This window comes from Mycobacteroides franklinii (assembly GCF_001853795.1).
GTDB classification, from domain to species: domain Bacteria; phylum Actinomycetota; class Actinomycetes; order Mycobacteriales; family Mycobacteriaceae; genus Mycobacterium; species Mycobacterium franklinii.
The window spans coordinates 912,560-967,022 of the sequence record NZ_MLIK01000019.1 but is presented as its reverse complement, the minus strand read 5'-3'; the positions used below and the strand labels follow the sequence as shown (position 1 = coordinate 967,022).

General features: G+C 63.5%; 63 protein-coding genes and 1 pseudogene (2 of these 64 cut by a window edge). 34 read left to right on the top strand and 30 right to left on the bottom strand.

Translation table 11 applies throughout. From position 1 onward, the window contains the following. Positions 1-1,195 carry the 5' portion of a fatty-acid--CoA ligase FadD8 gene (fadD8, locus tag BKG76_RS12435; protein ID WP_070937906.1) on the bottom strand. It extends 407 nt beyond the left edge of the window, so only the first 1,195 of its 1,602 coding nucleotides appear in the window; its start codon is at positions 1,193-1,195; its stop codon lies beyond the left edge, outside the window. Between the two features lie 150 nt (positions 1,196-1,345). Here fadD8 and BKG76_RS25325 point away from each other — a divergent pair, with 150 nt between their 5' ends. Further along, positions 1,346-1,750, top strand: a complete 405-nt coding sequence (locus tag BKG76_RS25325; protein WP_083338025.1) for a hypothetical protein — start codon at positions 1,346-1,348, stop codon at positions 1,748-1,750. 10 nt (positions 1,751-1,760) lie between these two features. On the opposite strand, the gene BKG76_RS12425 is transcribed toward BKG76_RS25325, so the two are convergent. Next, the gene (locus BKG76_RS12425) at positions 1,761-2,858 is read right to left on the bottom strand and encodes an LLM class flavin-dependent oxidoreductase (RefSeq protein ID WP_070937905.1); all 1,098 of its coding nucleotides are present in this window, start codon (positions 2,856-2,858) and stop codon (positions 1,761-1,763) included. 51 nt (positions 2,859-2,909) lie between these two features. Between BKG76_RS12425 and BKG76_RS12420 the strand changes: the two genes are divergently transcribed. Continuing rightward, positions 2,910-3,575: a VOC family protein gene (locus tag BKG76_RS12420; protein ID WP_070937904.1), complete on the top strand. Its 666-nt coding sequence runs from the start codon at positions 2,910-2,912 to the stop codon at positions 3,573-3,575. 7 nt (positions 3,576-3,582) lie between these two features. Here the strand turns inward: BKG76_RS12420 and BKG76_RS12415 are convergent, their stop codons facing one another. Next, positions 3,583-4,443 (bottom strand): MarR family transcriptional regulator, encoded by an 861-nt coding sequence (locus BKG76_RS12415; RefSeq protein ID WP_083338024.1) that lies wholly within the window; start codon positions 4,441-4,443, stop codon positions 3,583-3,585. Between the two features lie 92 nt (positions 4,444-4,535). On the opposite strand from BKG76_RS12415, the gene BKG76_RS12410 reads away from it, so the two are divergent. Further along, the gene (locus BKG76_RS12410) at positions 4,536-5,327 is read left to right on the top strand and encodes an SDR family oxidoreductase (protein WP_070937902.1); all 792 of its coding nucleotides are present in this window, start codon (positions 4,536-4,538) and stop codon (positions 5,325-5,327) included. Positions 5,328-5,338: 11 nt separating this feature from the next. Next, a complete protein-coding gene (locus BKG76_RS12405; RefSeq protein WP_070937901.1) occupies positions 5,339-6,412 on the top strand; it encodes an NAD(P)H-dependent amine dehydrogenase family protein in 1,074 nt (357 codons plus the stop codon). Here BKG76_RS12405 and BKG76_RS12400 read toward each other — a convergent pair. Beyond that, on the bottom strand, positions 6,409-6,999 hold the full coding sequence (locus tag BKG76_RS12400) for a TetR/AcrR family transcriptional regulator (protein ID WP_070937900.1): 591 nt from the start codon (positions 6,997-6,999) through the stop codon (positions 6,409-6,411). The two genes, BKG76_RS12405 and BKG76_RS12400, sit on opposite strands and share 4 nt — an antisense overlap. A 117-nt stretch (positions 7,000-7,116) precedes the next feature. Here BKG76_RS12400 and BKG76_RS12395 point away from each other — a divergent pair, with 117 nt between their 5' ends. The 9 genes from BKG76_RS12395 to BKG76_RS12355 all read left to right on the top strand — a co-directional run bounded on the left by BKG76_RS12395 (position 7,117) and on the right by BKG76_RS12355 (position 15,246). Next, a complete protein-coding gene (locus BKG76_RS12395; protein ID WP_070937899.1) occupies positions 7,117-8,370 on the top strand; it encodes an NADH:flavin oxidoreductase/NADH oxidase family protein in 1,254 nt (417 codons plus the stop codon). Then, positions 8,367-8,783, top strand: a complete 417-nt coding sequence (locus tag BKG76_RS12390) for a nitroreductase family deazaflavin-dependent oxidoreductase (RefSeq protein ID WP_070937898.1) — start codon at positions 8,367-8,369, stop codon at positions 8,781-8,783. Before BKG76_RS12395 ends, BKG76_RS12390 begins: the two co-directional genes overlap by 4 nt. 86 nt (positions 8,784-8,869) lie before the next feature. Continuing rightward, the gene (gene galT / locus BKG76_RS12385; RefSeq protein ID WP_070939177.1) at positions 8,870-9,913 is read left to right on the top strand and encodes a galactose-1-phosphate uridylyltransferase; all 1,044 of its coding nucleotides are present in this window, start codon (positions 8,870-8,872) and stop codon (positions 9,911-9,913) included. Then, positions 9,910-11,004: a galactokinase gene (gene galK / locus BKG76_RS12380; protein WP_070937897.1), complete on the top strand. Its 1,095-nt coding sequence runs from the start codon at positions 9,910-9,912 to the stop codon at positions 11,002-11,004. Before galT ends, galK begins: the two co-directional genes overlap by 4 nt. After that, positions 11,001-12,656, top strand: coding sequence for a sodium:solute symporter family protein (locus BKG76_RS12375; RefSeq protein ID WP_070937896.1), 1,656 nt, complete (start codon positions 11,001-11,003; stop codon positions 12,654-12,656). The genes galK and BKG76_RS12375 overlap by 4 nt, the downstream gene beginning before the upstream one ends. Before the next feature lie 19 nt (positions 12,657-12,675). After that, positions 12,676-12,900, top strand: coding sequence for a hypothetical protein (locus BKG76_RS12370; protein ID WP_070937895.1), 225 nt, complete (start codon positions 12,676-12,678; stop codon positions 12,898-12,900). Between the two features lie 101 nt (positions 12,901-13,001). After that, positions 13,002-13,931 (top strand): oxygenase MpaB family protein, encoded by a 930-nt coding sequence (locus BKG76_RS12365; RefSeq protein WP_070939176.1) that lies wholly within the window; start codon positions 13,002-13,004, stop codon positions 13,929-13,931. Positions 13,932-13,942: 11 nt separating this feature from the next. Then, complete coding sequence (locus tag BKG76_RS12360; RefSeq protein WP_070937894.1) at positions 13,943-14,545, top strand: TetR/AcrR family transcriptional regulator; 603 nt, start codon at positions 13,943-13,945, stop codon at positions 14,543-14,545. Positions 14,546-14,625: 80 nt separating this feature from the next. Continuing rightward, positions 14,626-15,246, top strand: a complete 621-nt coding sequence (locus tag BKG76_RS12355; protein ID WP_070937893.1) for a TetR/AcrR family transcriptional regulator — start codon at positions 14,626-14,628, stop codon at positions 15,244-15,246. Here the strand turns inward: BKG76_RS12355 and BKG76_RS12350 are convergent. The 3 genes from BKG76_RS12350 to BKG76_RS12340 all read right to left on the bottom strand — a co-directional run bounded on the left by BKG76_RS12350 (position 15,236) and on the right by BKG76_RS12340 (position 18,081). Next, positions 15,236-15,790, bottom strand: coding sequence for an SRPBCC family protein (locus tag BKG76_RS12350; protein WP_070937892.1), 555 nt, complete (start codon positions 15,788-15,790; stop codon positions 15,236-15,238). The two genes, BKG76_RS12355 and BKG76_RS12350, sit on opposite strands and share 11 nt — an antisense overlap. 159 nt (positions 15,791-15,949) lie before the next feature. Further along, positions 15,950-16,852, bottom strand: a complete 903-nt coding sequence (locus BKG76_RS12345; protein WP_109420842.1) for a hydroxymethylglutaryl-CoA lyase — start codon at positions 16,850-16,852, stop codon at positions 15,950-15,952. Positions 16,853-16,881: 29 nt separating this feature from the next. Next, entirely contained in the window at positions 16,882-18,081 is a 1,200-nt protein-coding gene (locus BKG76_RS12340; protein ID WP_070937890.1) for a CaiB/BaiF CoA transferase family protein, read from the bottom strand. 139 nt (positions 18,082-18,220) lie between these two features. On the opposite strand from BKG76_RS12340, the gene BKG76_RS12335 reads away from it, so the two are divergent. The 5 genes from BKG76_RS12335 (at position 18,221) to BKG76_RS12315 (ending at position 21,351) form a co-directional block, all read left to right on the top strand. After that, positions 18,221-18,775: an RNA polymerase sigma factor gene (locus tag BKG76_RS12335; protein ID WP_070937889.1), complete on the top strand. Its 555-nt coding sequence runs from the start codon at positions 18,221-18,223 to the stop codon at positions 18,773-18,775. Next, on the top strand, positions 18,772-19,467 hold the full coding sequence (locus tag BKG76_RS12330) for a Rieske (2Fe-2S) protein (RefSeq protein ID WP_070937888.1): 696 nt from the start codon (positions 18,772-18,774) through the stop codon (positions 19,465-19,467). The genes BKG76_RS12335 and BKG76_RS12330 overlap by 4 nt, the downstream gene beginning before the upstream one ends. Before the next feature lie 353 nt (positions 19,468-19,820). Then, positions 19,821-20,015 carry a plastocyanin/azurin family copper-binding protein gene (locus BKG76_RS25320; protein ID WP_236737595.1) on the top strand — a complete coding sequence of 65 codons (195 nt, stop codon included), beginning with the start codon at positions 19,821-19,823 and terminating at the stop codon, positions 20,013-20,015. Next, positions 20,012-20,941, top strand: coding sequence for a metallophosphoesterase family protein (locus tag BKG76_RS12320; protein WP_070937887.1), 930 nt, complete (start codon positions 20,012-20,014; stop codon positions 20,939-20,941). Before BKG76_RS25320 ends, BKG76_RS12320 begins: the two co-directional genes overlap by 4 nt. Continuing rightward, entirely contained in the window at positions 20,938-21,351 is a 414-nt protein-coding gene (locus BKG76_RS12315; protein ID WP_070937886.1) for a hypothetical protein, read from the top strand. Before BKG76_RS12320 ends, BKG76_RS12315 begins: the two co-directional genes overlap by 4 nt. Here the strand turns inward: BKG76_RS12315 and BKG76_RS12310 are convergent, their stop codons facing one another. Next, the gene (locus BKG76_RS12310; RefSeq protein WP_043080237.1) at positions 21,352-22,125 is read right to left on the bottom strand and encodes an SDR family oxidoreductase; all 774 of its coding nucleotides are present in this window, start codon (positions 22,123-22,125) and stop codon (positions 21,352-21,354) included. A 148-nt stretch (positions 22,126-22,273) separates the two neighbouring features. Between BKG76_RS12310 and BKG76_RS12305 the strand changes: the two genes are divergently transcribed. The 3 genes from BKG76_RS12305 (at position 22,274) to BKG76_RS12295 (ending at position 24,662) form a co-directional block, all read left to right on the top strand. Further along, complete coding sequence (locus tag BKG76_RS12305; RefSeq protein ID WP_070937885.1) at positions 22,274-23,278, top strand: LysR family transcriptional regulator; 1,005 nt, start codon at positions 22,274-22,276, stop codon at positions 23,276-23,278. Continuing rightward, complete coding sequence (locus tag BKG76_RS12300; protein ID WP_070937884.1) at positions 23,268-23,900, top strand: phosphoribosyltransferase; 633 nt, start codon at positions 23,268-23,270, stop codon at positions 23,898-23,900. The genes BKG76_RS12305 and BKG76_RS12300 overlap by 11 nt, the downstream gene beginning before the upstream one ends. Positions 23,901-24,002: 102 nt before the next feature. Then, positions 24,003-24,662, top strand: coding sequence for a DedA family protein (locus tag BKG76_RS12295; RefSeq protein ID WP_070937883.1), 660 nt, complete (start codon positions 24,003-24,005; stop codon positions 24,660-24,662). A 3-nt stretch (positions 24,663-24,665) separates the two neighbouring features. Here the strand turns inward: BKG76_RS12295 and BKG76_RS12290 are convergent, their stop codons facing one another. After that, positions 24,666-25,286: a CGNR zinc finger domain-containing protein gene (locus BKG76_RS12290; protein WP_070937882.1), complete on the bottom strand. Its 621-nt coding sequence runs from the start codon at positions 25,284-25,286 to the stop codon at positions 24,666-24,668. A gap of 146 nt (positions 25,287-25,432) precedes the next feature. On the opposite strand from BKG76_RS12290, the gene BKG76_RS12285 reads away from it, so the two are divergent. Further along, positions 25,433-25,747 (top strand): hypothetical protein, encoded by a 315-nt coding sequence (locus tag BKG76_RS12285; RefSeq protein ID WP_070937881.1) that lies wholly within the window; start codon positions 25,433-25,435, stop codon positions 25,745-25,747. A 220-nt stretch (positions 25,748-25,967) separates the two neighbouring features. Further along, entirely contained in the window at positions 25,968-26,252 is a 285-nt protein-coding gene (locus tag BKG76_RS12280) for a hypothetical protein (RefSeq protein ID WP_070937880.1), read from the top strand. Positions 26,253-26,325: 73 nt separating this feature from the next. Here BKG76_RS12280 and BKG76_RS12275 read toward each other — a convergent pair whose 3' ends face one another. Beyond that, the gene (locus tag BKG76_RS12275) at positions 26,326-27,114 is read right to left on the bottom strand and encodes an SDR family NAD(P)-dependent oxidoreductase (protein WP_070937879.1); all 789 of its coding nucleotides are present in this window, start codon (positions 27,112-27,114) and stop codon (positions 26,326-26,328) included. A 263-nt stretch (positions 27,115-27,377) separates the two neighbouring features. Between BKG76_RS12275 and BKG76_RS12270 the strand changes: the two genes are divergently transcribed. Beyond that, positions 27,378-27,764: a hypothetical protein gene (locus tag BKG76_RS12270; RefSeq protein ID WP_083338023.1), complete on the top strand. Its 387-nt coding sequence runs from the start codon at positions 27,378-27,380 to the stop codon at positions 27,762-27,764. A 134-nt stretch (positions 27,765-27,898) separates the two neighbouring features. Further along, positions 27,899-28,210, top strand: coding sequence for a GNAT family N-acetyltransferase (locus BKG76_RS12265; protein WP_236737569.1), 312 nt, complete (start codon positions 27,899-27,901; stop codon positions 28,208-28,210). Positions 28,211-28,251: 41 nt separating this feature from the next. On the opposite strand, the gene BKG76_RS12260 is transcribed toward BKG76_RS12265, so the two are convergent. Then, on the bottom strand, positions 28,252-28,965 hold the full coding sequence (locus BKG76_RS12260; RefSeq protein WP_070937877.1) for a DUF1326 domain-containing protein: 714 nt from the start codon (positions 28,963-28,965) through the stop codon (positions 28,252-28,254). Between the two features lie 143 nt (positions 28,966-29,108). Here BKG76_RS12260 and BKG76_RS12255 point away from each other — a divergent pair, with 143 nt between their 5' ends. After that, positions 29,109-30,002: an amidohydrolase family protein gene (locus BKG76_RS12255; protein ID WP_070937876.1), complete on the top strand. Its 894-nt coding sequence runs from the start codon at positions 29,109-29,111 to the stop codon at positions 30,000-30,002. Here BKG76_RS12255 and BKG76_RS12250 read toward each other — a convergent pair. The 8 genes from BKG76_RS12250 to BKG76_RS12215 are packed head-to-tail and all read right to left on the bottom strand — an operon-like array spanning position 29,963 to position 37,579. After that, positions 29,963-31,048 (bottom strand): flavin-containing monooxygenase, encoded by a 1,086-nt coding sequence (locus BKG76_RS12250; RefSeq protein ID WP_070937875.1) that lies wholly within the window; start codon positions 31,046-31,048, stop codon positions 29,963-29,965. The genes BKG76_RS12255 and BKG76_RS12250 overlap by 40 nt on opposite strands. Before the next feature lie 10 nt (positions 31,049-31,058). Further along, the gene (locus tag BKG76_RS12245; RefSeq protein WP_070939173.1) at positions 31,059-32,705 is read right to left on the bottom strand and encodes an AMP-binding protein; all 1,647 of its coding nucleotides are present in this window, start codon (positions 32,703-32,705) and stop codon (positions 31,059-31,061) included. 23 nt (positions 32,706-32,728) lie between these two features. Continuing rightward, a complete protein-coding gene (locus BKG76_RS12240; RefSeq protein WP_070937874.1) occupies positions 32,729-33,034 on the bottom strand; it encodes an acyl carrier protein in 306 nt (101 codons plus the stop codon). Next, positions 33,031-33,747 (bottom strand): ABC transporter ATP-binding protein, encoded by a 717-nt coding sequence (locus BKG76_RS12235; protein WP_070937873.1) that lies wholly within the window; start codon positions 33,745-33,747, stop codon positions 33,031-33,033. The genes BKG76_RS12240 and BKG76_RS12235 overlap by 4 nt, the downstream gene beginning before the upstream one ends. A 5-nt stretch (positions 33,748-33,752) precedes the next feature. After that, the gene (locus BKG76_RS12230) at positions 33,753-34,859 is read right to left on the bottom strand and encodes an ABC transporter permease (RefSeq protein WP_070937872.1); all 1,107 of its coding nucleotides are present in this window, start codon (positions 34,857-34,859) and stop codon (positions 33,753-33,755) included. Continuing rightward, positions 34,856-36,046, bottom strand: a complete 1,191-nt coding sequence (locus BKG76_RS12225; protein ID WP_070937871.1) for a cysteine desulfurase family protein — start codon at positions 36,044-36,046, stop codon at positions 34,856-34,858. Before BKG76_RS12225 ends, BKG76_RS12230 begins: the two co-directional genes overlap by 4 nt. Next, a complete protein-coding gene (locus BKG76_RS12220; protein WP_070937870.1) occupies positions 36,021-36,422 on the bottom strand; it encodes an iron-sulfur cluster assembly scaffold protein in 402 nt (133 codons plus the stop codon). The genes BKG76_RS12225 and BKG76_RS12220 overlap by 26 nt, the downstream gene beginning before the upstream one ends. Next, positions 36,422-37,579 (bottom strand): LuxE/PaaK family acyltransferase, encoded by a 1,158-nt coding sequence (locus BKG76_RS12215; protein ID WP_070937869.1) that lies wholly within the window; start codon positions 37,577-37,579, stop codon positions 36,422-36,424. The genes BKG76_RS12220 and BKG76_RS12215 overlap by 1 nt, the downstream gene beginning before the upstream one ends. 110 nt (positions 37,580-37,689) lie before the next feature. On the opposite strand from BKG76_RS12215, the gene BKG76_RS12210 reads away from it, so the two are divergent. The 3 genes from BKG76_RS12210 (at position 37,690) to BKG76_RS12200 (ending at position 40,569) form a co-directional block, all read left to right on the top strand. Beyond that, entirely contained in the window at positions 37,690-39,255 is a 1,566-nt protein-coding gene (locus BKG76_RS12210) for an acyl-CoA carboxylase subunit beta (RefSeq protein ID WP_070937868.1), read from the top strand. A gap of 73 nt (positions 39,256-39,328) precedes the next feature. After that, entirely contained in the window at positions 39,329-39,748 is a 420-nt protein-coding gene (locus tag BKG76_RS12205) for a TIGR03618 family F420-dependent PPOX class oxidoreductase (protein ID WP_070937867.1), read from the top strand. Positions 39,749-39,759: 11 nt separating this feature from the next. Further along, on the top strand, positions 39,760-40,569 hold the full coding sequence (locus BKG76_RS12200) for an alpha/beta fold hydrolase (protein ID WP_070937866.1): 810 nt from the start codon (positions 39,760-39,762) through the stop codon (positions 40,567-40,569). Here BKG76_RS12200 and BKG76_RS12195 read toward each other — a convergent pair. The 6 genes and pseudogenes from BKG76_RS12195 to BKG76_RS12170 form a co-directional block, all read right to left on the bottom strand. Then, the gene (locus BKG76_RS12195; RefSeq protein ID WP_070937865.1) at positions 40,563-41,339 is read right to left on the bottom strand and encodes a glucose 1-dehydrogenase; all 777 of its coding nucleotides are present in this window, start codon (positions 41,337-41,339) and stop codon (positions 40,563-40,565) included. The genes BKG76_RS12200 and BKG76_RS12195 overlap by 7 nt on opposite strands. A gap of 121 nt (positions 41,340-41,460) precedes the next feature. After that, positions 41,461-41,976, bottom strand: a complete 516-nt coding sequence (locus BKG76_RS12190; RefSeq protein WP_070937864.1) for a hypothetical protein — start codon at positions 41,974-41,976, stop codon at positions 41,461-41,463. Positions 41,977-42,384: 408 nt separating this feature from the next. Beyond that, a pseudogene (locus BKG76_RS12185) lies at positions 42,385-43,419 on the bottom strand (nitronate monooxygenase). A 2-nt stretch (positions 43,420-43,421) separates the two neighbouring features. After that, complete coding sequence (locus BKG76_RS12180; RefSeq protein WP_083338022.1) at positions 43,422-44,438, bottom strand: alcohol dehydrogenase catalytic domain-containing protein; 1,017 nt, start codon at positions 44,436-44,438, stop codon at positions 43,422-43,424. 244 nt (positions 44,439-44,682) lie between these two features. Then, positions 44,683-44,988, bottom strand: a complete 306-nt coding sequence (locus BKG76_RS12175; RefSeq protein WP_070937862.1) for a hypothetical protein — start codon at positions 44,986-44,988, stop codon at positions 44,683-44,685. Positions 44,989-45,034: 46 nt separating this feature from the next. Then, positions 45,035-45,340, bottom strand: coding sequence for a hypothetical protein (locus BKG76_RS12170; RefSeq protein WP_070937861.1), 306 nt, complete (start codon positions 45,338-45,340; stop codon positions 45,035-45,037). A 270-nt stretch (positions 45,341-45,610) separates the two neighbouring features. Between BKG76_RS12170 and BKG76_RS12165 the strand changes: the two genes are divergently transcribed. The 3 genes from BKG76_RS12165 (at position 45,611) to BKG76_RS12155 (ending at position 48,315) form a co-directional block, all read left to right on the top strand. Then, positions 45,611-46,237 (top strand): TetR/AcrR family transcriptional regulator, encoded by a 627-nt coding sequence (locus BKG76_RS12165; RefSeq protein ID WP_070937860.1) that lies wholly within the window; start codon positions 45,611-45,613, stop codon positions 46,235-46,237. After that, a complete protein-coding gene (locus BKG76_RS12160; protein WP_070937859.1) occupies positions 46,237-47,469 on the top strand; it encodes a glycosyltransferase in 1,233 nt (410 codons plus the stop codon). The genes BKG76_RS12165 and BKG76_RS12160 overlap by 1 nt, the downstream gene beginning before the upstream one ends. Before the next feature lie 225 nt (positions 47,470-47,694). Next, positions 47,695-48,315, top strand: a complete 621-nt coding sequence (locus BKG76_RS12155; RefSeq protein ID WP_070937858.1) for a TetR/AcrR family transcriptional regulator — start codon at positions 47,695-47,697, stop codon at positions 48,313-48,315. A gap of 16 nt (positions 48,316-48,331) precedes the next feature. Here BKG76_RS12155 and BKG76_RS12150 read toward each other — a convergent pair whose 3' ends face one another. Genes BKG76_RS12150 through BKG76_RS12140 form a run of 3 tightly spaced genes read right to left on the bottom strand, consistent with a single transcriptional unit; the run spans position 48,332 to position 50,703 of the window. Beyond that, a complete protein-coding gene (locus BKG76_RS12150; protein ID WP_070937857.1) occupies positions 48,332-48,853 on the bottom strand; it encodes an ester cyclase in 522 nt (173 codons plus the stop codon). Between the two features lie 27 nt (positions 48,854-48,880). After that, positions 48,881-49,816: an alpha/beta hydrolase gene (locus BKG76_RS12145; RefSeq protein WP_070937856.1), complete on the bottom strand. Its 936-nt coding sequence runs from the start codon at positions 49,814-49,816 to the stop codon at positions 48,881-48,883. Between the two features lie 5 nt (positions 49,817-49,821). Beyond that, complete coding sequence (locus BKG76_RS12140; protein ID WP_070937855.1) at positions 49,822-50,703, bottom strand: alpha/beta hydrolase; 882 nt, start codon at positions 50,701-50,703, stop codon at positions 49,822-49,824. Between the two features lie 186 nt (positions 50,704-50,889). Here BKG76_RS12140 and BKG76_RS12135 point away from each other — a divergent pair, with 186 nt between their 5' ends. Further along, a complete protein-coding gene (locus tag BKG76_RS12135; RefSeq protein WP_070939172.1) occupies positions 50,890-51,765 on the top strand; it encodes a helix-turn-helix domain-containing protein in 876 nt (291 codons plus the stop codon). A gap of 26 nt (positions 51,766-51,791) precedes the next feature. Continuing rightward, entirely contained in the window at positions 51,792-52,214 is a 423-nt protein-coding gene (locus BKG76_RS12130) for a hypothetical protein (protein ID WP_236737594.1), read from the top strand. A 17-nt stretch (positions 52,215-52,231) separates the two neighbouring features. Here the strand turns inward: BKG76_RS12130 and BKG76_RS12125 are convergent, their stop codons facing one another. Further along, positions 52,232-52,906: a methyltransferase family protein gene (locus BKG76_RS12125; RefSeq protein WP_070939171.1), complete on the bottom strand. Its 675-nt coding sequence runs from the start codon at positions 52,904-52,906 to the stop codon at positions 52,232-52,234. 14 nt (positions 52,907-52,920) lie between these two features. Further along, a protein-coding gene (locus tag BKG76_RS12120) for a non-ribosomal peptide synthetase (RefSeq protein ID WP_070937853.1) crosses the window boundary here: on the bottom strand, positions 52,921-54,463 show its end. 6,614 nt of this gene lie beyond the right edge of the window; the window shows 1,543 of its 8,157 coding nt (coding positions 6,615-8,157); the start codon falls outside the window, past its right edge; its stop codon occupies positions 52,921-52,923.

Below are 54,463 nucleotides of genomic sequence, written 5' to 3'. Positions count from 1 at the left end.
TGAAGGTGTCTGCGGTCTGCTCGGGCAGGCCCCAGTAACCACCCGCCACCAGCGGTCCGGCCACACAGATCTCGCCAGGCTCGCCCTGCTTGACCGGCCGATCGTTCTCGTCGAGCAGCGCGGCACGCAGGAACGCCGAAGGCCGCCCGCAGCTGGAGAGCCGCTTGGCATCGTGGTCGCCCTTGGCCAGGTAACTGATCACCATGGGTGCCTCGGACTGGCCGAAGTACTGCGCGAAGATCGGCCCGAGCCGCTCGATGGCCTCAGCCAGCCGCACGGGGTTGATGGCCGAGGCGCCGTAGTAGACGGTCTGCAGCGAGGAGAGGTCGCGGGTATGCGAATCCGGGTGATCCAACAGGGCGTAGATCATCGACGGCACCAACATGGTGGCGGTGATCTTGTGCTCTTCGATCGCTGCCAGCACGGCGCCCGCGTCGAACTTGGGCAGCACCACCATCGAGCCGCCCTTCATCAGGGTCGGCATGAAGAAGGCGGCGCCGGCATGCGAAAGCGGAGTACACATAAGGAATTTGGGGCGCTCCGGCCATTCCCATTCAGCCAGCTGAATCTGGGTCATGGTGAGGATGGACTGCGAGGTGCCGATGACACCCTTGGGCTTGCCGGTCGTCCCGCCCGTATAGGTGAGGCCGTTGATGTGATCCGGCGACAGGTTGATCGGCACCAGCGGCCTGGCTTCGAACTCCGCGGCCGCCGCGACGAGGTCATGTCCGACCTGCGCCAGCTCCGCCGGAACCGGTCCGAGCGTGAGCACACGAGTCAGTGTCGGCACCTTCTCCACCAGCGCCGCGGCCCGCTCCACAAACTGTGGAGTCGGGTCGATGACGAGCGTGGTGATCTTGGCATCGGCCAGCACGTAGGCATGATCATCGAGCGAGCCCAGCGGATGCAGGGCAGTGCGGCGGGTGCCAAGCAGCTGCCCAGCGCCGATCACCAGCAGCACCTCGGGACGGTTGAGCGCCAGCATGCCCTGCCCATCCGATTGTCCCTCCGGGGATTCGGGCACCAGGGCGGTGAAGGCCTGGATGTACTTGCTGATCTCATCGGCCATTTGCGCACCGGTGAGGGTCACGTCGCCGAGCACCAATGCGGGGGCGTTCGCGTTCCGCTTGAGGGCTGAAACCAGCAGGTGCCCGGAATTGATGGACCCGTGCAGCGGGTCGAATGGATCAGGCATCGCGCTCCTCAATGAATGGTCGCCGATCAGGCACTTCGCTCGACGTTAGAACATGTTCTAGTTTTGGGCAAGGACGGGCACGTCTACCCGCTACCCAGTGCCATGATCGATTCCCCGAGAGGGGCCCAATGAGCTTGCTAGGCTGGCTAAATGCTCAAGTCGATGGCCACTGGCGCGCTATTCGCCGCGTTGACGATGTTTGCCACGCCCTTCGTGAGCGCGGATCCGGCAGACCCAGACCCGTTCAACCCCGCTGATTGCATCGGCAACGCGAATGCGGTCTGCAACGTTGGTCCGTACGGTCCGAACAGCATGTCGAATCCGGCGAACCCCGCGAGCCCGCTGAACCCAAGTAACCCCGCGAATCCCGCCAGCCCGCTGAACCCGAACAACCCGGCCAACCCCGCCAGCCCCATGAATCCGAACAACCCCGCGAACCCGGCCAGCCCGCTGAATCCCAATAACCCGGCCAACCCCGCCAGCCCGCTGAACCCGAACAACCCGGCCAACCCCGCCAGCCCCATGAATCCGATGAATCGTCCGGGTCGGATCTGACAGGTGCCCTTCAGGCGGCGGTGAATCCTTTGGCCCGCCGCGTATCGTGCGGGCCCCATAGCGTGGACTTGACCTCGGCCTTCACCAACGGGACAACCTCTTCGGCGAATCGGCGCAGGGTGTCCTTCTGTTCCTCGAAGTCGGCCTCGGGACTCAACGAGATCGATTGGAACTCGTGGCCGAATGCCTCGTGCCATTCAATGATCTTCTCGGCCACCCGTTCCGGCGAACCGGCGAGCACCGGCCCGCGATCTGCCGCATCCTCGATGGATTCGAAAGAGGGGAACTTTCCGACGGCCTTCGGATGGTCCTTGAGCTTCGCCATCTGCGCCAGGCGCGCCTCGTAAATGGGCCGATATTGGGCGATGGCCTGTTCGGTCGTATCCGCCAGGTACAGGCCGCCTGAGCCGGCTCCCACATGCAGTTGGGCCGGATCATGTCCGTATTGCGCATACAGCTCGCGATATCTGTCGATGAGGACCTGGTAATTCTCCTTGGGCTGCAAGGCATTTGCGGTGACTATCGGGTCGCCCCACTTGGCGGCAAGCTCAACCGCGAACGTCGAGGTCGCCGACCCGTGCCAGATTCGGAACGGTCCGTCATACGGCCGGGGCAGTGTGGTCGCGTCGGCGAGCGGGTGCCGGTGCAGGCCCGTCCAGTCCACATGTTCCTCGCGCAGCAGCCGCCGCAGCAGCTCGTAGTTCTCCTGCAGGTACTCGTACTGCTTGGTGATATCCAGACCCATCAACGGGTACTGGCGGTCCTCATTGCCCTTGCCGATGACGATCTCCAACCGCCCGCGGCTCAGTTGGTCAATGGTGGCGAAGTCCTCGGCCGCGCGCACCGGATCGAGCAGGGACAGCACCGTCACACCGGTGGACAGCAGGATTCGGTCGGTGGCGGCGGCCACCGCTCCGAGCAGCACCGTGGGCGCCGAGGACAGCACGTCTCCCGCATGCCGTTCCCCGACTGCGAAGGAATCCAAGCCCAGGCTCTCGGCCAACACCGCGGTCTCGACCACGCGGTTCAGGCGGTCGGCCGCCGGCGCCAGCGCCCCCGTCGCGGGGTTGGGCAAGTAGAAGACAATGTCCAGAAGCTGGAAGCGCATATTGCCAGTATGCCTAAACGGACCCCGGTCCGGCAGGGAGGAAGTTTTCTGATGATCACCGAACTGGACTCGGTGCTTCTGGACGTCCCAAATCTCGCTGAGGCAAAGGCCGCCTACTCGCGGCTGTTCGGCACCTCCACGCCGCATCCCCAGCTACACCTCGGACTACCCGAATGGGCATCGCACCCCGGGATGCTGTTTCGCGTCGAAGACTTACCGTCCGTAACGCGGATGGTCGATCGCCGCGGCCTCACCTTGACTTCACATGCCGACCTCGCGACGGGGCAGGCCCACGGACTGACCCTGGGGCTGGCCGAACGTCCGGCGCCGTCCGCACCGCCGGACGGCGACAGCAGCCGAATAGATCACCTGGTGCTGTTCTCTCCCAACCGCGACAGGATCATCGCGACGTTGTGCGGACGACTCGGCTTCGACCTGCGCCTGGATCGCATGCAGTCATGGGGTGTGCACCAACTGTTCTTCCGGTGCGCAGGGTTGGTGGTCGAGGTGGTGCTGCGCGACGACGATCCGTCCGGCCCGGACTCGCTGTGGGGAATCGCCTGGCGCACCGCCGATATCGATGCCTCGTGCGCTCGCCTGCAGAAGGCCGATGTCACCCTCAGTGATATCCGCAACGGACACAAGCCGGGAACGCGGGTCGCCACCGTCAAAGACCGCACGCTGGCGGTCCCCACCATCCTGATCGAACAACGCTAGCTCGGAGTCATCGCTCTCCCAGCAGCCCGGAAAGCTCGCGAGCACCCCGCGTCAACGTCGCGATCAGTGTTTCCCGCACCACGCGGGTTGCCTTGGGCAACAACGGGCCCAACTGAAGCTCGTAGGCGGCGTCGACACCCGCAAATATGGGGGCCGCCAGATAACTGATGGGCAGTACTTCGTCGGATGCCAGTTCATCGCGTGAATAGGGGCGCGAGGTGAGACGGGACAGCTGCCGCAGTAGCCGTTCGCGCAGTGCCGCCTCCATCACCTCCGAGCCCACCGAACCGAGCAGGTCCGAGAGCAGGTCGACCATTCCGGTGTCGTCGTGGTCGGGGCGGTATACGACATACCCGCAGTCGGAAACCTGTTGCAAGAGTCGCTGGCCGGAACGTGCGCTCAACCCTCGCGCGGTGCCGAGCCACTGCGTGCGTTCCTCCGCCGAGCGCCACGGCATGACGGCCGATCCCGCGGGGAAGGCCAGCGGAATGCTCTGGCCTACACCGAATCCAGTGACCGCACGGCGCCCCGCCTGCGCCTTGGCGACAATGGTCAACGCCTTCGCGCTGATACGGCTGACCGTTGCCCCGGCCTGCGCCTCCCCGGCGATGCGGGCCAGTAGATCCTGGATCTCCCGGGGCATCGTGGTCTCGACCGCACGCGGTAATGACGCGCCAATGCGATACCGAAGCTCATCATCGCGCGCAACCCAGCCTGCCGCCTCGAGTTCGTTCACCACGGCGGTCGCGGTGGCCCGGGAGATACCGGTGGTCGCGGCGATTTCGCTTACCGATTTGGGTTGCGTTGCCGTTGCGAGCATTTCGACGATTCGTATCACTCGAGCCGTTGGCGGCGAAGTGGCCGGCATGCGCTCTCCCCTCTTGCATGATGCACGGCACAGGTCTACAGTGCATCGACTATTCGCCCCAAGGTAGTCGAATATTCGACACGGAGGAAGCCATGATTCTGGACCGTTTCAGACTTGACGGCAATGTCGCCGTCGTTACCGGCGCGGGTCGCGGCCTCGGTGCGGCCATCGCGGAGGCCTTCGCACAGGCGGGCGCCGATGTGCTGATCGCCTCTCGCACCGAATCCCAGTTGCGAGAGGTCGCCGAGAAGGTGGCGGCGGCTGGGCGTCAGGCCGAGATCGTCGTCGCCGACCTGTCCGACACCGAAGCATCCGCCGCCCTGGCGCAGAAGGCAGTCGACCGGTTCGGACGACTCGACATTGTCGTCAACAATGTCGGTGGCACCATGCCGAAGCCCTTCTTGGACACCACCAACGAGGATCTCGCCGAGGCGTTTTCCTTCAATGTCCTCAATGGGCATGCGCTCGTGCGCACGGCAGTGCCGCACCTGCTCAAGTCGGACAACGCATCGGTCATCAACATCACCTCCACCATGGGCCGACTACCCGGACGAGCCTTCCTGAGTTACTGCACCGCCAAGGGAGCACTGGCCCACTACACGCGCACGGCCGCAATGGATCTGAGTCCACGCATCCGCGTCAACGGCATAGCTCCAGGCTCCATCCTCACCTCCGCGCTGGAGGTGGTCGCGGGCAATGACGAGGTTCGCGGAACGCTGGAGAAGAACACGCCACTGCACCGGCTCGGAGATCCGGCCGATATCGCGGCGGCCGCGGTCTATCTCGCGTCGCCGGCCGGCAGCTTCCTCACCGGCAAGGTGCTCGAGGTAGACGGTGGTCTCATCGCACCCAACCTCGACATCCCGCTACCCGACCTCGCCTAGAAGGAACTGATATGACCAAGACACGCGTAGCCGTCTGGGGCACAGGCAATGTCGGCCAGCATGCACTCGCGGGGGTGATCACCGATCCCAACATGGAGCTCGTCGGGGTATGGGTCTCCGGAGCCAACAAGGCCGGAAAAGACGCAGGCGAACTGGCCGGGCTCGACCTCGTCACCGGGGTGGCCGCGACCACCGAAGCCGCAGAGATCCTGGCGCTCAAGCCCGACTGTGTGGTGTACACGGCGATGACCGACAACCGGCTGATGGAGGCGCTTAAGGATCTGGCGGATCTGCTCACCGCCGGAATCAACGTTGCCGCCAGTGCGCCCGTATTCCTGCAGTATCCCTGGGGTGTCCTGCCCGACAACATGCTGGAACCGATTGAAACTGCAGCGCGGGAAGGTAATTCATCGATATTCATCGGCGGTATCGACCCCGGGTTCGCCAACGATCTGCTGCCGCTGGCGCTCATGGGAACCTGCCAGCGCATCGACCAGGTGCGCTGCATCGAGATCGTCGACTACGCCACCTACGACAGCGCGACCGTGATGTTCGATGTCATGGGCTTTGGTAAACCAATGGACGAGACCCCCATGCTGCTGCAACCGGGAGTGCTGTCGCTGGCCTGGGGCTCGGTGGTACGACAACTCGCGGCCGGCCTCGGCGTCGAATTGGACGAGGTCACTGAGACCTACGAAAAACTGCCCGCACCCGAAGATTTCGATATCGCGTCAGGGCATATACCCACGGGCACCATGGCCGCGCTGCATTTCCAGGTGCGCGGCATCAAGGACGGCAAGGCGGTTACGGTCCTGGAGCACTTCACCCGGCTGCGCGAAGATTTGGCACCCGACTGGCCCCAGCCCGCGCATGAAGGCGGCACCTATCGTGTCGAAATCACCGGCGAGCCCAGTTACACTCTGGATCTCGGCTCATTCAGCGCGCACGGCGATCACAACTACGCCAACCTGATCGCGACGGCGATGCGCGTGGTCAATGCGGTACCAGCCGTCGTCGCCGCCGATGCCGGTATCCGCACCACGCTGGACCTACCGCTGATCACCGGCAAGGGCCGCGCGGGCTAGTCAGCGAGCGACTGCGGCTTCGCGCCGGCCGGCACGTACAACCGAACCAGCTCCGCGAGCCGCTGTCCGACATCGTCAAGGGCCTCGGTGGACTGGGCCGCAATCGACATGATGACGGCGCCTTCGATCGCTGCGATCATCGTCCTTGCCAACGACCGCGCGGTCGCGCCGTCCACGTCGTAGCGCGCCAATCGGTCGGTGAGAATCTTCTGCCAGCTCTCGAACGCATCTGCTGCCACCGCGGCAGCCTCGGGCGCCTCGGTGCGTCCCAGCACCGCCGCCACCACCGGGCAGCCGGCCTGCATCTCGGTTTCGGCGAGCTGAGCCTTCCACAGTTCGATGAACAGCTGAATCCCGCGTGCGGGATCGACGTCGTCGCCGGCGGCCTCGATGATCGCCGTCAGTTCGTTCCCCGCAAGCTTGGTTGCCTCGGCGACCAATTCTTGCTTTCCGCCCGGGAAGTTCAGGTAGATGGTGCGACGAGAGACACCGCTGTCCTCGAGTAGCGCGTTGAGGCCCGTCCCTGCCACACCCCTGCGCCGCACCAGACCAGTCACGCTGGCGATCAAGGTGTCCCGTGCTGACATCGCGTACTGCCTCCAGATTTCTTTCTTGCTACACCAGTCAGTCTACTAACACTGCCCCGACGTGGGGCGATATCCGACATATTGCACTATACCGATCGGTGTACTACCGTCGCCGCCATGCCCGATATTCACGATCCGCTTCCACTCGCAAGCGGTCAGGTGCTGCGCAATCGACTCATGAAATCGGCCCTCAGCGAGGGGCTCGGTGACACATCGCAGGGCCCGGACCATCGACTCGTGGAGTTGTACCGGCGTTGGGGCACCGGCGGATTCGGCCTGGTGGTGACCGGCAATGTCATGGTTGACCGTAGTCACCTCGGCGAACCGGGAAACGTCGTCATCGAAGATGACCGGCACCTCGACGGCCTGTCACGGTGGGCCAAGGCGACCAAGGACGGTGGCGGCCTGATCTGGATGCAGGTGAACCATCCGGGCAGGCAAGCCAACCCACTGGCCACCGCGTCCCAGCCCGTGGCGCCGTCGGCGATCAAGATGAACGTCCCGGGGTGGCAGGCTCCGCGTGAGCTCACCGATGACGAGATCGAGAAGATCATCGACAGGTATGCCACCACGGCATCGATAGCCGATGCCGCCGGGTTTGACGGCGTGCAGATCCACGGTGCGCACGGCTATCTGGTGGCGCAATTCCTGTCGCCGCGTACCAATCTGCGTACCGATCGATGGGGCGGCGACTCCGAACGACGGATGCGCTTCGTCCTCGAAGTCGTGCGCCGCACCCGAGCCGCCGTGAGCCCCGGGTTCTCGGTGGCCATCAAGCTCAACTCCGCCGATTTCCAGCGGGGCGGCTTCACCGAGGAGGAATCGCGAGCCGTCATCGCCGCATTGGCCTCTCAGGAGGTCGACCTCATCGAAATCAGTGGCGGTACTTACGAATCGCCGGCGATGGAAGGCCGGCCGCTGGTTCCTTCTGCATCGACGCAGGCCCGCGAGGCCTACTTCCTGGAATACGCCCGCACCGCCCGTGAGGTGGCAGGCGACGTGCCACTGGCCGTCACCGGGGGATTCCGCACGGAGGCCGCCATGTCGGAAGCCATCCGGTCGGGTGATTGCGATGTCGTGGGACTGGGACGGCCCACGACCGTCAATCCCGAGGCCGCCGACAGCCTGCTCACTGCGCGCCAGAACACACTCACGGTCCCCGACGCTGCCCTGCCCATGCCAGCATGGCTCGCGAGAACAGGTAGGGCGAAGTCGTTCCTCAGCGCGCTGGAACTCCAGTGGCACAACACCCAACTACACCGCTTGGGGGCGGGTGCCGAGCCCGACCCCACTGTCGGGCCGTGGATCACCGCGCTACGGCTCCTCAAGAACAACGGTGTCGACGCGTTTCGTAGAAGGAGAAGTGCATGACCGACAAAACCTTGCGCAAGTTCCGCAGGGAGCGCGCGATGGGACGCTATCTGCTCAATCCAGCTGTCGGAGTCTTGACGAAGCTGGGGGTGCGCACCGCCCTGGCATCCGAGCTTGAGACCACCGGGCGCAAGACCGGCCAGCTCAGGCGGGTACCGGTCTCCGCACAGTTCGATTCGGCGGGCGCCTGGGTGATCAGCCAGCACGGCACTCGCTCGGGCTGGGGCAGCAACATCGCCGCCAATCCCAATGTCCGTATACGGCAAGGCAACCGGTGGCGTACCGGCAGCGCGCAGTTCCGGCCCGACGACGATGTCGTCGCGCGCGGACGTAAGTTCGGCGCTGTCGGCGCGCGTGTCGTCAAGGCGCTGGAGACCACCCCCGTCTCCGTGCGCATCGACTTCACCGACTAGGTACCGGTAGCCCGGCCGCGCCGTTTCCCAGCCACCTACCAGACAAAGCCTCTAGGCTCGTCGCCGTGTGGCAAACCCGCAGGGAATTGGCCGACGGCCGGGAGATCGTGTACTACGACTCCACCCCCACCGAGCGGGTCACCGTAGACCAGCGCGACCTGCCCGCCACAGCCACGCAATCGCAGATACGGTTCGATCCGCTACTGGGAGACTGGGTCACCCTGGCCTCCCATCGGCAGACGCGCACATTTCTGCCGCCGACCGATCTTTGTCCGCTGTGCCCATCCACACCCGATCGTCACACCGAGATCCCCGAGCGCACCTATCAAGTAGTGGCGTTCGAGAATCGCTTCCCGTCTCTGTCGCTCCATGCGCAGGCGCCCGCCCCGCCGGCGCGTCCGGGCTTCGGGCGCTGTGAGGTGGTCTGCTTCACCAGCGACCATGACACCACCTTCGCGCAGCTGACGCCCGACCGAGCTCGCCTTGTTATCGACGTGTGGGCCCAGCGCACAACAGAATTGAGCGCAATCAGCGGGATTCAGCAGGTGTACTGCTTTGAGAATCACGGCGAGGAGATCGGCGTCACCCTGGCACATCCGCACGGGCAGATCTACGCCTACCCCTTTGTCACCGCCAAAACGGCACGTGTCATGTCCAACGTCGACGACTACCGAAAACGACACAGCACCAATCTTTTCGGGGAGATTCTCGCCGCAGAACGAGCCGAAGGCACTCGGGTGGTCGCCGCCAACGATGAGTGGACGGCATTCGTGCCGTCCTTCGCGCGGTGGCCGTACGAGGTTTCGCTCTATCCACACCGACAGGTCGCCGACATCCCCGATCTCGATGATCCGGCCCGTGACGCCTTCGCCGATCTGTATCTGAATGTGTTACGACGCTTCGCTCGTCGCTTCGATACCCCGATGCCGTACATCGCGGCATGGAATCAGGCGCCCACCGTTGCCTCCGGCGCCAACCGCGACGATTGGTGGCTACACCTGCAGCTGTTCTCCTTTCGCCGCGCACCCGGAAAGCTCAAATACCTGGCGGGGTCCGAAAGCGGTATGGGTGCGTTCATCAGCGACACCACCCCCGAGCAGGTCGCTGCCGAACTGCGAGACGTCACATGACGGGCACATGGGCGGCGCCCGGGCGGGTGAACGTCATCGGTGAGCACACCGACTACAACGGCGGTCTATCACTGCCTGTCGCCATCCCCCAGCACGTTGCCTGCACGCTGACGCCTCGTGACGGCGGGACCATACGTGTTGCCTCGCAACAGCACGGACGAGACTGGATCGCGATACCGCTGGACTGGTTGGCCGACACCGATATCGCGGGTTGGGCCCGATACCCGCTCGGGGTCGCGCACGAATTCCGCAAGCGCGGTCACAACATCGGCGGCATGGACCTGTGGCTCGACGGCAACGTACCGGCCGGAGCCGGGCTGTCGTCCTCGGCCGCCGTAGAGTGCGCTGTGGCGGTCGCTGTCCGCGATACCTTCGCACCCAACGTCTCCGACGTCGAGCTTGTCGAAATCACTCACCGGGCCGAGAACGATTTCGTGGGTGCGCCCACCGGGGTGCTCGACCAGTCCGCATCCATCCTGTGCACGGCCGGACACGCCCTATTTCTCGACGCGGCGACGGGTGCGCATACACAGGTCCCGTTCGATCTTGCGGCGGCAGGACTTGAACTGGTGGTCATCGACACCGGCACCCCGCACAACCATGCCACCAGCGAGTACGCCACCCGTCGACGGCAATGTGAGGCAGCGGCGCGCACGTTGGGTGTTCATTCTCTTGGCGCCATCACCGAGATCGGAGCCGTTGACGCGCTCGCCGATCCGGTCCTTCGCGCACGCGCCAGGCATGTGGTCACCGAGGATGCCCGCGTGCGCGAGGTGGTCGCGCTGCTTCGGGCGGGCGATGATCCCCGCGCGATCGGTCCGATACTGACGCGTGGACATGTCTCGCTGCGCGACGACTTCGCAGTTTCCACACCACAGCTCGACGCCGCCGTCGCGGCCTCCTGCGGGGCGAGCGCCTACGGTGCGCGGATGACGGGCGGCGGGTTCGGCGGCAGTGTCATCGCACTCGCTGACACTGGCTCCGCGGTGCGAATCGGTGAAGCTGCGAGACAACGCTTCTCGGTAGCCGGCTGGACTGCGCCACAGGTCTTCGTGGTGGCACCCTCCGATGGTGCGCGGCGGGTGCGATGACCGGCTCACTTCGCCTGGACGCCGGCGCCGTCGACTACGTCCTCATCGCGATCTACTTCGTGTTCGTTCTCGGCATCGGCCTGCTGGCGCGGCGCGGAGTCTCCTCCAGCATCGACTTCTTCCTCTCAGGACGTTCCTTACCCGCCTGGGTGACGGGCCTGGCCTTTGTATCGGCCAACCTGGGCGCCGTCGAGATCATGGGTATGTCCGCCAACGGGGCTCAGTTCGGCATGGTTGGCATGCACTACTTCTGGATTGGCGCGGTACCAGCCATGCTGTTCCTCGGCATCATCATGATGCCGTTCTTCTACGGCTCACAGGTGCGCAGTGTGCCCGAATTCATGCTGCGCCGCTTCGGCGTTGGCGCGCACCTTGTCAACGCCATCAGCTTTGCCATCGCACAGGTACTCATCGCCGGGGTCAATCTGTATCTACTGGGAACCATCGTGAATGTGCTGCTGGGCTGGCCACTATGGGTATCGGTCATTGCGGCGGCTGCGATCGTGTTGTGCTACATCACCCTTGGTGGTCTTTCGGCTGCCATCTACAACGAGGTGCTGCAGTTCTTCGTCATCGTGGCGGCACTGCTGCCGCTGACCATTGTTGGTCTCCACAAGGTGGGTGGTTGGGATGGGCTGCGCGAGAAGGTGTCCAGCGGGCAGATGTCCTCGTGGCCCGGCAATGAACTCAGCGGGTTCTCCGACAATCTGCTCTCGGTCATCGGCATTGTGTTCGGCCTCGGATTCGTGCTTTCGTTCGGCTACTGGACCACCAATTTCGTCGAGGTACAGCGCGCACTGGCCTCCGAGTCCTTGTCGGCCGCGCGGCGCACCCCGATCATCGGCGCCTTCCCGAAGATGTTCATCCCCTTCATCGTGGTGATCCCCGGGATGATCTGCGCGGTACTGGTGCCGCAGATGGCCGCCTACAAGGCGGGGCAGCCCACCAGCGACCCCAACCTGACGTACAGCAATTCGCTGCTGTATCTGATGAAAGAGGTTCTGCCGACCGGTGTTCTGGGGGTCGCCATTACCGGCCTGCTGGCGTCTTTCATGGCGGGGATGGCGGCCAACGTCTCGGCCTTCAACACGGTGTTCAGCTATGACCTGTGGCAACGCTATATCCGCAAGGACCGTCCCGACGGTTACTACTTGCGCGTCGGTCAACTGGCCACTGTCGGTGCCACCGTCATCGCCATCGGTACTGCCTTCATCGCGGCCAACTACAACAACGTCATGAACTACCTGCAGACGTTGTTCGCCTTCTTCAACGCACCGCTGTTCGCAACGTTCATTTTGGGTATGTTCTGGAAGCGGATGACCGCCACCGCGGGCTGGGCCGGTTTGGTTTCCGGAACGGTTGCGGCCGTGGGTGTGTGGTCACTGTTCGAGGCGGGTGTGTTCACCCTCTCCGGGCAGGGTTCCAACTTCATCGAGGCCGGTGTCGCCTTCACCGTGGACATCGTGGTGAGTGTGGCGATCAGCCTGGTGACAGAACCCAAGCCCGTCGCCGAGCTGGCGGGTTTGGTGTATTCCGAGACGCCCCATGCCTTCTCCGGTGATGACCCCACATCGGCGTGGTACCGGCAACCGGCCAAGCTGGCGACGGTGGCGCTGGTGCTGGTAGTAGCCCTGAACCTGATCTTCCACTGACCACCATCGAAGGACGGCCATGCACAACGTTTTTGACATACGCAACGTCATCGCCGCGCTGCTGGGCATCTTCGGCCTGATCCTCGTAGGTGTCGGTATCCACGACGCGTCGGTGCACAACCTCGCCAAGGCGGGCGGCAACGTCAATCTGTGGACGGGGATCGCCATGACACTCGTCGCGGTCGTATTCGTGGCATGGGCGCTGCGGCGGCCCGTGCAGACCGACTCGTCCGACGAGAACTAGTCCTACCCGCGCGGCCGCATCCAGATCTTGCATCAGGGTCAAGCCATGGGTACTGTTTGGCACAAGTTCACAATTTTGTGCCAACGAGCCAGGAGGCGACCGTGGTCGATCAGAGTGCCCTCACGCTGGACGAAGGGCTTCGCGAAGCAATCCCCATGCCGGTCGATGAGGAAATCACCCCGGAGACGCCACGCCTGGGTGCCGATTCCCTGGTGTGGAAGTTCTACGGCGATATTCGCGGGGTCCTCGGATTCCAGCGGCTGGCCGGCACCGAGAACTGCATCGAGCAGCTGGGCAAGGCCGTCGAGGACCATTCGGTGATCTTCACCGACACCATCGGGAGGGCACGCCGCTCCGGTCCGCCGATCATGAAGACGATCTACTCGGCCGACCCGCAGAAGTGGGGCCGGATGGTGCGTGATTTCCACAAGCCCATCGCCGGAACCATCAGCGACGGCACTCGCTATCACGCGCTCAATCCGGAGCTTTTCTATTGGGCCCATGCAACATTCGTCGACCAGGTGCTGTACATCACCGACACATTCATCCGTCGGCTTTCCTACGGCGAGAAGGTGCGAATCTTCGAGGAGAGCAAGGTCTGGTACAGCCTCTACGGCGTCAGCGCCCGCAATCAGCCCCAGACATACGACGAGTTCGTCACCTATATGGAGGGCATGTTCGACCGGTTCGTGCCGACCAAGACCATCCTCTACGCGACCGGCTACATCCGTCAGGGGCTGCCCGGCCCCAAGCAGATTCCGAAGCCGGTGTGGCGAGTGCTCTCGGCGCCGCTGAATGCCTTCATCCGGACGGTGATCGTCGGGACACTGCCACCACAGATGCAGAACGTCTGCCGCCTGGAGTGGAACGACAAGAAGGAACGCAACTTCCAACGTTTCGCGACGGTGATGCGCGCGTTGAACCCGATATTCAACAGGCTGCCAGTGCGCTGGCTGTACCTGCCGTGGGCTGCGGAAGGCTGGAAGCGCGAGGCAGTGGACCCCCGCCCGCTGCACAACAGGGCGGCCTAGAGCAGACACCGATGAGCATCTCGTGCGAAGAGGCGAATACTCAGGGGGTGACGATCAGCGCCCCACCCACCGACGCCGTGCTCGATGCCGCACGCACCGAGTTTGAGCGGCACGGGATGCGCCGGGCCAACATGGATGCCATCGCCCGACGCGCCGGGGTGAGCCGCCGCACTCTGTATCGCCGCTTCCCCACCAAGGAAGCACTATTCGAGCACCTCATCGAGGCGGAGAGCCTGGTCATCTTCGGCCAGCTCGCCGTCGTCGCCAACGGCCAGGACGCACAGGGCGCGATCGTCGAATGCTTCACCCTGGCCATGCGGCTGATCACCGAAAGCCGGCTGGCGGGCACCATCATCGAGAACGAGCCAGAGCTGGTCATCGGGCTGAACACGCCGTCGGGCGAGAAAGCGATCGTGCGCGCGAGTGCACTGGTGGCGACCTCGCTTCGACACAGCGGCGTCAGCATGCCCGACGATGCCGTCCTGGCCGTCTCGGAAATCCTTGTTCGCTTAGTTGGTTCATTACTCACCAATCGCGCCGGTGTTCTCGATATCACCGACACCGCCGCGGTGCGGCGCTACGCACAGACGTACCTGGCCCGCCTGGTGTGGTGAGCGGCCGTCCGGCCGGGAGTGCAGAAACTGACCATGGGTCGGGATCTGACTAGACTGCCTGCATGGCTACCCGGCGGCAGATGTACGCAGAACAGACCCGTTCCGATCTTCTGAACTCCGCACGCCGGCACTTCACCACCACCGGCTACAACAGTGTGACCGTCGATGACATCGTCAGCAGCATCGAGGTCAGCAAGGGGACGTTCTACTACCACTTCTCCGACAAGCAGGCGATGTTCACCGCGTTGCTCACCGAATGCCTGACCGAGACCGCCGACACCGTCACCACCGCCATCCGCCGACTGGACAAGCCCGGCCCGAGCGGCCCACAAGTCGCGGCGGCCTCCGCATGGGTCTATCTGTCACGATCGCTGCGCGACAGAACATATCGGGAGCTCATGCGCCAGGCACCGATGGTCCTCGGCGCAGAGACGTACCGCCATATCGACGAGACCATCGTGCTACCGCCCTTGGTGACCCTCATGGAAACCCTCGCCGCCCGTGGCGAGCTGAAGGCCGGTGTGCACACGCACATGGCAGCCCGCATGCTCTTGACGATGTTCGTCACCGCCAACAGCATCATCGCCGAATCCGACGATCCCGCAACAACAATGACGGAGGTCGCCGACACGATCGCCACCATGTTCAGTGGGATCGTGCTCGGCGACGTCCCGCTGTCACGCGCGGCCGCTAACGGATAGCCAAGAACAACAGGGTTCGCAGGAACGGGCGAACCGCGAACGCTGTCCAGCGCATCGGGAACCAACCGACCCATTTCGGGGTGATCCCCACCGTCCAGCGCACCTGCACCTTGTTTCCCTCGTCGGCAAGTTCCCAACGCTCACCAAACGCGTTGAGCACCAACGGAACAGAAATACCCGTCCCGATCGCCACCAGCTTGCGCCCCTCCTCGCTGTGCACCACCTTCTCGGTGAAGGCGCACAGCGGAGTGCGGGTGACAATTCGGTCGCCCGACCTCACCGGGCCGGACACAAACGGAATGCTCTCCAGATAGCCACCCTCTGAGACCTGGGTCCACACTCGCTCGGCCGGCCCAGGCACGCTGATCTCCGCGGTGACCGCGAACGATGCCGTCTTGTCGAAGAAGTCGGTTCCCGGTGTCGTCACCCCGAACCGGCGCGGGCCGTTGTCGCCGGAAGCCAAGGCAAAAAGCACGGCTGCCCCTAGCAAGCCTCCCAGGGCCAGCACTCCCACGATGATCCCGATCAGCACCGGTGTGGACATACTCCTCCTTGAGTAAGAATCAGCGCTAACTGACTCGCGAGTCAGTTAGCAAGCTAGACCACCTACCAGCACTCACAGAAGGGAAATCGGGGAAGTTAGTGACCGTGCCCAGCCCGGGCACCAAATTCCTGGGGCCCAACCCCGCACGACCACCAAGGTCTAGCTCGACAACCGATCACCCGCGCGCAGCAAAGCGCTGGGAACCTCGTGTCCGACCACCGACTGCACCGCCCGGGCGGCCTCGATCGCAGCGTCAAGATCGACGTCGACGTCGATACCGCTATCCCGCAACAGATACACCAAATCTTCGGTGGCGATATTGCCCGTTGCCCCCGGCGCGAACGGACAGCCCCCCAGCCCGCCGATCGAGGAATCCAGTCGCCTCACTCCGGCTTGCACGGCGGCATAGGCACTGGCCAGGCCGGATCCGCGGGTGTTGTGGAAATGCGCGCCCAGGGGTGCGTCGCCGACGATCGGGCTCACCGCCGCAACGAGATTCACCACACGGCGCGGGGTGGTCGTGCCGATGGTGTCGGCCAGGGCGTAGCGGTCCACACCCCAGTCCCGGGCACGGCTGACGATGTCGAGCACCCGGTGTTCCGGGGTCGGACCATCGAACGGGCAGTCCCATGAGCAGGCAATGATCACCTCCACCGTCGCAGCCGCATCCCGTGCCAACGCCACGATCTCCTCGATGCGCGCGGTGGCCTCGGCGCTGCTGCTTCCGACATTGGCACGGCTATGTCCATCGGCGGCCGAGACCACGTACTCCAGTGAGGTGAATCCCGCCGCCAGAGCACGTTTGGCGCCGTTGGGGCTGGCGACGAGGGCCGAGAACTCGATATCCGGGTAATGATGCAGCTGCGCCGCCAGCTCTGCCGCGTCGGCCAGCGCCGGCATCTTGGTGGGTGACACAAACGCGGTGGCCTCGACCTCCCGCACACCCGTCGCCGCGATGGCGTCGAGCAGTTTGAGCTTGTCCGCCAACGAGATCGGCGCCTCGAGCTGCAGTCCATCCCGCAATAGCACCTCGCGGATGGTGACGTGCGCGGGCGGCTGCACATGCTCCGTGCCCAACAGGCTCGTCGCCATCACAGCACTCCCTGCGCCCGTAGTGTCTCGATATCCGCGGCGCTCCTACCCAACAGCCGCACGTAGACGTCTTCGTTGTGCTGACCCGGACGGGCCGGGCCCGCGCTGCGGACACCGCCCGGCGATTCGGACAGCACCGGGACCACGCCCGGCCCCAGCACCGAGCGGCCGAGGCGTTCATCGAAATGCTCGACGAGCATTTCGCGCGCCTTGAGCTGCGGGTCCTGCACCACATCGGCGACGGTGTTGATGGGGCCTGCGATCACCCCGGCGGCGCTGAGCACATCGATGATGTCCGCGGGTACGCGCTGTGCCGCCCACTCGGCGATGATCGCATCCAGCTCGTCCTGATTACGCCCGCGGGCAACATGATTGACGAAACGTTCATCGGAGCTCAGTTCCGGTTGGTCCATCGCCTCGCACAGTCTGCGAAAGACGGTGTCCTGGTTGGCGGCGATCACCACCCAGCTGCCATCGGCGCTCTGATAGATGTTCGACGGCGCGATGCCCTCCAGCCGGGTGCCCGAAGGTCCCCGCACCACGCCACCTACGTCGTAATCGGGGATGGTCGATTCCTGTACGGCCAAACAACTCTCGGTGAGCGCCGCGTCGACGATCTGTCCCCGGCCGGTGACGGTCCGCCGGTACAGCGCGGCCAGCGCCCCTTGGGCCGCGAACATGCCAGCGAGAGTATCGCCGATCGAGAGCGCCATCCGGGGCGGCGGGCCACCGGGAAAACCGTTGAGATGCCGCAGACCACTGGCGGCCTCGGCCACCGATGCATATCCGGCCTTGTGCGCGTCCGGGCCCGTCTGCCCGTATCCGGACACACGAACCAGGATGATGCCCTCGTTGCGTTCAGCCAGGACGTCGTAGCCCAGGCCCCATTTCTCCAACGTGCCGGGCCGGAAGTTTTCGACGATCACATCCGACTGTTCGACGAGATCGAGAAACAGTGCGCGCCCGGCGTCGGTCCGCAGATCCAGGGTGATGGCCTTCTTGTTGCGTGCGTGCACCGTCCAGAACACATGGTGGCCGTCGACCTCGGCCTGCCCCCAGGTCCGAAGCGGGTCCGGCGCGCCGGGCGGCTCGATCTTGAGCACCTCGGCACCCATATCCCCCAGTAAGCGGCCCGCGAAAGGCCCGGCGATCAGAGTGCCCAGTTCCAGCACCCGGATCCCATCGAGAGCACCCGTCATCCCCGTGACGCTACCCCGAACCAAATGGCCGCCGGCATCGTGTAACCACCGGCACTACTTCTTCAGGGGTAGTTATCCAACTGCCCTCGAGGACCTCAAGGACTCGACGGACACTGCGGGGACGGGACAACCGACGGTGATGACGCAACGTGATCCCACCGCCCGGCGCGGCCTACGGGCCGTTCCGACGGGCGGCGATCACTATGCCAACTGGCAGTCCGTGTACGAAGACAATGTCGTCTGGGTCTACCGCACCATCTACGCGCGGGTGGGTAACAAACCGGACGCCGAGGACCTGACGGCCGAAGTGTTTCTTGCCGCGCTGCGCCCGCTGCGCCTCACCGTGACCAAGGCCGAGGTACGGGCTTACCTGCGGACGACCGCGCGCACAGTCCTGGCCGCGCATTGGCGGGAAACGCTGGGGCGCGAGATCACGTCGATCCCCGACATCCAGGACATCGCCGACCGACCTCCCGAGGCCGAGGAGTCCATCAGTACCGCGCCGCAACATGCACGAGCGGTCTTGGACGCACTACCGGACAACTATCGTCGAATTCTGGAACTGCGTTTCCTGCAAAGCTGTTCGATCAAGGAGTCCGCCGCCAAGATGGGTGTCACCGTCGCCAACGCCAAGGTGCTGCAGCATCGGGCATTGCGTCTGGCCGCCCAGATCAACGAACAGGACCTGTCATGAATCCGCGTGGGCTGCGCCGCTATGTCGACGACCTGCTCCGGGGTCGCCGGCCCAAGGCCTTCCGTCCCGATGATTTCGAGGCAGCACAGATCCGGACGGCGATCGAGCTGCGCGCCAGCCAACCCGGCGATGACGCACCGAGCCTAGATTTCCTCGCCGATCTACAGAGCCGCCTAGCCGAACAGATGGGTGATACCCCAGCGCCTTCCGGGCGAAACCGGTGGCAGGTGCCAAACCGGCGGACCGTCCTCGTCGGAACCTCCGCTGCCGCAGCCGCCGCTGCGGTCGCCGTCACCACCGACCGTCTGATCAACCCCAAGCCCGAGACCGACCCCCAGCAGGAATCGGGCGAGATCGTCCCCAACACCGGCAGTTGGCAACGTGTGGCGGCCAGCAGTGCTGTCCCGGACGGTGCGGTGCATCCCTTCGACCTCGGGTTTGTCAACGGGTTCGTGCGGCGGGTGGGCGGCCGGGTCGAGGCGGTCTCCGGCGTCTGCACCCACCAGGGCTGCAAACTCTGGTTCGACGGGGCCCACGACCGGCTGCAATGCCCGTGTCACACCACATCGTTCACCACCGATGGACGGGTCATCACGCACCAATTGCCCATCGCACCAAAGCCGCTGCCCACGTTGGAGGTACGCGAGGCCGACGGTCACATCGAGGTGTTCGCACCGGACCGTCCGGTGTAGTTCGGCTGTAACCCCCGCCCCTATCTCTGTGCGGTGGTCCGCGACTCACCGCGGACTCGTTCATGGAAAGGGGCACCATGTCTTTGTCTTCGTTGCGCTGTGCCGCGGTCGCCGCGGCGATAGCGATCCCGCTAGCGGCGTGTTCCAGTGGTGCCGGCACGACACCGGATGCACCGCTGTCCATCACGGTCGCCTCCGATGTCAGTGGGACGCCGGGCATGCGGGGTCACGCCATGTCGGGAATGCCGGGCATGACTTCTATGCCGACAACCGCAGGCGCTCCCTCAGCGCCAGCCCCGACGGGACCCGCGGTCAACATCGAGAACTTCGCCTTCAATCCCCCCACGTTGACCGTGCCCGCGGGCACCACCGTCACCTGGACCAACAAAGACGAGGAGCCCCACAACGTGGTGTCCGAGGACGGCGCGTTCCGCTCACCCGGGATGGACGCACAGGGCACGTTCTCCTACCAGTTCACCAAGGCCGGCACCTACAAGTACGTCTGCGGGATTCACCCATTCATGAAGGCGACGGTGGTAGTGCAATGACCGACGAACAAGATCCGCAACACATGTCCCGACGCCAGCTGATTCGGCACACCGCCTGGTTCGGTGCCGCCGTTGCGTTGACAGTGGCCGGCGGGGAGGTGATCTCGCATGTGGCGGGTTCGGAAGCGGCACCGACCGCACGCCCAACACTGCGCTTCGCACAGATCAGTGACAGTCATATCGGATTCAATGGGACGGCCAACTCGAACGTCGTCGATTCGTTTGGCGATGCGATCAACCAGATCAACAATCTGGGCTACACCCCGGATTTCGTGATTCACACCGGCGATCTCACGCATTTGGCCACCGATGCACAGTTCGATCAGGTCAAACAGATGCTGTCCGGGCTCAGCACACCACACGTGTTCACGGTTCCGGGAGAACATGATTCGGTCGACGATGCCGGGCAGAAGTATCGCAGCGTATTCGGCAGTGGCACCCGCGGCGACGGGTGGTACAGCTTCGACATCGCGGGGGTGCATGTCATCGGACTGGTCAACACCCTCAACCTGAAGAAGCTCGGGCATCTGGGTAACGACCAGTTGGAGTTCATCGAAAGGGACCTTGCTCCCCTTTCCTCGGACACCCCGATCATCGTGTTCAGCCACATCCCACTGTTCGCCATGTATCCCGAATGGGGCTGGGGTACCGACGATTCCGCGCAAGCCCTGAGCTATATGAAGCGGTTCGCGTCGGTGACATGCCTGAACGGCCATGTGCACCAATTGTTTACCAAGACCGAAGGAAACATCACCTTCTACAGCGGGACCACAACGGCGTACCCCCTGCCCAAGCCGGGCGATGGCCCGGCCCCCAAGCCGGTGACGCTGCCCGCCGGTCAATTGCACGACATCCTCGGCATCCGCGAGGTGAGCTACCTGAAGGGCAGCCAGGCCCTTGCCATCAAGGAGGACAAGCTGACATGAACATCACGTATCGTCTCGCGCTGGCCATGGCGTTAGCCGTCAGCGGATATGCTCACGCATACCTGTATATGCATGGTTACCAACATATTCCGACCATCGGCCCCGCCTTCTTGGTGCAGGCCGCCGCCTTCTTCGCGATGGCCGTCCTGATCGTGGTGGGTGCACCCGATTGGATGGTCGCGGCGGCGGGTCTGGGCTCGGCTGGGGCACTCGCGGCATTCGCGCTGTCCCGCACCGTCGGCCTGTTCGGCTTCTCCGAACGCGGTTGGACCCCGGCTCCGTATGCGGTGATCAGTGTGCTGACAGAACTGGCCGCCGTCGCATTGGCGAGTGTCTTACTCGCCAAGTACGTACGGCGGCCAGTTCCTGCGACTCCGACGTCCCGGACGGAGTCGCTATCGCAACAGTGACTACTTGGTGGTGTAGCCGCCGTTGATCAGGATGGTCTGCCCGGTGATCCACCAGCCGTCGCTGACCAGGAACCGGATGAACGGGGCGATGTCCTCGATATCGGTGAGTCCGGTTTTGGAGAACGGAGACAGCGCGGCGGCAGTCTTGTGGTACGCCACGGCATCTTCTCCCTCGGCGGGGTAGAAGAAGGGCGTGTCCATCGGGCCCGGCCCTACCGCTGTCACCGAAATACCGCGCTCCCCATATTCCTTCGAGGCGGCACGGGTGAAGTGTTCGACGGGCGCCTTGGTTCCCGCGTATGCCGCATAGAAGGGGGTGTAGGCGCCCAGCAGTGATGTCACGAGCGTGACGATCTTGCCGTTGTCGTTGACATGTTTCCCCGCCTCCTTGAGGAACAGGAACGCCGATTTGGCATTGACCGCACTGGCCGAGTCGTACTCTTCCTCGGTGATTTCGGTGAACGGCTTCTTGATCACCTTGCCGACCGTGTTGATCGCAATATCGGGCCGGCCCACCGCGGCAACGGTATCCGCGAAGAGTTTGCTTACCGCGTCTCCAGTGGTCAGGTCGCCCTGGAACGCCACTGCCTTGGCGCCGGTCGCCTGGATGGCGGCCACGGTTTCGTCCGCGGCATCCTTGCTCGACGGGCTGTTGTAGTGGATCGCGACTGCCCCGGCTCCGTTGGCGGCGAGATCCCGAGCGATCAGCCCACCCAGATTCTTGCCACCACCTGTGATGAGTACTGTCTTACCATTTAGTGAATGATCCGTCACTCGATTATCTCCCTTTTCCTGCGTGGAGTCGTCCTTTGCGAGTGGGCTCCATGGTTACCCACATCTCCATACAAAATCGTAGGTTTAGCTAGCACAAGGGCAAACCACATTATTCTTGTATAAACACAAGTAGGAGTTGTCATTGCAGATGAGCGGGATGACCGAGAGTAGTTCGCTGGCAGACTTGCTGGATTCCCGGCGATTGTTTCAGTTCGTGGTGGCCGCAGAGGCCCCGACGCTGGCGGCCGCCGCGGCGCAGCTATTCATCACCCAGCAGGCGTTGTCGTCGGCAATACGCCAACTGGAACGCGATCTCGGTGTCGCGCTGTTTTCGCGTGCGCAACGCAGCCTGCAGCTGACCGACGCCGGTCACGAGCTGTACACCGGCGCAAAACCGCTTCTCGCCGGGATACGTGTGCTGGCCAACGCGACACGCAACCTCTCAGATCCACAGCGGGCCTTTGTCATCGGGCATTCGCCCGCCATTTCCGGAGAAGAGGTCTACCGGATCGTCGAGCCGGCGGTCATCAGCGACCCCGCGGTGTCGATCACCGTGCGACAGGTCTTTCCGAGCTCCATGCGCGATGGTCTGCTCGATGGCTCACTTGACCTGGCGCTACGCCGCGGGATCGATATGCCTACCGACTTGGCCACCGACACTCTGCTCTACCAACCACTGCGTATCGCCGTCGTGCAGTCGCACCCGCTCGCCGCACAGGAGCGTGTCAACATTGCCGAGATCGCCGAGTGCCCGATCGTGGTCTGGGCTCCGCCGCGTCATTCGTTTTACACAGACCTATTGGTTTCACACTGCCGCCGAAGCGGTTTCGAGCCCCGCTTGCTGGTCAATCCGGTACAAGGCACCCCACCGCACACGGCCGTGCTCGCACACCCCGATCACTGCGCCTTCGTCACCGACGACCCCGGAGACCTTTATCACCGCAAGGTGCGGGTGATAGAGATCGTCAATCCTCCTTTGGTTCCCATTCAAGCCGTCTGGCTTCCGCACTCCGTGTCGACCATTCGCACCAAGTTGTTCGAGGGCGTCCAGAGATCAACGGTTGTCAGCACACTGGCCCAGCCGGAAGATGGAGATATCCAGGCAACCAGCCAGGAACGTTCCCATGTCACACACACATCGGATGTTCAGTGATCGCCAGGACGCCGGCCGCGTGCTGGCGGGCATCCTTACGCCCTACAAGACGCAAGACGTTGTAGTCCTCGCATTGCCGCGTGGCGGAATACCCGTCGGGCGAGAGATCGCAACAGCCCTGAGAGTCCCGCTTGGGGTGCTGGTCGTACGCAAGCTCGGGGTACCGGGACACGAAGAGTACGCGATGGGGGCCATTGCCAGCGGAGGCGAAGTGGTCGTCGACGACGACATCGTGCGCACCATGGACATCACCCCGGAACAACTCCGCGACGTCACCGCCCGCGAATGGCGCGAACTGGCCCGCCGCGAACGGATGTACCTGACCCACCACGGCACCGAAATCAAAGACAAGACAGTAATTCTCGTCGATGACGGGATCGCTACCGGCGCGACCATGCGCGTGGCGTTGTTGACCATCAGGAGAGCATCACCGGCACGAGTGGTGGCGGCGGTTCCGGTGGCCCCGCGCTCGGCGTTCCGCCGATTCGGTTCCCTGGTGGACGATTTCGTCGTCGCCTCGTGCCCGTCCCGATTTCAGGCAGTGGGCGACGCCTATCAAGACTTTCACCAGGTATCCGATGAGGAGGTGCGCGCGCTGCTATCACCACCGGCGGTCCGGTAGCCGGTGGTGAGTGGGCACTCAAAATGCCGTGACGGGCACTTCGCCAGGTGGGGTTCTCGTGTTGTTTCCTGTCCAGCAATGTTCCGTAGCTAGCTTCCAGCCATGGACATGGGTCTGGCGCCCGCGGACGTCATGGATCCGATGTACTGGCTGGGCGAGGGCGGTCTGTTCGGTGGCGCCGTGCTGGCCGGTGTCATGGTCATCGTCTTCATCGAGACCGGCCTGCTCTTCCCGTTCCTACCCGGAGACACCCTGCTGTTCTCCGCGGGACTGATTGCCGCTCAGCCCAACTCCCCCGTCGCGATCCAGGTGTTGGCACCGTGTGCCGCGGTGGCCGCACTGCTGGGCAGCCAGTGCGGGTACTTCATCGGACGTCGACTCGGTCCGGCGCTGTTCAAGAAGGAAGACGCGCGCTTCTTCAAACAGCGCTATCTGACCGCCTCCCGCGAGTTCTTCGACAAACACGGACCCAAGACGCTTCTGGTTGCACAGTTCATCGGCGTGGTGCGGACCTTCACCCCCGTGATCGCGGGTATGTCGGGCATGCGTTATCCAATATTCCTGCTGTACAACGCCATTGGCAGCGCCGCGTGGGGTATCGGCCTGACGATGATCGGCTACTTCCTGGGCAACATCGCCTTCGTCGGCGAACACCTGGACATCATCATCCTGATCATCGCCATCTTGTCGACCCTGCCCGCAGCGGCCACGGCCGCCAAGGTGTACCTAGAGAAGCGGCGCGCGGTCCCCGAGAACGGCTGACCGTCAGGACCCGGCGGCGGTTTGGCGGTCATAGTGTCGCTTGACCCGCGCCCGGTTGCCGCATTTCGGCGTGCACCATTCCCGCCTGGGGTGCTCCTTGACGAAGAACAGCACGCAGTGCGGGCCTAGGCAGGCACGCAACTGGTGGCGCGTTGGGCCGCCCAAGAAGTCGATCGACTGCCGCGCGATCAGCCCCACGGCCAGCCGCGCCTGCGACCCACGTACCGTCGCCGCCCGGATCGGCTCTCCATCGACGGGCCACACCAACTCGGCGCGGGCACTCGCGAGCATGTTGATCGTCGCCACCGCCTGGGCGTGTGTCATAGCGGATGTCGAAGGCCGCGGATCCTCGGTGATTTCGGCGGCCAGACTCCGCAGCGCGTCACGCAGTGCCCTCAGATCATCGGCAACCAATCGCGCGTCCTCCAGCGAGAAGGCAATGGTGTGCGCCCCCGATTCGGCCAGGATTCGATCCGCCATCACCTCGAGCCATTCGTACACAGCCTCGTCGGTGTCCAGGGCATCCCGGACATCCCCCCGACCACCTCGAATGGTGTTCATCAGTTCGACGGGAAGCGGCTCACCCAATACGGCGGCGATCGTGCCCGACGTGCTCGTATCCATCCCCCGACTCTAACTCTCCTAATGGATAGCGCCACCTGTAACCATGTGGTCTATCTAACAGTGCAGAGAGAAATACTCACTAATGGATAGAAGTTGCCTCAAGCGTTAGCACTTAATTGCATTACCTCACGACAAAGGAAACTGCCATGAACACCCCCATCGCCTCCCTCACTCGATCGGCCATCCGGTCGGCAGTTTCGTTCCTGGTGGCATTGGCCGCGCTCGGCGCCATGGCCGTCGCCTCATTCACCTTCAGCGCGCAGGCGTCCGCAGCCGGCGGCGGCGGCTCGTCGGCATCGGACACCGTGGACAAATTGCAGGCGCAGGGCTACACGGTCCAGCTGAATGGAATTCCGACAGCGCCGTTGTCTGAATGTGTGGTGACCGGAATCGAGGGGCTGCGCGGGGCCACCGCCTTCTCGACGGTGTACGTCGACATCTCGTGCCCCTCGTACAACTGACCCATCAATACGCCAACGCGGACCCGCCCGGTCACACGACCGAGCCAGGGTCGGCGTTGGCGTATTCGACTGTCTTGCAATGCCCAACGGTCCGGCCGACGGGTTTATTCCGCTTCGGGCTGACTGAGTTATCACAGGCACTTCAGGATGGCAACAGATAGCGCCCATGTTGTTAGAAGCATCGCAAGAGGATCTTCAAAAGCATTGGAGCGCAGAGAAAATGATCGCCATCGCCGCCACCTCGCAGGCAATATCCACCAATGTTGGCCGGGTTGTCGCCGCGGCCGGTATCGGTCTGGCGATCCTGGTGCCGACCTACGCCGCCATCGAACTGACCAGCAGCCCGACCTCCAATGTCGTCGCCGGCGCGGGTAACAGCGGCAGTGGGGGCGGTAACCGGGATCATGCTCGGCTGGGCACCGGGCAGTACGCGATGAACAACTCTGGTCCGCAGATGCGCTTCACCCCACCGCCCAGCGGCCAGTACATCGGTGGCATCAACTAAGACGCAAAGACCAAGGGCCGCTTCCGGATCAGCCTACGGAAGCGGCCCTTCTTTGTGATGCAAGCCCGACTGGCTAGGGCAGAATCGAGTCGACGTAGCCGCCATCGGCACGAACCGCAGCGCCGGTGGTCGCAGACGCCTGTGGAGAACTGAGATAGACCACAAGATTGGCAATCTCCACCGGCTCGATCAAACGCTGCAGCAGCGATTGCGGCCGATGCTTCTTCATGAATTCACGCTGTGCCTCATCCCACGGCAGCGACTTGTCGACGAGCTGATACACGAAGTCCTCCACGCCCGCGGTGTGTGTGGGCCCAGCGATCACCGAGTTGACCGTGACACCCGAGCCCGCTGCGTCCTTCGCGAATCCACGCGTCACTCCCAGCAGCGCCGTCTTGGAGACGCCGTAGTGGATCATTTCCTGCGGAATGACGATCGCCGAATCACTGGCGATCTGGATGATGCGACCCCAGGCTGCCTCGATCATCCCGGGCAAATACGCCCGAATGAGACGTACCGCGGACAACACATTCACTTCGAAGTAGTTCCGCCACTGCTCATCGGTGATCTCGCGTGCCGGTATGGCGCCGAAGATGCCCAGGTTGTTGACCAGAATGTCCACCTCGGGGAGTTGCTCGCGGAGCAGGTCAACGCCCTCAGCGGTGGAAACGTCGGCGGCCACGCCGATGACGCTCCCGTGCTGCAGCCCGACCTCGGCGACGGCCGCGTCGACACGCTCTTGAGAGCGCCCGTTCACGACGGCACGTGCGCCGCTGGCTGCGAGCTGCCGGACGATCTCCAGTCCGATGCCCTGCGTGGATCCCGTTACTAGCGCTGTCTTACCGGTCAGGTCGATGTTCACGTATCCATTGAAGACCTCACAGCCCCAACTTCATTCCCGGGGGGTGTGACGCGTGACGTCAGGCCTGCTGATTCACTGAGAGCATGATTCCGTTGCATCGCTCATGGGTCCGATGGACCGGTCGCAGTGATGTCCGCAGTTGGCGCGTCAGAAACGTCCACGAACGGCTTTTTCCCGGAGCGACCCCCGACGACGTCACGCCCTTGTTCACAACCCTCGGATCACCTGGGGACCGATTCTGGCCGGGAATCGACTGGAGCCCAATGATTCTGGATCGACCCCTCGCCACGGGATCCAGTGGCGGGCATGGGAAAGTCCGGTACACGTGCACCGCACATGTACCCGGCCGGCTTGCCGAATTCACCTTCGACAATGTGCATGGGAGCGTCATCGACGGCCGGCATGTATTGGAGGCAATACCCCGTCGGGCCGGAATGCTGGTGCGTCACACGCTGGATCTGGAATGCAGCCCTGCCGACTGGATCAAGCTCAGCGCCATTGTGGTTCCCGCGCACAACGCGGTCGTCGAACAGCTTCTTGACAACCTCGAACGCTCCATCGCCGGAACAGTGGCCCGCCCGCATCGGTGGGGCCTTCGCGTGCTGCTGATTCGCCGACTCGTGGGCCTGTCGACGACGATGAGTTCATGACACGGGCGGCGATCGGATTGGGCGAGCCGGTTGACGTCGCTGAGCTACGTTGGCAGTGGGCCCAGGAGAGCGTTGCGGATAACGCTCTTTCACTGCATCCCTCAACAGAATTCGTTTCTCAAGTTGCATCTTGGATGCGGTCGCGCACTGTCTGGGTTGCCCGCAACAAGGGGCTCGTCGCCGGAATGGTGTGTCTTACCCAACATGAGCGGATGCCGAGCCCCAATCCGCAAGCTGCGGCAAACTGGGGGTATCTGGGGCACTTGTACGTTCTTCCCGCCGCCCGCAGTCAAGGCATAGGAAGAGCACTCGTTCACATGGTGCTCGATGAAGCCGTGCATCGGGACTACGCCAAAGTTGTTCTCACGCCGTCAGATCTCTCGGTACCGCTGTATCGACGCTGCGGATTCACCAACGCGCGCACCATGATGGTGTGGCGGCCATAGACCGCACCCGAAATCCGATATCGGGTGCGGTCCGGCTTCGCTCAGTGTGAACAGCAGCAGCCGCCCTCCTGGGCTTCGGCCAATTCCTCGCTGACCTGGGGGGTCGAGCCGTCGGGGCGCCAGTCGAACGGGAAGTGTTTACTGGATCCGCCGCGGTGCTCATGTGACCATTCGAACCCGACGGAGTGGTCTTTCTTGACTACACCCCAGGTCGCGACCTGACCCGGTCCAACTTCCGCACCCGGTGCGTTCGCGGTGGTGACCCGCCGACTGGGATCGGCGGTCGGACCCGTCAACGCCTCGACGTGCAGATCCACCTTGCCCGGAATCTGCGCACTCCAGCTGGCGAGATCGTCAGCCTTGTCGAAGTTGATCGGAACGTATTCGATACCGCGCAGCTCCTCGATGAGACTCGCGAACTCGGCCGGCCAGCCGCCTTCCTTGCCGGTGAAGATGCGTTCAAGCGCGATGCGCTGCCGGGCGTCGGCATCCTCGTCGATGTAGAACATCAGCTTCATGGTCGCGTCCGGATCGCCGACCCACATGTTCCCCTGAAACTCTCCCTGGGCGATCACACCCAAGCCGGTCAAATCCACATCGCCCCAATGCCCCTCGCTGACATGCCACACCAGGGTGAACAGGCAGTCACCGTGGGTGGGTTCCTGCGCGAAGCTGCACGGGCACGGCAGCTTGCAACTGCACACATCGAACCAGTCACCCTTCAGGTTCCAATCGTGGGTTTCCGTCGCTGTCATTTGTCCATTCCTTTCTATACCCCTTGGGGGTATCTGACCAGACTGAACGTAGCAGCGGGCAATCCGGGTTGGCAAGTACCCCTAGGGGGTATATTTCGTCGGGCCTGGTCCACCGGCGTCGATCGATTGATATAGATAGGCGCATGCACGTTTCAGCCTTCGACCCGACGCCCGTCAGACAGATCTGGCAGCAGCTGGAAATTCCCGGCATCGTGGACGTGCACACCCACTTCATGCCGAAATCCGTCATGGACAAGGTGTGGGCGTACTTCGACTCGGCCGGCCCGCTGGTTGGGCGCCCCTGGCCCATCACCTACCGCGCCGAGGAGTCCCAGCGGGTCGCGACGTTGCGCGAGTTCGGAGTACTGCGCTTCACCTCGTTGGTCTATCCGCACAAACCTCAGATGGCGGCCTGGTTGAACCAGTGGGCCGGCCAGTTCGCGGAACAGACACCAGACTGCATCCACACCGCCACCCTGTTCCCCGAGCCCGAGGCCGCCGACTACGTGCGCGACGCCATCGAGGCGGGCGCGGGCGTATTCAAGGTCCACATTCAAGTGGGGGCCTTCTCCCCCACCGATCCTCTGCTTGTTCCGGCATGGGGTCTCATCGAGGACGCCGGCGTTCCCGTGGTGATCCATTGCGGGTCGGGTCCAGCACCGGGTGAGTTCACCGGCCCCGATCGAATCAGGGCCCTTCTCACACAATTCCCTCGCTTGCGCCTGATCGTCGCCCACATGGGAATGCCCGAGTACAGCGATTTCCTCGATCTCGCCGAGCAGTACGACGAAGTTCGGCTCGATACCACCATGGCCTTCACCGCCTTCTCCAACGAGAAGGCGCCCTTCCCACCCGCCGACTACCCCCGGCTTGTCGATCTGGGCCACAAGATCTACTTCGGCAGCGACTTCCCCAACATCCCCTACGGATATGCCGAGGCCATTACCGCAATGCAGTCCATGCCGGGCATCGACGAGGACTGGATGCGGGACGTCCTCTACCGCAATGGCGCCAAGCTATTCGGTGTGGACGGATAGCGTCGGGACTGTTGACGCAGCAAGCGGTCGACGACGAAGACGGCGTCTCGCCCGACTCCTCGCAGTGTCGCTGAGGACAGCGATCGCTGCCACTCCAGCCCGACGTATCCCAAACCCTGGCGAGAGATCGCTATCCCGTTCCGATGGCGCGGAAGACCTTTGGTGTCGAGCACGCCCAAGCCTGCCAGATAGCCGACGTCCGGCCGATATCCCGTCGCCCATACGATCGTGTCGACAGATTCGACGGCGCCGTCGGCCCAGACCACCGCATCATCGTCGATGCGTATGAACATCTTTCGGCGATCGGGGCATCTCGCACCGATCGCCGCCCGATACCGGCCGTCATCGAACACCGGCGCGTTGGGCCGACGGGGTAGCCAAGACCCGACAGGGGCAGTATCTAAACCCGTTCTGGCATACCAGAAATGCATATCAAGCCCCAGTGGACGTCGCGGTACCAAGCGTGGGCGACCGCGGGTAGCCAGCGTGACCGCCGCCGTATCTGCAAGTTCCACCGCGATCTGCACTGCCGAGTTTCCCGCTCCCACCACCACCACGCGCTCACCGGCGAACGGTGCCGCCGCTCGATACTGTCCTGCGTGTAACTGACGTCCCGAGAATGATTCGGCCCCGGAAACCGGGGGAATATATGGGTTTCCGTACGTACCGGTAGCCGCGATCAAGATCGGCGACACGAGTACGTCACCATCATCAGTCAGTACCGAGTAGCCGTGTACATCCGCGCCGACTCGCACCACGCGGCAATCCGACCGAATCTCGGCATCAAGCCGCATCGCGTAGTCACGCAGATACGCGATGACCTCGTCTCGCACCGGATAACGATCGGGATCGCCGGGGAACGGCATACCCACCATGCCGGAGTACCGCGCCGGACTGAACAGGGCGAGGCTGTCGTAGTAGTGCTTCCACGCGCCTCCCGGCTCCTTACCTGCCTCCAAAAGGATCGGGCGTAAGCCCCTGTCGATCAATGCTTTCCCGGCTGCCAGGCCCGATTGGCCCGCGCCAATCACCAGGGCGTCACACATTTGTGGCACGTCAACCTCCAGTCGGTACCAGCTGCGCCGTCCGATACGCCTCACGCACCTTGAGCCGCTGGCGCTTGCCGCTGGTGGTCAGCGGGATCGTGCGGGCCGGCACCACCACAACCTCATCGAGGGAGAACCCGAAAGCGGCACGGACACCGCCGGTGATACGTGCCCGCAGCTCGTCGTACTCGTCGGCCGCCGCCCGGGTTCCCACGACGGCGATCACCGATTCGCGGGCACGCTGCTCATCGTGCAGGGAAAACACCACGGAAACCCCTCCCGCGCCGGATAAACCGTCGATCTCCCGCTCCACGTCATAGGGCGGGAAGTTGCGTCCCCGCACGATGAGCATCTCTTTGCCACGGCCCACGACGAACAGCTCACCCCCGGCGAGGAAGCCGCGGTCTCCGGTGTCGTGCCATCCACCCTCGGGCGCGACCACCCCACCGCCGGGGCTCAAGTAGCCCAACATCACCGACGGCCCACTCACCTGAACATCGCCGACGGCCCCGTCGGGAAGCAATTCTCCTTCGGGCGAAAGGATTTGCAGCCGCAGGCCGGCGACCGCGCGCCCGCACGACACCACGAGCTGATCGTCCTCCGGATTCCGCTCGCCGCGCACTCTGCCGAATGACGTTCCTTCTGACGAATAAGGTTGCAGTGCAATACTTGTCGCAAGCACGGTTTCCGCCATGCCGTAGCACGGCACCAAGGCATCTGACCGCATTCCCAGCGGAGCAAGTCGTTCGGTGACCTCACGCAGCACCGCGTACGGAATGGGCTCGGCACCCACGTAGGCGTGACGCAGTGCGGACAAGTCCACGTCGGCGGGCACGCCGCCACGTCCGATCGCATCCGACACGGCCCGATACGCGAACGGTGGACCTGCGGTGTGGGTCGATCCGTGGTGGGACATGTGCCGTATCCATGACGTCGGATCGCGCAAGAATCCCATCGGGGTCATCACCCCCACCCGAAGACCGTAGAGAAGTGCGGCCAGCACTTGGATGAAGCCCATATCGTGATAGAGGGGCAGCCAGCTGAATACCCGATCTTGGCCACGCAATGCTCTTGTACCGTAGGCGATTGCGCATGAATTATGGACCACGTTGCCATGGGTCAGCAGCACTGCCTTTGGTGCGGACGTGGAACCTGAGGTGAGCTGGATGTGATGGGCATCCCCGGGAGCAGCTGACGAAAGCAATTGCCAATCAATAGGATCCGCATCGACAAGGTCGCCGTACGCCAGCACGTTCGGATGCGCAACAGCCACGGCCACCCGCGGTTGCGCAATGACCATGACCGGATTCAATACCTCGAGCGCCGCACGCACGTGCGCCACTCCCGCCGATTCCGGTCGCGAAGGTGTCGGCGGCGGCGCGACCGCGCACGGTACCGCGCCCAACAACAGCACCGCCAGCAGTGTGGCCAGGTACTCTTCATCACTCGCCGCGATCATGGCCACACGGTCACCGCGCCGCAGGCCACCTTCCGCCAGCGCCGCGGCACGAATCCGGATGGCGTTCACCAGATCTTTCCCCGAAAGCGTATGCAGATGACTTCGCGAATCATAGAAGTCGATCTGCTCAAGATCTGAGCGAAGCAGCGCGGGATAGTCGATCGCACCCGCGGCCATGGCCGGGGCGTTGACCGTCATGTGCTCGCGAATCGCATGATCGCTCATGCCTGTTCGCGGCGTTTCGCCTTATCGCGCAGGCGCTGACGGATGAACGTGCCCACATCACCCACCACAGTGAACGCAAACGCTTCTTCTTCCGGGATGAACACCGTGAACCGGTCTTCCAACTCGTTCATCAGCGCCATCAGTACCACCGAGTCGATGGGAAGGCTCAGCAGCGCAGTTTCGGCACCCACGGCATCGAGATCGACCTGAGCCAGATCTTCCTCGGGGAGCAGCTTGGTCAGTGCCTCTCGCAGCGCGCCGATGATTTCCGCATCTTCGGGAAGCGCCAGGGTTTCGGTCATTGGTCCTCTTTCTCCAGCAGCACACCGTCTTCAAGATGCAGCACACGATCCGCGATATCCGTCAGGCGCAGGTCGTGAGTCACGATCACCACCGCCGCCCCTTGGCTCTTGGCCGCATCGGCAAGCTGCTCGGCCACCTTCTTTCCGGTGGCCGAATCCAGGTTCGCGGTTGGTTCGTCAGCCAGGACCAGACCCGGACGCGCGGCCAGCGCCCGCGCGGCAGCGACGCGTTGCTTCTCCCCGCCTGAGAGCGCGGGGGGACGGTGATCGTTCCGATGCGCCAGCCCGAGCTCCGCCAGAAGTTCCCGGGCACGTGACGCGGCCGCCGCCTTGCCCACCCCGGCGTAACGCAACGGCAGCGCCACGTTCTCCGCACTCGTCAACGCATTCAGGAGGTTGTACTCCTGGAACAGGAATCCCAGTTTTTCCAATCGGATTCGGGCGCGCTCACGCTCGCTCAGGTCACCCACGTTCTGGCCGCCGATCCTGACCACACCCGCCGCCGGGGTCAGCAGCAACCCCATGACCAAAAGTGCGGTGGTCTTACCGCCGCCCGAGGGGCCGACAACCAGCACGACCTCACCGGGGTTGACCGTCAGGTCCAGGCCCCGCAGTGCATGCACGGCCGCATCGCCGGTTCCGTACTTGTGCTCGATGCCCTTGAGCTGCAGAACCGGCTCATGCGAAACATTCGGTTTTTCAGAACTGGTCATTGCACTCACCTCCGGAACGCCTGAGCGGGATCAATCCGTGTTACCCGTCGGACCGGTATGAGTGATCCGATGACCGCCATCACACCGGTGGCTGCGGCCATCGCGGCGAGCATGATGGGAGTCACTTGCACCGTGACATCTCCCAGTCGGTCCTTCACCAGGAACTGCACTCCGTAGGTGATCCCGGCACCCAACAGATATCCGAGCCCGGCGATCAGCGCAGCTTGAGTAATCACGATGCGGCACAACTGTCCTGGGCGAACGCCCAATGCCCGCAGCACCCCGAAATCACTCATCTGCTCGGTGGTGACAGCCAGCACGGTCAAGCCCACCAGCGCAACCCCGACCAGTGCGGCGATCCCAATCATCGTCTTGAGCGGTCGCCCGATCATCGAGATCACAATGGCACGGCTGTTCGCGGCGAAGGTCTCCGACGTCAGCGCATCCATTCCTGGCACCGTCTTTCTCACCGAATCCGCCACCTGGTCATCGGTGACCCCCTCTGCGGGCTGAACGAGGAAGTAGGACACCCGATTTCCGGCCCGTAGTAAGTGCGCGGCATCCGGCAGGGAGATGAACGCGTAGAAATTTCCTACGGCGGCAGTCTGATTGGACAGCCCCACAACCGTAAAGTCGCCGTCCACAAGCTGGACGGTGTCCCCGACATGAATCTTGTTCTTCTTCGCCAGCACCCGGTCCAACACCACCTCCCCGGAACCGGCGACATTGCGTCCTTCGGACAGCGACCACGGGCCGCCCACTCCGGTGGCGGTGTCGTATCCGACGACGAAGTACGCGGTGTGCCCACCGTTGTGCACGAAATCTGATGGCAGACCAAGGATTGGCTCCGCCGACTGCACACCGGGCACCTTAAGTAGCCGGTCCTTGCCGTCACCGGGCAGCCACGACACTGCCCGGAACATCTGCGACACACCCGGCTGAACCACCCAGACCGCTCCCTTGGAGTGATCGATGTAGGTGGTCACCTGATTGGTGGTGCCGACGAAGATTCCCGACATCACCAATACCAGGATCACCGCGACGGCCACCCCGATCACCGACAGCACGAATCGGGCTCGCTCGGCCACAAGGTTCTTGACGGCGACGATCATCGGACCATCCCGCCTGCCATGGCGCGCAGCCTTCGCACCGCACGCGCGGTGACTTCGACAACCCTGTCCACATCTGCCGGTGACACACTCGGGCCCAGAGAGAACCGAACGGTCCCGCGTGCCTGGTCCTCGGTCAGTCGCATCGCCTGCAGCACATGAGAAACGGTGTCTTCGCCGGCATGGCATGCCGATCCGGTGGATACGTAGATGCCATGCATGTCGAGATCGTCGGCGAGGGTATCGGCCCGGATTCCGTCGAATCGCAGACTCACCGTCTCCTCCAAGACCGGTTCGCTCACGTTCAGATGCACGCCGCCCACCGCACGCAGCCCCTCGATCAGCTGCTCACGCCGGTCCCGCACACCCAGCCGGTAGCCCATCGCCACGGTGCGCAGACACACTTCGGCCGCGGCGGCCATGCCGAGGGCGCCGGGCACATTCTCGGTGCCCGCACGCAGCCGGTTCTCCTGTGGTCCTCCCCGCATCACCGGCAACAGCCGATGCCCACCGCGGACAAACAGCGCACCCATTCCGCGTGGCCCGCCGAACTTATGCGCAGACACCGAGATCATGGTCGCACCAACGCCTGTCAGGTCCAATTTGCCCGCGGTATGCACCGCGTCGGTGTGGAACGCGGTACCCGATTGCGAGGCGATATCGGCGATCTCCCGGACCGGCTGGATCGCACCGGTCTCGTTGTTGGCGTGCATCACCGACACCAACTCGGTATCGGGGCGCAGCGCGCGGGCCACATCCATGGAATCGAGGTGTCCAGTCGGTGCTGGATCCACGAAGGTCACCTCCACGCCCAGATCCCGCAGTGCGTGAGCGTTCGCGAGAACGGCCGGGTGCTCGATGGATGACGTCACCAAATGGCCCTGAAAACCCACGGCTGCGAAGGTTCCCCATAAGGCAAGGGTGTTCGCCTCGCTTCCGCCAGAAGTGAGCACCACCTCATCGGCATCCGCTCCGAGCATCTGCGCGACGGTCTTCCTCGCATCGGTGAGGGCATCCGCGGCGTCACGTCCGGCACTGTGGCGGCTGGACGGATTACCCAGCAGCCGGTGCCCGTTCAGGACGGCTTGCGCCGCGCGTGGATGCAACGGCGCGGTGGCGGCGTAGTCCAGATATATCTCGGCAGGGGCAACCAGTGTGGGCGGGCTAAGAACCGGGGATGGTGCTGACATCTTCGTGAATTCCGTTGCGGTAGTTGTTGGCTAGGCGTTGCGCGACGTCGGCGCCGAGCGCCGCGACGTGCTGCTGTTCGGGCGAGAGGCCACCCGACCATTCGGTGACCTGAGTCGCTTCGATCGCCGCGATGTCTCCCACCGGCATCCCACTGAGACGCTCGGTGAGAATGGACGCCACGGCCAACGACGCCGAACACCCGTAGGCCTCGAAACCGATCTCACTGACGGCGTCATCACGAACCTGAGCACTCAACAAAATCTGGTCCCCACACACCGGATTTCCGATGAAGGCGGTGACATCGGCATGTGCCAGGCGGCCCGAGTTACGAGGGTTGGTGAAGTGGTCGACCACGGTGGGGCTGAACCGGGGCACTAGGCGCCCACCGCTTCCGTCACCCCAGCGGAAACCAGCTCGCACTCGGCGACGACTTCTTGTGAGTCGATGTACTTTTCGATACTCACGGCGCAGCAGCCCAGTTCGGCACCCTGGCGCCGCCGCCGGAACTTGACGGTCTGGCCGGTGCGGCCGCAGGGGCAGTCGCTCTCGTCCACCTCACCGATGTCGTCGGAAAGCAGAAAGCCGGGATACGCGGTGTTCAGTGCATCGAGGATCGCTATCCCGCCGGTCTTTCCGGGCTGCAGTTCGACGGAGGCGTCGGTGACGTCCCGGATGGAGATGTAGCACCACGGCGGCACATGCTTGCGCTGATGCTCGCACTCGATGGCGAGCATGTTCGACTCGATCATCCCGTACATGTCGCGGATGCGGGTGCGGTCGATTCCCAGTACGCGCTGTGCCTTCTCGTTGAAGTCGTCGCGGCTGATCGAATTGCCGGTGTACTGCTTCCAGCCGCCCAGCATGATGATCAGCGAGTCGGGGTCAAGCCTGAGTGGAATATCCTCCAGTTCCAGGTATTTCAGGAACCTGGCAATGATGAACGGCGGACCGATGAGGTGGCGGGTCATCCGTCCCTCCCAGCTCCGCAGCTGCGCCAGGGCCTCTTCGGGATCGAAGGAGTACTCGCGCACGACGTACCGGTGGTCATCGAGCATCCCGGTGAGGAGATTGAAGATCTTCACCATGCCCATCTCGGGCACCTCGGCGGTGGAGGGGCACAGGAACAGCCCGGCGCCCTGGGAGATGCCGAAGAAGTCGCGGTATCCACCGAAAATTCCGACCGATGCCCTGGTCACCGTCGTCGAATCACGCCGCGCGACCGACGGGACACCGCTGGTCCCCGTCGACCGGATCTCGATCTCGACATCCTCGAGCCCGCAGGTCATGAGCACATGTGCGCCAGCCTGTTTGAACATGCTGACCGGAAGCAGGGGGATGCGGTGCAGGTCAGCGCCGTCACGAATATCACTCGGGGTGAGGCCGACGGCATCGCACTGGGCACGGTAGAAGCCGTTGCCTTCGAAGTGCACTGCGAAGGTTTCGCGCACCACATCGGTAAGCGATGCCCGCCAGTCGTCTCGTGTCATCCGGAGGGCTTCCCCCGGCATCCCGAGCATGGTGACCAAATCCACTGCACATCTCCTTTGACTGCCTAGCCCACACAGGGCACCGGTGGAGTGGTCGAATCATCGTGAGGAAAAGTTCCCGCAGACTTACAACGCCTTGTGGAAGAGTGCGACCTGTGCCGGACGATGATCTACGCGACGACCATGCCGAGCTATTACAGAGACGTGCGCTCACCGAGGACGCGGCCCGCCCCGAGGCGGTTGCGCGCCGCCACGCCGCCGGCGGTCGTACCGCCCGGGAGAACATCGCCGATCTGGTAGATGCTGGATCGTTTGTGGAGTACGGCCGATTCGCCATCGCCGCGCAGCGCGGCCGTCGCGAGATCGCCGACTTGATCGCCCGCACACCCGCGGACGGGCTCGTCGCCGGAACCGCACGAATCAACGGCGAACTGTTCGGTTCCGACCGCAGCGCCTGCGCCGTGCTGTCCTACGACTACACCGTGCTGGCCGGGACGCAAGGTGCACTCGGGCACCAGAAGAAGGACCGGCTCTTCGATCTCATCGAACGCATGAAGCTCCCGACGGTGTTCTTCGCCGAGGGCGGCGGCGGTCGCCCGGGCGATACCGATTACCCCGTGGTCTCGATGCTTGATGTCCGTGCGTTCAAGTTGTGGGCGGCCTTGTCGGGGGTCGTGCCGCGGATCTCTGTGGTCAAGGGCAGGTGCTTCGCGGGCAATGCCGTCATCGCGGGCTGCTCTGACCTGATCGTGGCGACCAGGGACACATCGATCGGCATGGGCGGTCCCGCCATGATCGCAGGCGGTGGACTCGGCGATGTGCATCCGGACGAGGTCGGGCCACTTGCAGTCCAGTCCCCAAACGGTGTCGTCGACGTGGTGGTGGACGACGAGCAACGGGCCGTCGCTGTGGCCAAACGGCTTATCGGCTACTTCCAGGGCACGGTAGAGACCGGCGAATCGGCCGATCAAACCACTTTGCGGACAATGATTCCCGAACGTGCCCGACGCGCGTATCCGGTGGGACCCATTATCGAGACGCTCGCCGACGCGGGCTCGGCGACCTTTCTGCGAGAGAAGTTCGCCCCCGAGATGGTGACCGCGCTCGCCCGCATCGAAGGCCGGCCGATCGGCATCCTGGCCAACAACTCGATGGTGATGGCGGGGGCGATAACCGCCGCCGCGGCGGACAAGGCCGCGCGGTTCTTGCAGCTCTGCGATGCCTTCGGATTGCCGGTGCTCTCACTGGTCGACTGCCCGGGGTACATGGTGGGTCCGGCCGCGGAGGCCGACGCGTTGGTTCGACGCGCATCACGCATGCTCGTCGCCGGGGCCGCAATGCGGGTTCCACTGGTCGCGGTCATCTTGCGCCGCGGGTATGGCCTTGGCGCACAAGCCATGACCGGCGGCAGCCTGCATGAACCGTTACTCACCGTGGCGTGGCCGAACGCGCATCTGGGCCCGATGGGCCTAGAGGGCGCGGTGCGTCTGGGGCTGCGCAAGGAATTGGAGGCAATTCCCGACGAGGCCGCCCGAGAGGAGGCGGTGCGTCACGCAACCGCCGCGGCGCAGGAGAATGCCAAGGCACTCAACGCCGCTCAGATCTTCGAGATCGACGACGTGATCGACCCGGCCGATACGCGTGCACTGGTCGCCTCGACTTTCGCCGCCGCCATGCGGGAACCGCTGCCGCCGCGCCGCCCCGTCGTCGATACCTGGTAGCAGCTCGGCCACATCGATCCGGTTTCTTCGGGATTTGATCTCAAGTGAACTTGAGATTCTAGGTTGTGGACCCATGACCTCGATCCATGATCCGGCCGTCCGTCTGTTTCTCGACTCCAATCCTGCCCTGATCGGGCAACTTGGGTACCTCGCAGTCGGCGGACGGCCGCTGATCCTCCCCATCTGGTATCGGCTGGCCGATGATCATCTCCAGTTCATCACACATCGAAACACTCTGAAAGTCAGGGCTTTACAACGTGATCCGCGTGCCGTGATCGCTGTGGCGACGCAGGCGGAGCCATTTCTCTACGTACAGATCCAGGGCGAGGCAACGATCGAACCCGACGAGTCCGGAGTGCGCGCCGCCCTGCTGGACATCACCGCCCGATATCTGGGCGCCGATCGCGCCGAAGCCTATGTAGAAGAGCATCACAGCGCACCCGGCGAAGCAATCGTGCGCGTGCGCCCTTCCCGCGTCCACGCCTCTCTGTAGGGAGACCGACGATGCACACCATCACCATCGACGGCACACCGATCACCTTCGACGATCAGGGCCTGGACGACGGGCCCGCCCTCCTGCTGCTCACCGGGTGGGGGCACGATCACCGCGCCTATGACGAGCTGCTGCCCCATCTCGTCCCTCGTCACCGTGTCATCCGCGTGGATTGGCGCGGCCATGGCATCGATCGCACTCCCGTGGCTGAATTCGGTCTTGCGGAACAAGTTTCGGATGTCGTCGGATTGCTCGATGCCCTGAGCGTGGACTCGTTCGTCCCCGTGGCGCACGCTCACGCCGGCTGGACGGCGCTGCAGCTCGCCGATCGGCTCGGCGCCGCGCGGGTACCGGCCGTCATGATCATCGACCTCATCATGACGGCCGCTCCCCGGGAATTCCTCAACGGCATCAGGGCATTTCGTGACCCCGCGCGGTGGCAGTCCAGCCGACTGGAGTTCCTCCGGGCCTGGCTGGCAGGTAGCCACAACGAGGCCGTGAACCGGCACATCCGCACCGAGATGGGCGGATTCGGATTCGAGGTATGGGCGCAGGCGGGACGCATCATCGACGATGCGTACGCCACCTGGGGCTCACCGATGTCCCGGATGGAGAAAATCATCGAGCCGCGGCGCGTTCACCACATCTTCTGCAGGCCCGAGCGCACCGCCTACGACGATCTGCACGACGAGTTCCGGGCGCGCAATTCCTGGTTCAGCTACGCCCGTCTGGACGGCACGACACATTTCCCGCAGCTGGAATTGCCGCTGCGGGTGGCAGAGGAGCTCCGGGATCTACTCGCCGCCGACCGAGATCACTGACCCGTGATTGTTCTCAGAGTGGGGCCGGCGGTCCAGCCACCGTCTACGGCAAGCTCGGCGCCGGTGACGTAACTCGCGGCGTCCGACAAGAGGTAGGTCACGGCGCCCGCCACCTCATCGGCGGTGCCCACGCGGCCCATGGCGGTGATCGGCATGTTGCCCTCCCCCTGCTGGAAGCCCTCTTTGGCCGTCATCGGGGTGTACACGACACCGGGATGCACGGAGTTGACCCGAATCCGCTCGGGCCCAAGTTCAATCGCCGCAACCTTGGACAGGCCCCGTACGCCCCATTTCGACGCACCGTAGCCGGAGGTGAGCGCCAGCCCGACCAGACCGGCAGCCGACGAGATATTCACGATCGCACCGCCACCATGTGCCCGCATGGGCGCTATGACGGCTTGCATGCCGATGAAGACACCGACCAGATTGACCTCGATCACCTTGCGAAAGTGTTCGAGCGCCTCATCGGCCACCAAGGCGGCACTGGAGATCCCCGCGTTGTTCACCAACCCGCTGATGGAGCCGAACTCCGCCAGCGTGGTCTGGACAACCGTCTGCCACTGTTCGGCATCCGTCACATCCAGCTGTGCGAATCGCGCGGCACCACCGAGTTCGGTCGCCAAGTGGCGTCCCTCTTCTACGAGCACATCAGCGATGACGACGTTGCCGCCTTGCGACACGATCCGGTGCGCGAAGGCCGCGCCGAGCCCGCGAGCTCCACCGGTAACGATGACGTTCTTTCCTTGCAGCAGAGCAGAATTGCCATTCATGACTCCAGGCAACCACAGCACTGACAGCAGGTAGCGAGTTCCTCCCGCCCATCGGGAGGAGTGAGCGATAACACCAGCGCACCCCAATTGTGGGGTGTCACCCAAGGTTTTTCAGATCTAGCTAGGCCTCGACCGAGTCCGCCTCCGCGGGCCCATCCCCAGCGGGTGCCGGTCCGGGATGGGGCGCGAGCACCGACGCGGGAATCACCTCGGGACCGTCGCCATCGGCAGGCACATCCAAGGGCGCGGATCCCGCCGCCTCATCGTTGTCCATCGGTAGGTACATGTGACGCTGGAACTGGGGCTGGTAAGCACCGCCACCACCGATCTTCACGCCACCTCCCTCACCGCTGGAGACGGCGGTACCGTCGGGCAGCGTGACAGCGGTGTGACCGCCGTTCCAGCCAATCACCAGCGCACCGGGGGCGGTGCCGTACTTGAAACCACGTGCGAGAAGCGCGCGCTCCTGGTTCCCGGTGTTGAACCGAGAACCGAACGCGGGGCGGTCGGTGGCGACGTTGGACACCCAGGAGGCCAGGCCGGAGCAGTCAGTGCCCCGAGGGGTGTCCCCACCCGAGACATACGGCGTACCCGAGACCTGATGGATAAACGCCAGCAAAGCAGCGAGATCAGACATGGGACGCGACGCTAACAACCAGCTTGATGGCCTACCAAAATATGTGGCTTCCGTCATATTTGCTGGAGATTATGACGGAAGTTACTGCCCGCCAACGCGATGCTGATTACCGTAGTCCATGTCCGATCGTTCGTCCACTCGGACAAACATGCAGGACACAGTCGGTTTGTCCAACGTTTGTCACCGTTGATTCGAAATTTGCTGTGCACTACCCGCATTGATCACTTTTCCTGCACATTGACGCATCTCTTGTATTAACGCAGGAGATTTTCTGTTACCTATCCCACCTTTTGGCCGGTGCCCGTCTCATTCCGTGGGATGGCTTGCGCGCTACCTCATTCGAGGATTCACACCGCCTCAACGTGTCAAAAATCCACATTCCCGCCGTATTTTCCGTGCGCTTGCCGGTCAGCGCCGGGAATCGGCCAACTCGCTCATGATGTCGGCCACCGAGCCGACTCTGATCTTCTTGAATCCGCTTCCCGCCCAAACGTTTGTGGCCTGCGGATCTCCTGCGCGGACTGCGGCCACCCGCACCGGGCTCGTCAGATAGTGCACCTCGGTGTATCCCAGCGGGGCCTGTTCTTCATGCTCGTCAATGAACCTGTTGCGTAAGCCGCGCGCGTATCAACCCGAAAATGACTTAGTTACAACAGTTTCAGAGAAATCCGGGTTCCGCAGCGCGGCCCGATGGACGGGACTGCTGCCCGCCTCATCGGCCAGGAGAAATGCCGTACCCAACTGTGCGGCAACGGCTCCCGCCGCTATTGCGGCGTCGACGTCCTCACCGGTGACCAATCCACCCGCAGCAACGACCGGCACATCAAACTCTTCGCGCAGTCCGGCCAGCAGATCTGCCAATGGTTGCGTTGCCGGTGCGGCGGCCGGATCGTACGTACCGCGATGCCCTCCCGCCTCCGGTCCCTGCGCGGCCAGCACATCGACACCGGCTCCTATCGCTAACGCCGCCTCACGCAGTGTGGTCACGGTGGCAACGGTCGCAATGCCCAGGTCCGTCAAGCTCCGGCGCTCCTCGGGACTCGGAGCACCAAATGTGAACGACACGACCTCCGGGCACAGCGCCCGAACAACATCCAGCTTGGCGGCCCAGTCGTCATCGCTGAACCGAGGCAGCCCAAGCTCCACCCCATACCGCTGTGCCTCACCGGCAAGGTCCTTGGCGTATCGCTGGATCGCTTCGGCCGTTGCCACACTTGGTTGCGGGACAAAAAGATTCACTCCAAGGGCACCCGAGGTGAGAGCTCGTGCCGCGGCGATGCGTTCGGCGAGCGCATCGCCGGTCAAACATCCCGCAGCCAGAAACCCCAACCCGCCGGCATTCGTCCCGGCAGCGGCGAGTTCGGGGGTACTCGGGCCGCCCGCCATCGGCGCCACGATCACACGGCGGGAAAGCTCGCGGAGATCAAAGCGGCCCGTCGCCATGATCAGGCCGACATGTCGAGGACGACGCGGAACCTCGCGGCGCCGGAAAGCATGTGTTCGTAAGCTTTTGGTGCATCCGCCAATGGCAGAATCTCGTTCATCGAGCGAATGCCGTGGTGCTGAGCGAGATTCAGGTTGTCTTCGTTCTCTATCGCGCTGCCCGTCAGGGAACCGATGATCGAGCGGGTTCCGAAGATCAGCTCGGGGATACTCGCCTCAATGGGCTCGGAGTCCGCACCCACGACAACCAACTTGCCGTTGGGTGCCAATCCCGCGATCAAGGGCGACATCGACGACCCGCTGGATGCCGTCGCGATGATTGCGGTGGCACCCCCCAACGCCCGCAAGGCCTTCGCGGGATCGCCCGCGGTGCTGTCGATGTACTCGTCAGCACCGAGTTTTCTTGCCAGCTCGGCCTTTCCGGTACCACGAGCGATGGCGGCAACGCGAAAGCCCAATGCCTTGGCGTACTGAAGACCCAGGTGACCCAGCCCTCCGATGCCCTGGATGGCGACAAGGGAACCCGGTCGGGCATTCGCGGTCAAGAGCGCCCGGTACACGGTAAGACCGGCGCATAGCAGCGGCGCCGCATCGACCGGATCAACCCCGGCGGGGACTCGGACCAGACCGCTGGCCCGCGCGTAGGCCACCTCGCTGTATCCACCGTCGACTGTGGTGCCGGTCGTGTTCTGATGGGAGCAGTTCACGAAATCGCCACGGCGACACTGCTCACACTCGCCACAGTGTCCGTTGAGATACCCGATACCGACTCGTTCGCCGATCTGCCACGCGTGTACACCCGCGCCGACGGCGTCGATCACGCCCACAATTTCATGGCCGGGGACAATCGGTTTCGACGGATCCGCCCGCATTCCCTCGGCCGCGAACGCATCGGTGTGGCACACCCCGCACGCCTCTACCCGGACTCTCACCTCGCCGGGCGGGGGTTCGGTGAGCTCCCGCTCCACCAGACGAAAGTCCCGCCGGCCCGTTACCTCGAATGCACGATATGTGGACACGATTCCTCCTCGGGTGCGTGCTCAGCCCGTCCAGCGGTGGTGGCGGGATGATCAAACACTGGCACATATCGCCGAAACGCGATACGTGCATACCTCCGGGAACTACTGCCCGTGGTCAACCATTCCCCGGAGCGGGAGGAGTCGGCCGTCGTCGCGGCCCGGTCCCTTCTCATCGGGCTGGTGACGACACGGAGCGAGCGTCATTCACTCACTACCAAGTGCCGCCACCGCCCGGCGGGAACAGCTAGCAGGCCAGCGTGACGTACGCGACCTTTTGGCCCACGGAAGGAACCGTCGTCGGCTGGTTGCGCATGTTGCGCCCCGGCTGCACATTCTGAACACTGGATTGCTGTGACACTCCCTGAACTGTGCACTCCGACGGATGTTCGGACCCCACCTTGGTGATGATCACCCGGTACCCGTTGGACTTGAGGTCGCTGATCACGGATTCCGGATCTGAGGCGGGGCCTGCGAACGCGGCGGCCGCTGTCACCAGCGACAGCCCGGCGGCGCCGAGCGCCGCCGCTGTCGATATCACGATCTTCTTCATTGCTTGCGCTCCTTCTACATCATTGAAGACGAAGCCGCCCTGATGGTTACGCGTTGTCAGGCGATGGCGACTGGCTCGGGTTGATCTTGTGGGTGCCGTACGGGACCTGCGGGTTGGTTCCCAGCGGGACGTGCGGGTTGGCACCCTCGTAGGTCGGCTGGTGAGCACCCTGCTCGTAGGCCACGCCGCCCGGTGTCACACAGGCGCCCTGCTGGGCGTTGTTGACACTGTTCTTGTTGGCGTAGCAGCCGGGGGGAGGCGTCGGGCCCGCCGCGGCGATTGGTGCGCCCAGGAAGGCGACTGTTGCCGCGACGCCGACTCCACCAAGGATTGCAACGAGTGACTTTTTCATCTGATGTTTCCTTTCCGCTCGGTCAAGTTGCTAATGGCCTGGGAAGTGAAACCACTTGCCTAAGACATCAACGTTGATGCATTCACCCAGTTCAACGGCTTCCGGGTTCACCTAGTTCCCAATTTATGAGATGTTCGGTTGATTCTCAGCTAAATCTCAGAGTACCCCATGGGGGTTGGGGTGATAGAAAGGTGGTATATAGCCGTTAACCTTCCGTTAACCAGGTGAAACGGCTTAATTTCTATAGATCATTTGATCTATAATTAGATCATGCGATCTAAAAATAACGCCGAACGGACCTTCACCGAGGCCGCTCGCCGCGAGCAGATCGTTGCGTGCGCGATGGACGTCATCGCGGAGGTCGGTTACCCGCAGACCTCGATCCGAAAGATCGCCGACCGCGCCGGCATCGCGATGAGCGTCGTCCTGTACCACTTCGGCACCAAGGACGGGCTCATCGAGGCGGTCATCGCCTCCATGTACCAGGCGGCTCTCGAAACTGTGCCGCCGGCTATAGCCCGGGCACGTACGCAGACCGACAAGCTTGCGGCCTACATCCATTCCAGCATCGACTATTTCGATACCCATCGTGCGCAGCTGGCGGCACTGGCACAACTGGGTACGAGCTACAAACCCAGCGGCGGGAAGCATCTCAGCGACCTGGGATTGACACCCGAACTGTCCGAACAACTGACCGAGCTCGATCCATCCACCATTCTGCGCGCCGGCCAGAAGTCGGGCGAGTTCTGCTATTTTCCAGTCGATTCCACCGCTATCGCCCTGCAGGGAGCCGTGAACGCGGTGGTCGAGAAGATTCTGCGGGACCCGAAGTTCGACGCGCACCGCTATTCGGAGGACCTCGTGAAAATGTTCAGTCGCGTAGTAAGGAACGCGTGATGGCGAATGTCGTTATCACCGCCCTCGGTAGCCACGGCGACGTCGCTCCGTTGACCGGCGTAGGCACCCGCCTCCGCGAGGCAGGGCATCACGTGACCCTCGCCGCGTACGAACGCTTTGAATCCTTGATATCCCCCTGCGGCATCGACTTTCGCGGCATCGCTGGACCCGACGCACCGCCCGACGAGGCGAATGTCAACGTCACCAAGGCGCTCACAGAGTTCCTCTCGCCGGGTGGGATGCGCTCACTCGGCAGCGCACTGCTGGCGGCCCTACATGACACGCCTGCCGACATACTGCTGCTGTCACCGTTCTCCGAACTGGCCGGGCATCCCCTCGCCGAGGCGAAAAGGATTCCGTCCGTTGGAATCCGGTTCCAGCCGTTTTCTGCCACCGCGAAGTTTCCACCGGCCGCGCTCGGGGCCTGGTCGGCCGGAGCGACAGTTAATCGTCTGGCATCCCAGGTCGGGGCCCGGCTTGTCGATCGTCTCTACAGCGGTGTGGTGGCCGACTTTCGCGAAGACCTCGGCCTGCCAAAGGTATCGGCCAGACAGCTGCGCCGCGGCCGAACGGAATCGGAATGGACTGTTCTGCATGGTTTCTCGCCGCACATTGTGTCGAGACCATCGGACTGGCGGCCGGGCCTGGAAGTCTGCGGCTACTGGTGGCCGCACGCCGATCCGCATTGGCGCCCCACTACCGAACTGGTCGATTTCCTCGCAGCGGGCGCACCCCCGGTGTACGTCGGATTCGGAAGCACAATGACCTCCGCCAAGCAGGCCGAGCATATTTCGGAGCTCGCGCGCAGCGCACTACGCAGGGCGGGCATGCGGGGCATCGTGCAATCCGGGTGGGCGGGAATCAATGCCGATGGCGATGATGTCCTGACGGTGGACGAGGTACCGCATAGCTGGCTTTTCCCGCAATTGGCAGCCGTCGTACATCATTGCGGTGCCGGAACAACCGCGGCCGCGTTGCGTGCCGGGGTCCCCGCGATTGCCGTACCGGGACTAGGCGATCAACCCTTCTGGGCTCGACGGCTCCGCGATCTCGGGCTCAGCGCCGACACCATCCCGCAACGTGCTCTCACCGTTGAACACCTGGCCGCTGCCATCCGCACCGCCGTGACCGACCACGAGCTCAAGGATCGGACCCGCCGGATCGCGGACATCCTCACTATCGAAGACGGCGCGGCGCAGGTTCTGTCGACCGTCGACCAATTGCTGCGCTGAGCGCGCTATCGACAGACCTTGTCAGAGTGACCGAGGAAGTCCGCGACACCCCTCGTGAGTCAGTTCCCGGCATGCGCGCGGTGTGAACTCGGTCGCGGTCTCCTGGTCGTACCTGCTAGCGGAATTACGGCTACAGTGTTGCCGTAATTGCCTCGCGCTGTCAAGACAGACATACTGGCCGCTATGACAGACGAGCGACGAACACGTGGTCGCCCGCCCCTCCCTATGGAGTCAATCGTCGATGCGGCGTTGCGGATCGTTGACGAGGAGGGCGGCGAAGCACTGTCCATGCGCGCGCTGGCCCGCCGCCTCGATTCCGGGACCGCGACCATCTATCGGCATTTCGCGAATCGCACCGAGGTCGTCGCGCACGTCGTCGATCGGGTCTTCGGCGAGGTGCGGTTCGATGATGCAGAACTCGCGGAAATGTCCTGGCAATGCGCGTGCATCGTCAGTTCACGTGCACTATTCGACGCCCTGCGCCGCCATCCGAACGTGGCGATGCTGCTGGCCGACCAGATACCCGTCGGACCCAATGTCTTCATGATTCGCGAGCACACCTTGACGCTCTGCCTCAGGGCTGGATTCTCACCGGTCGAGGCCGTCCGCATCTACATGACGCTAGGACGCTACGTATTGGGATACGCCAACCAAATAGGCGTAGAACACCGGGCCAGCGAGGCCGACATTGCGATGATGACCCGATTCGTCGAAAGCATCGACATCACTAATTTCCCGTCGACCCTGGCCACCGCCGGCGCCACCCTGGTCCCGCTCGACGAGGAGTTTGACTTCGGGCTGGGGCTCATCGTGGCAGGACTTGAGGACCTTCGCCACCGGAAATGACCGTCCCCGGAGCGCTTCAGTCCGGAATGCGATGGACCTCATCGCCGGGTACGGCCGAAGACAGCGCCCGCATGCCCCACAGAGCCTTCACCAAGACCAGGTAACTGGCCGGACTGGCGAAGTTCAGGCCACCAAGAAGTTGCTTGATCATGGTCAGCACGTCCCAGTAGATGCGCTCGCAGACCAGGGTGGTGCCGTCGAAGATGAAGTATGCGGTCATGCGGACCTTGAAGCTGCTGCCCGTCGCGGGCACCGCGCCGAATGGCCCCGTGTGCGTCCCCAGGAGATAGAACTCGCAGACCACCGCGTCATCGGTGTGGCGCAGCCGGATCATTTCGTGGCGCTGGTCCGGGAAGGCGATCCGGGTGTCGATGTAGTACTGCCGCACCTCGTCGCGACCGTCGTACACGACACCGAGCGGGATCAGCTCGTATCGCGGATGCGGGAAGGTGGCCAACACCGCATCCCAATCCTGTTCCACCTCATCATGGAAGTGGTCGAGGACTAGCTTCTCCCGCTCGGCGCGGACGGATTCCATGCCGACATCATTCCCCGGCGGCTGCTCCTACAGATGCTTCTTGAAGAACGGGATCACCCCGGCCAACGCCAGCGCCACCGGCTCCGGCTTGTCGTAGAGGTCGTAGTGCGACCAGCCCTCGGCCACGACGAGTTCCTTGTTCTTGGACGCCGCCCGGCGGTACGCCTCCAGACCGTCGCGGTAGGCACCGAACGCGCCCGGCTTGTCACCGACCACAATCACGACCGGTTGCGTCAGCAGAACTTCCAGCCGGTTGAAGGCATCCCAACCCACGGCAGTCGCCTGATGCGAGAACAACGAGCTGGTCGCGCCGTACGGCTGCTCACCGCGCGGGGTGCGGTAATACTCGGTGGCCTCCACGACGTCGATCTCGGTGATGCCCTGCTTCTGCGCATCGGCGGGATCGGCGGGCAACAGGTTGTTGACCTTGAGCGCTGCACCCTGCGCCTCGGCGGTGCGCTGCGCGGCAATGGCTTCGAGGGTGCCGATCGGGTCGTAGCCAGAGAAGGCCTCGTGCATCAGGCGGCCGAAATTCACGCCCGTGATGGACGCAACGGCCTTGATGCGGCGCTCGGTGGTCGCCGCATTGATCGAGTAGGCACCACCGCCGCAGACACCGATGATGCCGATCCGATTCTGGTCGACATACGGCAGCGTCACCAGATGGTCGACTACGTGGCTGATGTCCTTGACCCGCTGCGCCGGGTCCTCGATGAAGCGCGGTTGGCCACCGCTGGCACCCTGGAAACTGGCGTCAAAGGCAATGACGACGAAGCCCTCATCCGCCAAAGCAGTCCCGTAGATGTTGCCGGAGGTCTGCTCCTTGCAACTACCGATCGGATGCACACTGACGATCGCCGGATACGTGGCCGACTCATCGAAGCCCGGTGGCAGGTAGATGTCGGCTGCGATATCCCAATACGGCGTCTTGACCGCGACGTGCTCAATCTTGTCCAGTGCCATGGTGCTTATGCCTTCCTTGTCAAATTCTTTCGGAAAAACGGAACAGCTTGCCCCACAGCGAGATCGACGTACTTCGGGACGTCGTAGAAGTCCATGTGCGTGGCACCGTCCACGACCACCAGTTTCTTGTCACTGCGGACACGCGCGTGCAGCTCGGTGGACGCCCACAACGATCCCGCCTCACTACCCGCAACGATCAAGACGGGGGCGGTGAAGAGCTCCTCCACAAGGTGGAAGGCGTCGTACGCGATGATCTTCGGCAGACTCTTCGCCATCACGTACTTGTTCTCGGCGTTGGGATGGTGCGCGCGAGCCGTCAGATAGTACTCACTGGCCTGCGCCAGATCGTGGGGCGTGTCTTCGTCGACGTGCGCCGGTACATAGGCGGCAAACGCGGTATCTGCGCCAGCGGCCTCGGCGGTGCGCTGGCGCGCCGCGGCATCAAGCACCGCCACCGCATCCGCATCGGTTCCCGTGCCGTACCAACCACGACGCCATGACGCACCGATATTGGCCGCGCTCACCGTGCCGAGCGCCTTGATCCGGTGATCAGTCATGGTGGCAGTGACGGCATATCCGCCACCTGCACAGATACCCCAGACACCGATGCGCTCGCCATCCACATAGTCCAGGGACTGCAGGTAGTCCACAGCGGCCCGGATGTCTTCGACGCGTGCGTCCGGATCCTCGAGATGGTGCGGATCTCCCCCACTTTCACCCTGATAGGACGCGTCGAACGCCAGGGTGACAAACCCGTGCTCGGCCAGTCTCGCCGCATAGAGACCGGCGGTCTGTTCCTTGACCCCACCGCCGGGATGCACCGTCACCAGCGCCGCATAACTACCTTTCACATCGAAGTCAGGGGGTAGGAACACATTGCCCGCCATGATGATTGGACCATTCGGGAAAGTAACCGGGTTCACAAGAACTCCTCGTCTCGTCACGTTGATCGGATGGTTCCCCCATCTGTGCTAGCCACTCAACACCGAACGACGATCGTCATCCAGGGCGGACTCAACCCCGGTACTGGCAAACCCCCCTTGAGCCTGCACACTCGCCTTACGGTGGAGGGCATGGATAAGCGTGCGGAGATCCGAGACTTCCTGACATCACGCCGGGCCCGGATCACCCCACAGCAGGCAGGCATTCCCGTGTATGGAGCCCAGCGGCGCGTGCCGGGTCTGCGCCGCGAAGAGGTGGCATTGCTCGCCGGGGTCAGCGCCGATTACTACACCCGGTTGGAACGAGGCAATCTGGCAGGCGTTTCCGACTCCATACTGAGTGCGGTGGCCAGGGTTCTCCAGCTCGATGAGGCAGAGCGCACACATCTCTTCGATCTGGCCCGGTCAACCCAGGCATCCCGCCGCACCCCGCGCAGGCCCGCCGCGCATCAGGTCCGGCCGAACATCCTGCATATTCTCGATGCCGTCGTCGGCGCACCCGCGTGGGTCAGCAATGAACGCCTGGACATCCTGGCTGCCAATGACTTGTGCCGGGCGCTCTACCACGACGCGTTCACTCAGCAGGATCGCCCCGCGAACCTAGCTCGGTTCGTCTTCCTGGCCACACCGTCACGTGACTTCTTCCTGAACTGGGATCGGCATGCCGACGACTGCGTGGCCATGCTGCGCACCGCCGCGGGCCGAGACCCCTACGACGAGGGGCTCACTCAACTCGTCGGGGAACTGTCCACCCGCAGTGACGATTTCCGCGTGCGCTGGGGCGCACACGACGTGCGCTTCCACCGCACCGGCCTCAAGAAACTCCATCACCCCGCGGTCGGGCAACTTGACCTCACCTACGAGCGCATGGACCTGGCCGCAGATCCCGGGATCATGCTGTATGTCATGACTGCCGAGCCGAATTCCACTACAGCGGAACGGCTCAAGCTTCTTGGCAGCTGGGCGGCCACCCAGCGAGAACAGGCGGCCGAGACCACGGCAGAATGACGACGGTGACCACAATCGGATATGTAGTGAGTTCTGACACCGCGGTGACGCTGCTCGCGGCGGGGCTCATCTTCCTACTCTCGTTGCTACTTGGCGTATGGAAGTACCGCCAGATGGTCACCAGTCCCAACCATCTCGCGCACCCGTATGTCGACACCGCGCATCGGGCAGCGTTGCTCTATTCGTTCGCGACCTTGCTCACCGCCGTGTTCGTCGAACTGAGTGCGTGGCCCAGCTGGGTAAATCTCAGCGCTGCAATGGTCTTGGTCTTCTTCTTCGTCGCGGCCATCGCCAGTTACATCGCCCACGGCGCACTTCGCGATACCACCAATCAGTTTGAAAAGCCCAGCGCCGGCATGTACCTGGCGATGGTGTTGCTCATCCTCGGCGAGGTGGGCGGATTTGGGGTTCTCCTGGCTGGATTCATACGCGCCCAATGGTTTTCCTGACACTCGACGGCTGACAGTCACCACATGTAGGGCATCAGGCGATAGCGCGCGGTCTGCATGTACGCACGGTATCCATCCAGCTGATCGACGAGCAGCTTCTCCTCGTCGACGATGCGCACGATGAGCACAAACAGGCCAGGTAGCACGGATACGAGACCCCAGTACGAGCCGAGGGCCAGCGGAAACCCGATGATGGTAATGACATTGCCGGTGTACATCGGGTGGCGCACAAGCCCATACAAGCCCGTGGTGACCAGGGTCTGGCCCGTCTCCACCCGAACAGTGGAGGCCGCGAAGCTGTTCTGAATGACCACCAGGCTCGTCACGCCCAGCCCCATCGCCACCAAAACATCGCCGAGCACACAGATCACCGGAGGCACCGAGGACCACCCAAAGCGATGGTCAAGGGCGCTGATCACGACCATCGCCGCCAGTGAGAAATACCATCCGCCGATGAGTACCTTTTGCAGCACTCGGGTTTCCGCCGCCGGACCCGCGCGCTTGCGCCGCTGGTGCGCCGCGGGGTCCGCCCGCTGCAAATATATGGTGGGGATCCAGGTCGACAGTGCGAACACCACCAAAAAAGCCCATGCCTGCCAATAGTGGATTGTCCCGGCCAGTAGGAACAGCACCGAGCCGAACACGGCCAGCTCAACGAGCCCGAACGCGAGAACTCTCGCAACGGCTTTCACGAATCCTCCAGTCTTCACCGTGCCGGGGTGTTTTCTAACTGCTGTGCCAGGCTTCTCACCGATGGCGCGTCGAACAACGCCAACATCGTCAGATTGGCATCCAGTGCCGTGTTGATCGCCGCGACCACACGCATCGCCCCCAACGAGTTGCCGCCCAGATCGAAGAAAGACTCATCGACGCCGACTCGATCCATGCCCAGCACATGGGCGAAGATGCTGGATAGGATCTGCTCATTCAAGCTCGCCGGGGGGCAATAGACACCGTTGGTATCGCGGACTTCGTTGGCCTGCACCGCGGCCTGATTGCTCCAGTCGCTCCAGCGGTCTCGCCCAGCACCATTCACCAGATCCAGAGACGACAGCTGGCGATTGGGGTGCGCGGTCATGGCCATCAGCACCTGCTTGAACCGCTCGATCAACTCCCCGATGCTTTCCGCATCGAACACATCCGTGTCGTACTGGACGCGAAGTTCCAACTCACGACCCGGCCCTGCCTGCACGGCAATCGGATAGTGGTAGTAGTCGCGACTGCTGAATCCGGTGATCGCCAACCCGTTGATATCAGAGGACGTACCCGTGTCGGTCGGGTAGTTCTCGTACACGAAGACGGTGTCGAACAGTCTTTCCTGGCCGCTGATGCGGTGGATGTCACTGAGCGCCAGGTGCTGATGCTCCAGGGTGTTGTTGTGGGCATTTTGCAACTGGTGCAACAACTCCGCCGTGGTGGTGGTCGGGGCAAAGGTGGCCCGCACCGGCACGGTGTTGATCAGCAGACCCACCATCGATTCGGCACCGAGCACCTCGGCCGGACGACCCGAAACCGTCGTACCGAACGCGACATCGGCCTGACCGGTCAACGAGCTCAACAACAATGCCCACGCACCCTGCAACACAATGTTGACAGTGGTCTGATGCGAACGCGCCAACTTCGTAAGGGCCCTCGTGGTTTTCGCCGGCACCCGGAACAGGTCGACGCTGCGTCGACCGAACTGCAACTTCTGCTGCGGACCAACGAGAATGGGCGTCTCGAATCCGGCCAACTCCGCACGCCACACAGCATGGGCAGCGTCATGATCTCGTTCGGAAAGCCAGGTGACAAAGCTGCGATACGACGTCGCCGCAGGCAGCCGCACCCCGTGATAGCAGGCGAAGATCTCCTGCATCAGAATGGGCATCGACCAACCGTCGAGCACGATGTGATGGTTGGTGAGCACGAACCGGTAGCGGCCGTTGGCGATGCGGATAAGCGCAGCCCGGAACGCCGGCTCCTCGGCGAGATCACAGACCGCAGCGCGTTCGACGATACAGATCTGTTCGATCTGTTCCTCGACGTCGCAATCCATTGTCGCGGTGGATAGTTCGATGTAGCTCCAGGGTGCCATGGGCTCGGCGGGGATGATCTGTAGTGGGTGCTCGAACTGGTCACTGAAACGAGCCGCCAGGTGAGGATGGCGGGCCACCACGGCCTGCACCGCGTCGCGCAGGCGGTCCACGTCGAGCGTGCCACTCAGCGCGATATCGAACTGCACCGCGTACACGTCATCACCGGAACTGTTC

What these genes read in the sequence shown, in the direction of transcription:
- BKG76_RS25325 (WP_083338025.1), top strand. Translation starts at nt 1,346, where the DNA reads ATGCTCAAGTCGATGGCCACTGGCGCGCTATTCGCCGCGTTGACGATG.
- BKG76_RS12425 (WP_070937905.1), bottom strand. Translation starts at nt 2,858, where the DNA reads ATGCGCTTCCAGCTTCTGGACATTGTCTTCTACTTGCCCAACCCCGCG.
- BKG76_RS12420 (WP_070937904.1), top strand. Translation starts at nt 2,910, where the DNA reads ATGATCACCGAACTGGACTCGGTGCTTCTGGACGTCCCAAATCTCGCT.
- BKG76_RS12415 (WP_083338024.1), bottom strand. Translation starts at nt 4,443, where the DNA reads ATGCCGGCCACTTCGCCGCCAACGGCTCGAGTGATACGAATCGTCGAA.
- BKG76_RS12410 (WP_070937902.1), top strand. Translation starts at nt 4,536, where the DNA reads ATGATTCTGGACCGTTTCAGACTTGACGGCAATGTCGCCGTCGTTACC.
- BKG76_RS12405 (WP_070937901.1), top strand. Translation starts at nt 5,339, where the DNA reads ATGACCAAGACACGCGTAGCCGTCTGGGGCACAGGCAATGTCGGCCAG.
- BKG76_RS12400 (WP_070937900.1), bottom strand. Translation starts at nt 6,999, where the DNA reads ATGTCAGCACGGGACACCTTGATCGCCAGCGTGACTGGTCTGGTGCGG.
- BKG76_RS12395 (WP_070937899.1), top strand. Translation starts at nt 7,117, where the DNA reads ATGCCCGATATTCACGATCCGCTTCCACTCGCAAGCGGTCAGGTGCTG.
- BKG76_RS12390 (WP_070937898.1), top strand. Translation starts at nt 8,367, where the DNA reads ATGACCGACAAAACCTTGCGCAAGTTCCGCAGGGAGCGCGCGATGGGA.
- galK (WP_070937897.1), top strand. Translation starts at nt 9,910, where the DNA reads ATGACGGGCACATGGGCGGCGCCCGGGCGGGTGAACGTCATCGGTGAG.
- BKG76_RS12375 (WP_070937896.1), top strand. Translation starts at nt 11,001, where the DNA reads ATGACCGGCTCACTTCGCCTGGACGCCGGCGCCGTCGACTACGTCCTC.
- BKG76_RS12370 (WP_070937895.1), top strand. Translation starts at nt 12,676, where the DNA reads ATGCACAACGTTTTTGACATACGCAACGTCATCGCCGCGCTGCTGGGC.
- BKG76_RS12360 (WP_070937894.1), top strand. Translation starts at nt 13,943, where the DNA reads ATGAGCATCTCGTGCGAAGAGGCGAATACTCAGGGGGTGACGATCAGC.
- BKG76_RS12355 (WP_070937893.1), top strand. Translation starts at nt 14,626, where the DNA reads ATGTACGCAGAACAGACCCGTTCCGATCTTCTGAACTCCGCACGCCGG.
- BKG76_RS12350 (WP_070937892.1), bottom strand. Translation starts at nt 15,790, where the DNA reads ATGTCCACACCGGTGCTGATCGGGATCATCGTGGGAGTGCTGGCCCTG.
- BKG76_RS12340 (WP_070937890.1), bottom strand. Translation starts at nt 18,081, where the DNA reads ATGACGGGTGCTCTCGATGGGATCCGGGTGCTGGAACTGGGCACTCTG.
- BKG76_RS12335 (WP_070937889.1), top strand. Translation starts at nt 18,221, where the DNA reads ATGACGCAACGTGATCCCACCGCCCGGCGCGGCCTACGGGCCGTTCCG.
- BKG76_RS12330 (WP_070937888.1), top strand. Translation starts at nt 18,772, where the DNA reads ATGAATCCGCGTGGGCTGCGCCGCTATGTCGACGACCTGCTCCGGGGT.
- BKG76_RS12320 (WP_070937887.1), top strand. Translation starts at nt 20,012, where the DNA reads ATGACCGACGAACAAGATCCGCAACACATGTCCCGACGCCAGCTGATT.
- BKG76_RS12315 (WP_070937886.1), top strand. Translation starts at nt 20,938, where the DNA reads ATGAACATCACGTATCGTCTCGCGCTGGCCATGGCGTTAGCCGTCAGC.
- BKG76_RS12305 (WP_070937885.1), top strand. Translation starts at nt 22,274, where the DNA reads ATGAGCGGGATGACCGAGAGTAGTTCGCTGGCAGACTTGCTGGATTCC.
- BKG76_RS12300 (WP_070937884.1), top strand. Translation starts at nt 23,268, where the DNA reads ATGTTCAGTGATCGCCAGGACGCCGGCCGCGTGCTGGCGGGCATCCTT.
- BKG76_RS12295 (WP_070937883.1), top strand. Translation starts at nt 24,003, where the DNA reads ATGGACATGGGTCTGGCGCCCGCGGACGTCATGGATCCGATGTACTGG.
- BKG76_RS12290 (WP_070937882.1), bottom strand. Translation starts at nt 25,286, where the DNA reads ATGGATACGAGCACGTCGGGCACGATCGCCGCCGTATTGGGTGAGCCG.
- BKG76_RS12285 (WP_070937881.1), top strand. Translation starts at nt 25,433, where the DNA reads ATGAACACCCCCATCGCCTCCCTCACTCGATCGGCCATCCGGTCGGCA.
- BKG76_RS12280 (WP_070937880.1), top strand. Translation starts at nt 25,968, where the DNA reads ATGATCGCCATCGCCGCCACCTCGCAGGCAATATCCACCAATGTTGGC.
- BKG76_RS12270 (WP_083338023.1), top strand. Translation starts at nt 27,378, where the DNA reads ATGATTCTGGATCGACCCCTCGCCACGGGATCCAGTGGCGGGCATGGG.
- BKG76_RS12265 (WP_236737569.1), top strand. Translation starts at nt 27,899, where the DNA reads ATGCGGTCGCGCACTGTCTGGGTTGCCCGCAACAAGGGGCTCGTCGCC.
- BKG76_RS12260 (WP_070937877.1), bottom strand. Translation starts at nt 28,965, where the DNA reads ATGACAGCGACGGAAACCCACGATTGGAACCTGAAGGGTGACTGGTTC.
- BKG76_RS12255 (WP_070937876.1), top strand. Translation starts at nt 29,109, where the DNA reads ATGCACGTTTCAGCCTTCGACCCGACGCCCGTCAGACAGATCTGGCAG.
- BKG76_RS12250 (WP_070937875.1), bottom strand. Translation starts at nt 31,048, where the DNA reads ATGTGTGACGCCCTGGTGATTGGCGCGGGCCAATCGGGCCTGGCAGCC.
- BKG76_RS12245 (WP_070939173.1), bottom strand. Translation starts at nt 32,705, where the DNA reads ATGACGGTCAACGCCCCGGCCATGGCCGCGGGTGCGATCGACTATCCC.
- BKG76_RS12240 (WP_070937874.1), bottom strand. Translation starts at nt 33,034, where the DNA reads ATGACCGAAACCCTGGCGCTTCCCGAAGATGCGGAAATCATCGGCGCG.
- BKG76_RS12235 (WP_070937873.1), bottom strand. Translation starts at nt 33,747, where the DNA reads ATGACCAGTTCTGAAAAACCGAATGTTTCGCATGAGCCGGTTCTGCAG.
- BKG76_RS12230 (WP_070937872.1), bottom strand. Translation starts at nt 34,859, where the DNA reads ATGATCGTCGCCGTCAAGAACCTTGTGGCCGAGCGAGCCCGATTCGTG.
- BKG76_RS12225 (WP_070937871.1), bottom strand. Translation starts at nt 36,046, where the DNA reads ATGTCAGCACCATCCCCGGTTCTTAGCCCGCCCACACTGGTTGCCCCT.
- BKG76_RS12205 (WP_070937867.1), top strand. Translation starts at nt 39,329, where the DNA reads ATGACCTCGATCCATGATCCGGCCGTCCGTCTGTTTCTCGACTCCAAT.
- BKG76_RS12200 (WP_070937866.1), top strand. Translation starts at nt 39,760, where the DNA reads ATGCACACCATCACCATCGACGGCACACCGATCACCTTCGACGATCAG.
- BKG76_RS12195 (WP_070937865.1), bottom strand. Translation starts at nt 41,339, where the DNA reads ATGAATGGCAATTCTGCTCTGCTGCAAGGAAAGAACGTCATCGTTACC.
- BKG76_RS12190 (WP_070937864.1), bottom strand. Translation starts at nt 41,976, where the DNA reads ATGTCTGATCTCGCTGCTTTGCTGGCGTTTATCCATCAGGTCTCGGGT.
- BKG76_RS12175 (WP_070937862.1), bottom strand. Translation starts at nt 44,988, where the DNA reads ATGAAGAAGATCGTGATATCGACAGCGGCGGCGCTCGGCGCCGCCGGG.
- BKG76_RS12170 (WP_070937861.1), bottom strand. Translation starts at nt 45,340, where the DNA reads ATGAAAAAGTCACTCGTTGCAATCCTTGGTGGAGTCGGCGTCGCGGCA.
- BKG76_RS12165 (WP_070937860.1), top strand. Translation starts at nt 45,611, where the DNA reads ATGCGATCTAAAAATAACGCCGAACGGACCTTCACCGAGGCCGCTCGC.
- BKG76_RS12160 (WP_070937859.1), top strand. Translation starts at nt 46,237, where the DNA reads ATGGCGAATGTCGTTATCACCGCCCTCGGTAGCCACGGCGACGTCGCT.
- BKG76_RS12155 (WP_070937858.1), top strand. Translation starts at nt 47,695, where the DNA reads ATGGAGTCAATCGTCGATGCGGCGTTGCGGATCGTTGACGAGGAGGGC.
- BKG76_RS12150 (WP_070937857.1), bottom strand. Translation starts at nt 48,853, where the DNA reads ATGGAATCCGTCCGCGCCGAGCGGGAGAAGCTAGTCCTCGACCACTTC.
- BKG76_RS12145 (WP_070937856.1), bottom strand. Translation starts at nt 49,816, where the DNA reads ATGGCACTGGACAAGATTGAGCACGTCGCGGTCAAGACGCCGTATTGG.
- BKG76_RS12140 (WP_070937855.1), bottom strand. Translation starts at nt 50,703, where the DNA reads ATGGCGGGCAATGTGTTCCTACCCCCTGACTTCGATGTGAAAGGTAGT.
- BKG76_RS12135 (WP_070939172.1), top strand. Translation starts at nt 50,890, where the DNA reads ATGGATAAGCGTGCGGAGATCCGAGACTTCCTGACATCACGCCGGGCC.